Origin of the sequence: Pseudoalteromonas sp. Ps84H-4 (genome assembly GCF_024124645.1) — a bacterium.
GTDB lineage: Bacteria > Pseudomonadota > Gammaproteobacteria > Enterobacterales > Alteromonadaceae > Pseudoalteromonas > Pseudoalteromonas lipolytica_C.
This window is the reverse complement of sequence record NZ_JAMXSK010000019.1, coordinates 1-56,720: the sequence shown is the minus strand read 5'-3', so window position 1 is coordinate 56,720 and position 56,720 is coordinate 1. Positions and strand designations below refer to the sequence as shown.

Annotated in this window: 60 protein-coding genes, 4 tRNA genes and 1 riboswitch (1 of these 65 running past the window's edge); of the genes, 19 read left to right on the top strand and 45 right to left on the bottom strand. The window is 41.0% G+C overall.

The window, feature by feature from the left end:
- From NH454_RS16115 to NH454_RS16095, 5 genes are all read right to left on the bottom strand, one after another.
- On the bottom strand, positions 1-17 hold the beginning of the coding sequence (locus NH454_RS16115) for a phage tail protein (protein ID WP_138558062.1). Its footprint begins 457 nt before the window's first position; only the first 17 of its 474 coding nucleotides appear in the window; it begins with the start codon at positions 15-17; the stop codon falls past the left edge of the window.
- Positions 14-451 carry a head completion/stabilization protein gene (locus NH454_RS16110; protein ID WP_138558089.1) on the bottom strand — a complete coding sequence of 146 codons (438 nt, stop codon included), beginning with the start codon at positions 449-451 and terminating at the stop codon, positions 14-16. The genes NH454_RS16115 and NH454_RS16110 overlap by 4 nt, the downstream gene beginning before the upstream one ends.
- A 104-nt stretch (positions 452-555) precedes the next feature.
- The gene (gene gpM / locus NH454_RS16105) at positions 556-1,302 is read right to left on the bottom strand and encodes a phage terminase small subunit (RefSeq protein WP_138558063.1); all 747 of its coding nucleotides are present in this window, start codon (positions 1,300-1,302) and stop codon (positions 556-558) included.
- A gap of 85 nt (positions 1,303-1,387) precedes the next feature.
- On the bottom strand, positions 1,388-2,425 hold the full coding sequence (locus tag NH454_RS16100) for a phage major capsid protein, P2 family (protein WP_138558064.1): 1,038 nt from the start codon (positions 2,423-2,425) through the stop codon (positions 1,388-1,390).
- 42 nt (positions 2,426-2,467) lie between these two features.
- Positions 2,468-3,370 (bottom strand): GPO family capsid scaffolding protein, encoded by a 903-nt coding sequence (locus tag NH454_RS16095; RefSeq protein ID WP_138558065.1) that lies wholly within the window; start codon positions 3,368-3,370, stop codon positions 2,468-2,470.
- A gap of 195 nt (positions 3,371-3,565) precedes the next feature.
- Between NH454_RS16095 and NH454_RS16090 the strand changes: the two genes are divergently transcribed.
- From NH454_RS16090 to NH454_RS16075, 4 genes are read left to right on the top strand one after another with little or no spacing between them, the layout of a single operon-like run.
- Entirely contained in the window at positions 3,566-5,338 is a 1,773-nt protein-coding gene (locus NH454_RS16090; protein ID WP_138558066.1) for a terminase family protein, read from the top strand.
- Entirely contained in the window at positions 5,338-6,405 is a 1,068-nt protein-coding gene (locus NH454_RS16085; RefSeq protein WP_171040435.1) for a phage portal protein, read from the top strand. Before NH454_RS16090 ends, NH454_RS16085 begins: the two co-directional genes overlap by 1 nt.
- Positions 6,402-6,728: a phage holin family protein gene (locus tag NH454_RS16080; RefSeq protein ID WP_063527214.1), complete on the top strand. Its 327-nt coding sequence runs from the start codon at positions 6,402-6,404 to the stop codon at positions 6,726-6,728. The genes NH454_RS16085 and NH454_RS16080 overlap by 4 nt, the downstream gene beginning before the upstream one ends.
- On the top strand, positions 6,728-7,183 hold the full coding sequence (locus NH454_RS16075; protein WP_138558067.1) for a hypothetical protein: 456 nt from the start codon (positions 6,728-6,730) through the stop codon (positions 7,181-7,183). The genes NH454_RS16080 and NH454_RS16075 overlap by 1 nt, the downstream gene beginning before the upstream one ends.
- Here NH454_RS16075 and NH454_RS16070 read toward each other — a convergent pair.
- Positions 7,180-7,425: a hypothetical protein gene (locus tag NH454_RS16070; RefSeq protein ID WP_138558091.1), complete on the bottom strand. Its 246-nt coding sequence runs from the start codon at positions 7,423-7,425 to the stop codon at positions 7,180-7,182. The genes NH454_RS16075 and NH454_RS16070 overlap by 4 nt on opposite strands.
- Before the next feature lie 281 nt (positions 7,426-7,706).
- Between NH454_RS16070 and NH454_RS16065 the strand changes: the two genes are divergently transcribed.
- Positions 7,707-8,015, top strand: a complete 309-nt coding sequence (locus tag NH454_RS16065) for an ogr/Delta-like zinc finger family protein (protein ID WP_249930229.1) — start codon at positions 7,707-7,709, stop codon at positions 8,013-8,015.
- Positions 8,016-8,066: 51 nt separating this feature from the next.
- On the opposite strand, the gene NH454_RS16060 is transcribed toward NH454_RS16065, so the two are convergent.
- The 11 genes from NH454_RS16060 to NH454_RS16010 all read right to left on the bottom strand — a co-directional run bounded on the left by NH454_RS16060 (position 8,067) and on the right by NH454_RS16010 (position 15,528).
- Positions 8,067-8,780 (bottom strand): hypothetical protein, encoded by a 714-nt coding sequence (locus tag NH454_RS16060; RefSeq protein WP_253039649.1) that lies wholly within the window; start codon positions 8,778-8,780, stop codon positions 8,067-8,069.
- Between the two features lie 631 nt (positions 8,781-9,411).
- Positions 9,412-9,687, bottom strand: a complete 276-nt coding sequence (locus tag NH454_RS16055) for a hypothetical protein (protein WP_138558069.1) — start codon at positions 9,685-9,687, stop codon at positions 9,412-9,414.
- Positions 9,684-9,950, bottom strand: a complete 267-nt coding sequence (locus NH454_RS16050; RefSeq protein ID WP_138558070.1) for a hypothetical protein — start codon at positions 9,948-9,950, stop codon at positions 9,684-9,686. Before NH454_RS16050 ends, NH454_RS16055 begins: the two co-directional genes overlap by 4 nt.
- Positions 9,951-9,952: 2 nt before the next feature.
- Positions 9,953-10,213: a hypothetical protein gene (locus NH454_RS16045; protein WP_138558071.1), complete on the bottom strand. Its 261-nt coding sequence runs from the start codon at positions 10,211-10,213 to the stop codon at positions 9,953-9,955.
- A gap of 13 nt (positions 10,214-10,226) precedes the next feature.
- Positions 10,227-13,388: a replication endonuclease gene (locus NH454_RS16040; protein WP_138558072.1), complete on the bottom strand. Its 3,162-nt coding sequence runs from the start codon at positions 13,386-13,388 to the stop codon at positions 10,227-10,229.
- A 2-nt stretch (positions 13,389-13,390) separates the two neighbouring features.
- A complete protein-coding gene (locus tag NH454_RS16035; protein WP_138558073.1) occupies positions 13,391-13,678 on the bottom strand; it encodes a hypothetical protein in 288 nt (95 codons plus the stop codon).
- A 29-nt stretch (positions 13,679-13,707) separates the two neighbouring features.
- A complete protein-coding gene (locus NH454_RS16030) occupies positions 13,708-14,298 on the bottom strand; it encodes an SAM-dependent methyltransferase (protein WP_138558074.1) in 591 nt (196 codons plus the stop codon).
- Positions 14,299-14,307: 9 nt separating this feature from the next.
- On the bottom strand, positions 14,308-14,736 hold the full coding sequence (locus NH454_RS16025) for a hypothetical protein (RefSeq protein ID WP_138558075.1): 429 nt from the start codon (positions 14,734-14,736) through the stop codon (positions 14,308-14,310).
- A gap of 11 nt (positions 14,737-14,747) precedes the next feature.
- On the bottom strand, positions 14,748-14,987 hold the full coding sequence (locus NH454_RS16020; RefSeq protein ID WP_138558076.1) for a hypothetical protein: 240 nt from the start codon (positions 14,985-14,987) through the stop codon (positions 14,748-14,750).
- Between the two features lie 11 nt (positions 14,988-14,998).
- Positions 14,999-15,253 (bottom strand): pyocin activator PrtN family protein, encoded by a 255-nt coding sequence (locus tag NH454_RS16015; protein WP_138558077.1) that lies wholly within the window; start codon positions 15,251-15,253, stop codon positions 14,999-15,001.
- On the bottom strand, positions 15,250-15,528 hold the full coding sequence (locus NH454_RS16010; protein WP_138558078.1) for an AlpA family phage regulatory protein: 279 nt from the start codon (positions 15,526-15,528) through the stop codon (positions 15,250-15,252). Before NH454_RS16010 ends, NH454_RS16015 begins: the two co-directional genes overlap by 4 nt.
- Before the next feature lie 187 nt (positions 15,529-15,715).
- Here NH454_RS16010 and NH454_RS16005 point away from each other — a divergent pair, with 187 nt between their 5' ends.
- Complete coding sequence (locus NH454_RS16005) at positions 15,716-16,180, top strand: helix-turn-helix transcriptional regulator (protein ID WP_212748197.1); 465 nt, start codon at positions 15,716-15,718, stop codon at positions 16,178-16,180.
- Positions 16,181-16,626: 446 nt separating this feature from the next.
- The gene (locus NH454_RS16000; RefSeq protein ID WP_138558079.1) at positions 16,627-17,277 is read left to right on the top strand and encodes a DUF4760 domain-containing protein; all 651 of its coding nucleotides are present in this window, start codon (positions 16,627-16,629) and stop codon (positions 17,275-17,277) included.
- A gap of 17 nt (positions 17,278-17,294) precedes the next feature.
- Here NH454_RS16000 and NH454_RS15995 read toward each other — a convergent pair whose 3' ends face one another.
- From NH454_RS15995 to NH454_RS15975, 5 genes are all read right to left on the bottom strand, one after another.
- Positions 17,295-17,657: a hypothetical protein gene (locus tag NH454_RS15995; RefSeq protein WP_138558080.1), complete on the bottom strand. Its 363-nt coding sequence runs from the start codon at positions 17,655-17,657 to the stop codon at positions 17,295-17,297.
- Positions 17,657-18,205, bottom strand: coding sequence for a hypothetical protein (locus NH454_RS15990; protein ID WP_138558081.1), 549 nt, complete (start codon positions 18,203-18,205; stop codon positions 17,657-17,659). The genes NH454_RS15995 and NH454_RS15990 overlap by 1 nt, the downstream gene beginning before the upstream one ends.
- Before the next feature lie 585 nt (positions 18,206-18,790).
- Positions 18,791-19,843 carry a hypothetical protein gene (locus NH454_RS15985; RefSeq protein WP_138558082.1) on the bottom strand — a complete coding sequence of 351 codons (1,053 nt, stop codon included), beginning with the start codon at positions 19,841-19,843 and terminating at the stop codon, positions 18,791-18,793.
- 489 nt (positions 19,844-20,332) lie between these two features.
- Complete coding sequence (locus NH454_RS15980; protein ID WP_135923415.1) at positions 20,333-20,812, bottom strand: hypothetical protein; 480 nt, start codon at positions 20,810-20,812, stop codon at positions 20,333-20,335.
- Positions 20,813-20,909: 97 nt separating this feature from the next.
- Positions 20,910-21,530, bottom strand: a complete 621-nt coding sequence (locus tag NH454_RS15975; RefSeq protein WP_135923414.1) for a MarC family protein — start codon at positions 21,528-21,530, stop codon at positions 20,910-20,912.
- Positions 21,531-21,624: 94 nt separating this feature from the next.
- Here NH454_RS15975 and NH454_RS15970 point away from each other — a divergent pair, with 94 nt between their 5' ends.
- The 3 genes from NH454_RS15970 (at position 21,625) to NH454_RS15960 (ending at position 23,024) form a co-directional block, all read left to right on the top strand.
- Complete coding sequence (locus tag NH454_RS15970) at positions 21,625-22,059, top strand: transcriptional repressor (protein WP_138558083.1); 435 nt, start codon at positions 21,625-21,627, stop codon at positions 22,057-22,059.
- 75 nt (positions 22,060-22,134) lie between these two features.
- Complete coding sequence (locus NH454_RS15965) at positions 22,135-22,602, top strand: chemotaxis protein CheX (RefSeq protein WP_135923412.1); 468 nt, start codon at positions 22,135-22,137, stop codon at positions 22,600-22,602.
- Complete coding sequence (locus tag NH454_RS15960) at positions 22,599-23,024, top strand: secondary thiamine-phosphate synthase enzyme YjbQ (protein ID WP_130166180.1); 426 nt, start codon at positions 22,599-22,601, stop codon at positions 23,022-23,024. The genes NH454_RS15965 and NH454_RS15960 overlap by 4 nt, the downstream gene beginning before the upstream one ends.
- 86 nt (positions 23,025-23,110) lie before the next feature.
- Here NH454_RS15960 and NH454_RS15955 read toward each other — a convergent pair.
- The 5 genes from NH454_RS15955 to orn form a co-directional block, all read right to left on the bottom strand.
- Positions 23,111-23,186 (bottom strand) — tRNA-Gly (locus NH454_RS15955).
- A 102-nt stretch (positions 23,187-23,288) separates the two neighbouring features.
- Positions 23,289-23,364 (bottom strand) — tRNA-Gly (locus NH454_RS15950).
- A gap of 95 nt (positions 23,365-23,459) precedes the next feature.
- Positions 23,460-23,535, bottom strand: a tRNA-Gly gene (locus NH454_RS15945).
- Positions 23,536-23,793: 258 nt separating this feature from the next.
- Positions 23,794-23,869, bottom strand: a tRNA-Gly gene (locus NH454_RS15940).
- A 92-nt stretch (positions 23,870-23,961) separates the two neighbouring features.
- Positions 23,962-24,507 carry an oligoribonuclease gene (orn, locus tag NH454_RS15935; protein ID WP_135923411.1) on the bottom strand — a complete coding sequence of 182 codons (546 nt, stop codon included), beginning with the start codon at positions 24,505-24,507 and terminating at the stop codon, positions 23,962-23,964.
- 122 nt (positions 24,508-24,629) lie between these two features.
- Between orn and rsgA the strand changes: the two genes are divergently transcribed.
- Positions 24,630-25,688 carry a small ribosomal subunit biogenesis GTPase RsgA gene (gene rsgA / locus NH454_RS15930; RefSeq protein WP_253039648.1) on the top strand — a complete coding sequence of 353 codons (1,059 nt, stop codon included), beginning with the start codon at positions 24,630-24,632 and terminating at the stop codon, positions 25,686-25,688.
- An 18-nt stretch (positions 25,689-25,706) separates the two neighbouring features.
- Positions 25,707-26,573: an archaetidylserine decarboxylase gene (asd, locus tag NH454_RS15925; RefSeq protein WP_175083551.1), complete on the top strand. Its 867-nt coding sequence runs from the start codon at positions 25,707-25,709 to the stop codon at positions 26,571-26,573.
- Between the two features lie 79 nt (positions 26,574-26,652).
- Here asd and NH454_RS15920 read toward each other — a convergent pair whose 3' ends face one another.
- The 8 genes from NH454_RS15920 to NH454_RS15885 all read right to left on the bottom strand — a co-directional run bounded on the left by NH454_RS15920 (position 26,653) and on the right by NH454_RS15885 (position 34,198).
- Positions 26,653-27,408: a HesA/MoeB/ThiF family protein gene (locus NH454_RS15920; protein ID WP_253039647.1), complete on the bottom strand. Its 756-nt coding sequence runs from the start codon at positions 27,406-27,408 to the stop codon at positions 26,653-26,655.
- Position 27,409: 1 nt separating this feature from the next.
- Positions 27,410-28,933 (bottom strand): thiamine phosphate synthase, encoded by a 1,524-nt coding sequence (gene thiE / locus NH454_RS15915; RefSeq protein ID WP_253039646.1) that lies wholly within the window; start codon positions 28,931-28,933, stop codon positions 27,410-27,412.
- Positions 28,934-28,948: 15 nt separating this feature from the next.
- A complete protein-coding gene (locus NH454_RS15910) occupies positions 28,949-29,731 on the bottom strand; it encodes a thiazole synthase (protein WP_235403628.1) in 783 nt (260 codons plus the stop codon).
- A gap of 1 nt (position 29,732) precedes the next feature.
- Positions 29,733-29,930 (bottom strand): sulfur carrier protein ThiS, encoded by a 198-nt coding sequence (gene thiS / locus NH454_RS15905; protein ID WP_058585948.1) that lies wholly within the window; start codon positions 29,928-29,930, stop codon positions 29,733-29,735.
- Positions 29,931-29,938: 8 nt separating this feature from the next.
- A complete protein-coding gene (locus NH454_RS15900) occupies positions 29,939-30,943 on the bottom strand; it encodes an FAD-dependent oxidoreductase (RefSeq protein WP_253039645.1) in 1,005 nt (334 codons plus the stop codon).
- Between the two features lie 72 nt (positions 30,944-31,015).
- Positions 31,016-32,968 carry a phosphomethylpyrimidine synthase ThiC gene (gene thiC, locus NH454_RS15895; protein ID WP_253039644.1) on the bottom strand — a complete coding sequence of 651 codons (1,953 nt, stop codon included), beginning with the start codon at positions 32,966-32,968 and terminating at the stop codon, positions 31,016-31,018.
- 144 nt (positions 32,969-33,112) lie between these two features.
- Positions 33,113-33,214: riboswitch (TPP riboswitch) on the bottom strand.
- 66 nt (positions 33,215-33,280) lie between these two features.
- Positions 33,281-33,685, bottom strand: coding sequence for an META domain-containing protein (locus tag NH454_RS15890; protein ID WP_135923403.1), 405 nt, complete (start codon positions 33,683-33,685; stop codon positions 33,281-33,283).
- Positions 33,686-33,808: 123 nt separating this feature from the next.
- Positions 33,809-34,198, bottom strand: a complete 390-nt coding sequence (locus NH454_RS15885; protein ID WP_054561129.1) for an acyl-CoA thioesterase — start codon at positions 34,196-34,198, stop codon at positions 33,809-33,811.
- A gap of 123 nt (positions 34,199-34,321) precedes the next feature.
- Between NH454_RS15885 and NH454_RS15880 the strand changes: the two genes are divergently transcribed.
- Positions 34,322-36,421 (top strand): TonB-dependent receptor, encoded by a 2,100-nt coding sequence (locus NH454_RS15880; RefSeq protein ID WP_253039642.1) that lies wholly within the window; start codon positions 34,322-34,324, stop codon positions 36,419-36,421.
- A gap of 69 nt (positions 36,422-36,490) precedes the next feature.
- Here NH454_RS15880 and epmA read toward each other — a convergent pair whose 3' ends face one another.
- Both epmA and efp read right to left on the bottom strand, forming a co-directional pair.
- Positions 36,491-37,465, bottom strand: a complete 975-nt coding sequence (epmA, locus tag NH454_RS15875) for an elongation factor P--(R)-beta-lysine ligase (RefSeq protein ID WP_138558212.1) — start codon at positions 37,463-37,465, stop codon at positions 36,491-36,493.
- 67 nt (positions 37,466-37,532) lie between these two features.
- Positions 37,533-38,099: an elongation factor P gene (gene efp, locus NH454_RS15870; protein ID WP_135923400.1), complete on the bottom strand. Its 567-nt coding sequence runs from the start codon at positions 38,097-38,099 to the stop codon at positions 37,533-37,535.
- Positions 38,100-38,140: 41 nt separating this feature from the next.
- Here efp and epmB point away from each other — a divergent pair, with 41 nt between their 5' ends.
- The gene (epmB, locus tag NH454_RS15865) at positions 38,141-39,154 is read left to right on the top strand and encodes an EF-P beta-lysylation protein EpmB (protein ID WP_253039641.1); all 1,014 of its coding nucleotides are present in this window, start codon (positions 38,141-38,143) and stop codon (positions 39,152-39,154) included.
- 260 nt (positions 39,155-39,414) lie between these two features.
- Here epmB and NH454_RS15860 read toward each other — a convergent pair whose 3' ends face one another.
- Positions 39,415-39,627, bottom strand: coding sequence for a hypothetical protein (locus NH454_RS15860; RefSeq protein WP_135923398.1), 213 nt, complete (start codon positions 39,625-39,627; stop codon positions 39,415-39,417).
- 72 nt (positions 39,628-39,699) lie between these two features.
- Here NH454_RS15860 and NH454_RS15855 point away from each other — a divergent pair, with 72 nt between their 5' ends.
- On the top strand, positions 39,700-39,990 hold the full coding sequence (locus NH454_RS15855) for a hypothetical protein (RefSeq protein WP_054561134.1): 291 nt from the start codon (positions 39,700-39,702) through the stop codon (positions 39,988-39,990).
- A 162-nt stretch (positions 39,991-40,152) separates the two neighbouring features.
- On the opposite strand, the gene NH454_RS15850 is transcribed toward NH454_RS15855, so the two are convergent.
- Complete coding sequence (locus tag NH454_RS15850) at positions 40,153-40,668, bottom strand: DUF3016 domain-containing protein (RefSeq protein ID WP_253039640.1); 516 nt, start codon at positions 40,666-40,668, stop codon at positions 40,153-40,155.
- A gap of 290 nt (positions 40,669-40,958) precedes the next feature.
- The gene (locus tag NH454_RS15845; protein ID WP_135923396.1) at positions 40,959-41,462 is read right to left on the bottom strand and encodes a DUF3016 domain-containing protein; all 504 of its coding nucleotides are present in this window, start codon (positions 41,460-41,462) and stop codon (positions 40,959-40,961) included.
- A 229-nt stretch (positions 41,463-41,691) separates the two neighbouring features.
- Here NH454_RS15845 and galE point away from each other — a divergent pair, with 229 nt between their 5' ends.
- Together galE and NH454_RS15835 are read left to right on the top strand one after the other, a co-directional pair.
- Entirely contained in the window at positions 41,692-42,705 is a 1,014-nt protein-coding gene (gene galE / locus NH454_RS15840; protein ID WP_135923395.1) for a UDP-glucose 4-epimerase GalE, read from the top strand.
- Between the two features lie 353 nt (positions 42,706-43,058).
- Positions 43,059-44,221 (top strand): IS3 family transposase gene (locus NH454_RS15835; protein ID WP_253039639.1). Its coding sequence is split into 2 segments (ribosomal slippage): positions 43,059-43,314 and positions 43,314-44,221, totalling 1,164 coding nucleotides; the frame shifts between segments, so codons are not numbered across the junction.
- 242 nt (positions 44,222-44,463) lie between these two features.
- Here NH454_RS15835 and mutT read toward each other — a convergent pair.
- From mutT to NH454_RS15820, 3 genes are all read right to left on the bottom strand, one after another.
- Positions 44,464-44,865: an 8-oxo-dGTP diphosphatase MutT gene (mutT, locus tag NH454_RS15830; RefSeq protein WP_138558968.1), complete on the bottom strand. Its 402-nt coding sequence runs from the start codon at positions 44,863-44,865 to the stop codon at positions 44,464-44,466.
- A 62-nt stretch (positions 44,866-44,927) separates the two neighbouring features.
- A complete protein-coding gene (gene secA, locus NH454_RS15825) occupies positions 44,928-47,636 on the bottom strand; it encodes a preprotein translocase subunit SecA (RefSeq protein ID WP_135923393.1) in 2,709 nt (902 codons plus the stop codon).
- Between the two features lie 489 nt (positions 47,637-48,125).
- Positions 48,126-48,599 (bottom strand): DUF721 domain-containing protein, encoded by a 474-nt coding sequence (locus NH454_RS15820; RefSeq protein ID WP_135923392.1) that lies wholly within the window; start codon positions 48,597-48,599, stop codon positions 48,126-48,128.
- Between the two features lie 747 nt (positions 48,600-49,346).
- Between NH454_RS15820 and NH454_RS15815 the strand changes: the two genes are divergently transcribed.
- Both NH454_RS15815 and NH454_RS15810 read left to right on the top strand, forming a co-directional pair.
- Positions 49,347-50,261, top strand: a complete 915-nt coding sequence (locus NH454_RS15815; RefSeq protein WP_253039638.1) for an NTP transferase domain-containing protein — start codon at positions 49,347-49,349, stop codon at positions 50,259-50,261.
- Between the two features lie 13 nt (positions 50,262-50,274).
- Positions 50,275-51,354, top strand: coding sequence for an aminoglycoside phosphotransferase family protein (locus tag NH454_RS15810; RefSeq protein WP_199526678.1), 1,080 nt, complete (start codon positions 50,275-50,277; stop codon positions 51,352-51,354).
- Between the two features lie 553 nt (positions 51,355-51,907).
- Here the strand turns inward: NH454_RS15810 and NH454_RS15805 are convergent.
- Positions 51,908-53,497, bottom strand: a complete 1,590-nt coding sequence (locus NH454_RS15805) for a hypothetical protein (RefSeq protein ID WP_253039637.1) — start codon at positions 53,495-53,497, stop codon at positions 51,908-51,910.
- Between the two features lie 297 nt (positions 53,498-53,794).
- Positions 53,795-55,885: a YjbH domain-containing protein gene (locus NH454_RS15800; RefSeq protein ID WP_253039636.1), complete on the bottom strand. Its 2,091-nt coding sequence runs from the start codon at positions 55,883-55,885 to the stop codon at positions 53,795-53,797.
- Between the last annotated feature and the right edge of the window lie 835 nt (positions 55,886-56,720).

Below are 56,720 nucleotides of genomic sequence, written 5' to 3'. Positions count from 1 at the left end.
ATTTTGCTTTGGCTCATAGCAGCTCAACCGATAAATTGACGCTAAGTGATTGCAATAAACGCAGTGCGTTGATGCTTTCATGTTGCCAATGTTCGTGATTATCAATGGCAGATTGGCTTTGTGCTGTAGCGCTATCACGGTGCGTACTGCCCAGCTTTGAAACCAGCAAGTTTGCTTTGGCTTTGCTGTACACCGCATCGTGATAAAAAATCACTTGTTGCGCATTCAATGGCTCACCATGAGTAAGCTGCACACCTTCAAGCTCTTGATTAATCTCTGCTTGTGCGCGGGTGATCTTCTCAACGAGTAAATCGCTTTTGTTCGCGTACTCACTGGCAACCGCGTAATGTTCAATAAAGTGTGCCGTGCTTAATGCGGGGTAATAGCCATTACCTGGCACATCAACATTGACGCTTTGTAAATCTACCTGTGGCATACCGCTTAAATTCATCACACACCTTTACCTAACAATTAAATTGGGTGTGGGCGCCACTTAGTCACATACGTTAAGCAAACAATGCGAACGCTGTGCTAAGTTGCCCACCGGCGTTGGAGCTAGTCAGCGTCAACCGCTTGTTCTGGCTCGCTTTGTTTTAGTAACTTTTGCAGGTCTTTTAGCAAACCTTTCACACCTGCCCCCTCGTTAATAGCTAATGCTTGCTCTGCGAACGCCGCTGCAAAGCCGTAGTTATGAAGTGATGCATCGACTTTAGCCGCCATTGCGTAAAGCTTGCCGCCTACCACTTCTAAACCTGTCCAATCTTGGTTTTTAACTGTGGTAATTAAGCGATGCAGTACAAAACTAATGGTGAATAGGCCCGCTTGCTCAGATTGCGATAGGTAATAGTTGGCATCGTCATAAAGCTGATCGATAACGAATGCAGGCCAATGCTTGGTATTAAACACCGTTGGTAATGGCTGCTTTTGCTCGACCATCAAAGGCAATAGCTCTAGCACGTCGTCCCAACGCTTGAGATCTACAAGCCAAATAAACACCCATGCTAATACTGTGTTGTGATGGTTTTGACCGCTTAATCGATAACGCTTGATGTAGCCAAGGTAGTCGTTACGCTTTAACGCTTCAGACTTATAACTGGCTTTATCTGCAATGTCGGTAAATGTTTTTAGTTGAGCTAAGTCAGACTCGATGGCCGCTACAAAAAACGGGTACTCTTTTTGCTCGTTCTCGGTTACTGGCGCGTTAGCTTGAGCGACATCAATCGCTGCTGTTGGCGCATGTGTTTCAGTGCTAGACGGTACAACGCTTGCTGTTTTGGCTAATGATTTTTTAACTAAGCTCATTTAAAAACACTCTACTAGTTGGTTAAAAAAGCCGCCCCCGAAACTTTAGGAAATAAGGGCGGCAATGGTTGCTGCTGTTAGTTAATTACACCCAGTCATCGCCCGCTTGATTTGGCAACTTCACATTGGCTGATTCAAAGTAAATCGCTTTTTCTAGGTCTTCGACGTAGTAACAGTCGTTACGTGATAGGTAGTCTTCAACACGTTTTTTCTTCGCGTTATTTTCAACGCTTGTACGGGTTGAGCCTGTCTGAACGTAATGACTTAAATTGTCAAAGCTGGTGACTAAAATGCCGCGAGCTGGGAAAAATGGAATTTTATAGCTTGCCAAGCCACCATAGGTTTCGATGACCTGTTGAAGCTCAATCTTGGTTTTTTCACTTGGTGTATGTGCTTGCTTGGCGTAAAGCTTATTTTTATCGTGTGCAAGAAGTTCATCACCGATAATCGCCACCATGTTGGCGCGTTTATGCTCTGGAATACCTTGCAATGCGTCATGCACTGCTTGATCTAGGTTTTCATAGTCGCCGCCTGCACCAATACGGATCTGGGTAGGCGTCAGACCTTCAGTAACAACACGCTCCGGTGCATCACGACGTAGTAACTGCAACCAACCGATGTTGACATCATTCATCATTGGGTATGCAACAATGTCTGTCGTATCGGCGGCATGTGTGCCGTTCCAACCAATTTTGATAATATCCAGTGCAATTGCTTGGCGAACATGGTTACGGTAGCGTTCGTGGAAATCTGGAAATTTTGACCACTGATCCATTTTTACCCAGGTGATATGAATGTCACATTCTGTTGGGTAACAACGGTATTCACGTTTATCTAGTTTCGATACATCACGGGTTTTACGTTCTTTGGTGTCGTCAGTTTCAACACCTGCACGGCCAGTCACCCCACCGTCAACACTCATGATCACCGATTGACCTACTAGGTCATCAACCGGCGCGGTATTGATCATCTGTAAAAATTCAGCCGATTCATACACCGCGTCGTAAAGTCGCTGCTCTACAGTAGGCTCAACGTTAAATTGCTCTGACATTGAAGTCACACCATAGTTAACGGCCATGCCTGCCATAATGGCTACAAATAACTCTTTTGTTCTTGTCTTCATGTTCTTTCCTGCGTTTAGCTAATTTAGATTAAGTGCGTGTGATTACAGTAAATTGCTGTATTTACCGTCGTCGCCTTCGGGTTCATCGTCGGCGTTGGTGGTATCATCCGCAGGGGTATTTGTTGCTTGTTCGAACTTTGCCGTTAATTCTTCAAGTGCTTTTTTCGTGCTTGATAGCTCGTCTTTCACCTGGCTTAACTCTGTGTCAGTGCCTGTGCCTTGCTGATCTTCTGGCGGTGTTTCTTCACCTTCCACTTTGGTGGTTGAGAATGAATCAAGCTTTTCGGTTAGGCTGTCTAGCTTTTGGCTGAATTCGGCAAGTGGTGTGCCCAGTGCATCTTTTAATGCGGTGGCTAATTCTGCTGGTTTCATATCGGGTTCTTCCTGATTGAATGAAAATAGTCGTTTAAAAAAGGGTTTTTTAGGGGGTTCATCATCGACGGGATCACATGCCCCTAATTCGACTTTTAATAAGGCGACGTCCTTGTCGTCTGGCTTACTCTTACTACTGAAATTAATACGGTCTGTGTAGCAGCTCGCTGGGTAATCGGTTACCGCAAGGCCTGTAAGGTAGGTTTTACCCGAGCCCATAAAGTCACGGTTTATTTCAATGCTGAAGTACACAGCTTGGTCAGCCTTGTTTAGCTCAACAAAGTTTTGATTAGGTGCCAGCACTGCATATAAACACACCACACCTTCTTCGTTTTCGTATGCTTCAACACTCAGTACATCACCCAACATGCCTGCTATATCAACATTGTGTAAATTTTTAGCCGCCCAACCCGACCAATTAAATTCATGGTCAAGGTTGATACGTGCGCCATATTTACGCGGGTTGTAGGTTTCTACAATGTCGGCTACGTCTTGCTCTGTGATTTCACGACCATCGACAGTCATGCCTACCGCAGCAATAGAAAGTGGTTTTGTACGTAGTTGACCTGGCATAAATAAAACCTTTGTTGGTTGAGCGTTTTGCTTTAAAGTTGCTTGCAGTTTGCACCCTCTTTTTGCTCCTTTCCAACGGTTTAACTTTTTGAAATTCCTATATTTAGCTTTTAGGAATTAATAGGTTTTTATCTGACAGATCACGCGCTTTATTACGAATACACTGCCGCTATGGATTAATAAACGCGGTGCATTATGAAGGCGAACTACGGACCAGAAATTCGCAAAAAAGCACAAGACTTGTATGTGGTTGAAGGCTATACGGTGGATGAAATTGCCGAGCTGGATGACATGCCTAGTGCGCGTAGTGTTCGCCGCTGGGCTGAAGCTGGTAAATGGGAAGATATGTGCCCAAGCTACAATGCTGAAATGGCATATAGTAAGCGCATTAATTTATTGGCCGACAAAGAAAACAAAACCGATGCGGATTACAAAGAGCTCGACTTTTGTACCCGTCAGCTTTGCGCACTGAATAAAAGTAAACTTGCCCCTGCACCTAAACAACGTGCCAGCAATGATGACTCACCTAGTCATCAAGGGAATGGCAGCAATAAAAAGTCGAAGAAGAAAAAGAAAAACGATTGCTCTGGCATTACCGTTGATATGCTCAACGAGCTTAAAGACAAGTTACTTTACCCACACCAAAAACATTGGTTCGACAACCAAGACTATCGTAGCCGGTTTATCTTAAAGCCGCGTCAAATTGGGGCAACGTTCTACTTTGCATTTGAAGCATTCTACGATGCCGTAGTAAACGGCCGGAACAAGATATTTATATCAGCGAGCCGCGACCAAGCCGAAGTATTTAAAGCCAATATTGTCGCGCTAGTGCGTGAACACTTTGATATTGAATTAACCGGCTCACCCATGGTGTTAAACCTTAAAGGTGGTAAAACGGTTAAGCTTATTTTCAAATCGACCAACGCACGAACGGCCCAATCGGAAAGCGGCGATTTATACATAGACGAAGTGTTTTGGATACCTAAATACAAAACATTGCGCGGCCTTGCACAAGCAATGGCAACGCATAAGCATTTGCGCATTACCTATTTTAGTACGCCATCAGTTACCAGCCATGAAGCGTATGATCATTGGAATGGTAAGTGGTATCGCAAAACCAAAGCCTGTAATGATCCTGAGTTTGAAATTGATGTAAGCCACACAGCGCTGAAAGATGGCATGTTGTGTGATGACGGTATATGGCGCCAAATGCTCACCGTGCATGATGTGGTTAATTCAGGCTTTGACCGCATTGATATTGACGTCCTTGAAAATGAATACAGCACGGACGAGTTTAATAACTTGTTTATGTGTAAGTTTATTGATGATGCACACAGCGCCTTTAACCTGAACCAAATAATGGCCTGTGTTGGCGATTCATCTAAATGGGATGACTTTAATTTAGAGTGGGAACGCCCGTTTGCCTTAAAACCGGTGGTGATTGGTTTTGACCCAGCCCGCTTTGGTGATAAAGCCAGTGTTGCCGTATTAAGCTGCCCGATGAAACCTGGTGAAAAGTTCCGCCTGCTTGAAGCAATTGATTTAAGCGGTAATGACTTTGAAGCCATGGCCGCAGAAATAAAACTGCTTACCGAAAAATACTACGTGCAACATATTGGCGTTGATACCACTGGCATTGGTTATGGCGTGTGGGAAATGATCACTAAGTTTTTCCCAAATGCTGAGCCTATTCATTACAACCCAATTATTAAAAACCAACTGGTTATTAAGGCTATTAACGTCATTAAAAATCGCCGTTTTGAGTTTGATGAAGACGCAGTAAACATTGCCAGCTCGTTTATTAATATTCGTCGTAAAGTCTCTGGCGACCAAATCACCTATGCCACAAACCGCACAGCCACCACAGGTCATGCCGATATTGCTTGGGCAATTATGCATGCTATGAAATTTGAACCATTGGACGGCAACGCCCACAGCCGCCAAACCTCTGTAGGAATTGCAGCTTAATGAGTAAACCACGATTACAAGTGAGTAACGGCCAAATGCCGAACTACAACCAACGAACAGCCGTAACCGACACTTTTAGCTTTGGTGATCCTGAGCCGTGCTTAGACAACCGGCTAACCGATTACATTGGTGTATTTAGTGACAGCAACGGCATTTATGCACCACCCATTAGCTTGCAAGGTTTAGTAAAGCTGTTACGTGTTAATGCCCAGCACGGGCCAATACTCTACTTTAAGCGCAACATGATCTTAAAGTGGTATAAACCAAACCCGCTTTTGAGCCATCAAGCACTTAGCAAGTTCGCGTTTGATTTGTTGTGGAGTGGTAACGCCTATTTGCAGATTATTCGTAATTCATTTGGGCAAATCATTAAGCTGCGACATTTGCCTGCACTAACTATGCGTTACACCACTACGCGTGGCGTGTATGCACAACTAAGTAATCGCACTCACCAACCGATTTATTTTAAACCGGGTGAAGTGATTCACGTAAAAGAGTATGACCCAGCCCAGGGGATTTATGGCATACCGCAATACTATGGCGGTATTCAGTCAGCGTTACTCAATGAAGATGCCACTTTGTTTAGACGCCGTTACTACAAGAACGGCGCACATATGGGCTTTATCTTCTCTATGGCTGATCCGAACTTAAGCGATGCCGATGAAACAGCATTAAAGAATGCCATTCGTAACAGCAAAGGCGTAGGTAATTTTAGAAGCTTGTTTTTTAATTTCCGCAGCAATAAAGCCGATGCTGAAAAGTCGATAAAGATAACGCCTGTCGGTGATATATCCACCAAAGACGAATTTGAGCGCATCAAAAAAATAACCTTAAACGACATGCTCAGCATGCACCGTGCACAAGAAGCACTTAGCGGCCAATCGTCAGGTGATAGCCCAGGCTTTGGTGATTTAGACAAGATCACCCGCGCTTATTACAACAACGAAGTTGTGCCACTTCAACAAGACGTACTGGGTATTAACAACTACTTACCCGCTGCACAGCACATTCAATTTAAAGAGCCTGAGTATTCAGACTTAAACCCGACTGTTAAGGAAAGCGCATGAGCTGGATAGATATTTCAGAGTTTATTAAACAATGGGGGCAATTACTTATGTTGAGTTTTTTAGCAGCCACTATTCAAATGTATTTAAGCAAAAAACAATTTACGTTTTTTCATTACCTAATGAGCGTACTAATTGCGATTTTTGCGGCCTACTTAGCCGCGATGTTTTGTGAATGGCGTGGTTTTGATGAAAGTTTAAAAACGGGTGTCATTGGTGTAACGGCCTACGCCGCCCCGCACTTATTAGAAGGGCTCGACAAAGTGATCAAGTCATTCAGTAAAGACCCAAAAGCGTTTATTAAATTAATTAGGGGGATAAAATAATGGGCTGGTTTAAAACACTCATTTCATTTATTACGGACCCAATTGCCGACTTAACCGGCGGCTACGTAGAGCGTAAACGTATTGCAGCTGAAATGGCCGCAGATGTAGCGCGGGCTGAAAACAATTTTAAAATAGCCCAGTTTGAAGCAAAGGCAAAGCGCTGTATGCAAGCAGAACAAAACGACGCTGACTATGACCTGATTGTGCTGAAGAACCGCGACAAAACCATAATGGATGAAGTGATTATTTTATTCTTTTTGGGGTTGTTCATCTGTCACTTTATACCTGCAATGCAGCCGTATATGGCTGAAGGCTGGAAAGCGATGGGCTATAAAGGTGCGCCCTGGTACTTTGAGTTTGTGATTGTGGGGATTGCCGTTTCAACGCTTGGGTTAATGCGGTTGTTTAGGGCATTTTGGCGAAGCAGAGACAATAAGAAAAGCGCTAGTGACTAGCGCTTTTGCCAATCAAGCTCTTTTATTTTCTCAACCTTTCCGGCAACAACCTCAAGCCTTTTAAGTGCCCTTGTTAAATTTGGTCCGGGTACACCATTAAGTGTTGCTGCATTGGTCTTGCCAATGCCACGTACTAGGTAATCACTGAGTGCCGCTTTTATATCCTCGCTGGTACTTTTACCAAACGATAAAAGTGCATCTAATCGCTCTTGGCTTTGCGAGCCTTTATGTAGATATTTCATCATTTATTTATCACTTAACTGATAATTTATTAATGATATTTCAATATTGGGTAAATCGCCACCTTTTTGATCTTTTCATTGTCACTTTATGTCAAACATTGTCACACTTTTGACATTAAGATCCTTTTCAAACTTTTTTTAGATCCTTTTACCACAAGGGTTAGCTTAAAATGCCATGTCACTGGGGTTGTCAATTTGACGCATTTTTTGCACGAAAGCGGAAGGCGAGGAGGAGTGAATTTTTCGGCCTTTGAGTTCACTGCTAGCAGTGGGATGGTTATTTGTCAGACAAACGAACACTGTATATAATCACAGCTATTGTTTTGTTAATTTATACTGGTGTGGCTATGCGGGTAACGTGTCCGAACTGTGGAAGTAAAGCGACTATTTCATCAAGAGAAAACCAATCAACCCATGTAGCTGATCTCTATATATCATGTACAGACGTTAAAAACTGTGGGGCAACGTTTGTTAGTACATTAGCATTTAAGCATTACCTAAACCCACCACGCCAAACAACGGCAGAACTTGCCGCTTCTTTACTTAAAAACTTACCTCGTGAACAACAATTAGAATTAATGGGTTTATAAAAAAGCCAGCGAGTTAAGCTGGCTCTTTATAAATGTACTGTTATTCCAATATTAATTTAATGACATAGATGCAAGTTCTTTATATACACGGCTTGATATGGAAATGAGATATTCTCTTACATCTTCAAATATTTGTGATATGTATTTTTCGTCAACTAACAAAAAATCTTTATCCAGTATTCCTAACCCATCAGTGTTTAGGGCCGTGTTCCTAGTCGTTTTCTTTGGTTTTTCTGTTTGTTCTTCTCTCAATTTGGATAAGTCACCTGAGCAATGAATTATGCAATGTCTAAGTTTTTGCAATGTGGTTATTTTTCCCCATATATGGGAAGGCATATCAACTTTTACTTTTGTAACTTTGCCTATGTAACTCACACTGCGAGTTAACCCATCAGATTTTAAGTCCTTATACGAAATAGGTAAATTAAGTCTTTCCTCAATTTCGAAACATAACTTATCAAAGCTAGTTTCTACATAAGCATACGTTGCAAGTATCATAGAATACCTATGAAGCCTTAAGTGAGTTTCTTCTAATTCCCTGAGGTAAATCCAATAATCTGAACAATAGGGCTCGCCATCTTGGTTTTCACCAATCAGTGCCTCTTCCTTCAAAGCTTCTATTTCATATTCATTTTTTTCTTCGTTATATAAATTTTCAATTTTGGAATGATGTTCTTTTAATAAATTAACCTTTAAATTTATATAATGCTCGCTCAGTGGACCTTTCTCTGGAATTGGGCTTAAACTACTAGGAACGAATTTCATCTTTTACTCCTTTGATAATCAATTCCAATTATACTCCACTGCCACCTTTTGCACCTAAATAGCTTTCATGTTCTGATTGATTCATCATTTGTCTTTCCAGCAGCTGGCATAGCTGCATTTATCTAGTGTGGCCAATACAGTTAAATTTAACTATGTTTGCCGTCGACTATAACCAGGCTTAACTATGGCACCATGTATAAAATGATATCTGGTACCACATAGTTAAATTTGTCTGTACTCGAGCGATAGTACTTCATAGCTAAAAATGGCTGTGCTGCAGTTAATCGTATTTTTTCATTGGCTTGCTTTTATCTCTCGGCCTTTGCCATATTTCTGTTTTCCAAATTGGTTTTAAATTCAATATTGGATAAAACACAGCTCTTAAAATTACTAAAAAACAAACGACCATGGCCTGAAGTAAATTTAGAAAAATAGTTAAAATTAATGTTGCTGGAAAATACAAAGTACTTAGTGTACGTCGCATAAAATTATTTTTAATAAATCCTATGAATGCAGGCCTTACAGAGTATGTACCCTGCTCATTTTTGTAGATTACGAACATTCTTATCACCTTGTTTTTTTGGTTTAACAACTGAGTGATATACCCAGTTGCGGCGTTTAACGGTTGGTTTCATGCTTGCGCCCCTGCCAACATGCTTGGGCGTTTAAATAACAGCGCCGTGTTTTGCAATTTATCAATAGTCATTGTTCGACCATCGATGGCGGTAACTTTTACCCGCTTAATTGGGCTTTGCTCTATCACCACTTTGTAACGTGGGTCGGCGCATATGTTTTTAATGCAACGGGCACCGTGTTTTGCTGAGCAACCAAACTCACGCCCTAGTAATAGGTCGTTGTAAAATAGCCCTGTTTCTAGCATTTTCTCAGCTGCTGCATGAGTATTCATAAAGTCACCTGCTCTTTTGGTTCTGGTCTGTTGCATACATCAAATACGATGGCATTAGGTTCTTGCTCATAGCCGTTACAAATCTCGGTAGCAAATACGCTGTTATTGGTTTTACCGCACTTTCCGTATTGGGTTTTAGGCATTGGTTTGTTAAATGGTTTTTCGAAAGGACTGTATTCATCCTTGGCAAACCCCTTTGGACAAAATTTCTTGCAGCTGATACATGCTTTAGGCATTTCTACTTTCGAAATTTGAATAGTCATATTCATTCCGCCTTCTTGAATCTTTCGACTAAATACAGATCGCCATGGGCACGACCACCAACAGGTAATTGCCAACTCCAATGGCCTACAGGTTTGGCACCACGTTTAAGAACTAACCCCCTCTTTTTTGCAGTTGTTCTTGTCATCACCGGCACGGGCACAAAATCAATTTCACTATCACTGATATGAAATGGCCGTCCCTCAAGCATGCATTGAGAAATATGTATTGATTTTTCTAAGTGTCTTTTTAACTTTTGGTTCATAATTCACGTTCTCCTACGCCATTAAATCTAATGCCCACCAGTCATTGTCACTGACGGCTGTTGCTTCACCTGCTAGAACAAGCCTAGCTAAATCAAGATCACCAATTATGTCTGCATGACCTTTTTTAAACTGGGTATCTGATGGCATGGCTCTGCCATCTAATTTTGCGTATGAGTTCGCTAAGTCGTAGAGCTCACGCGCATATTGATAATGCTTTTCGGTTGGGGTTGTGTTGCCAGCTGGGCGCTGCTTATTAAGATCTAGTTTTTCAAAGCTATGCAGCTCATGCCCTTGCATGTAGTAAACACGGTTACCAATAACCACATTGCCACCGTTCTTAAGCTGCTTTACATGCTCTGGTGCAAAGTCATATAGGCTGGCTTTTGAAAGTTCAGAGTGTTGATCGCCTGCTAGTTTCTGCTGTTTTTGCATTTCAGTAAGCGCGATTGAGTCAACCGCTTGCTTGCGGTGTTCAATTAACTGCTTTTCTTCATCTAATATGAGTAAATTACCGTTTCTAATTAGGTAAATTTGGCCGTTCCGCCTGATCCTTTTACCTGCTAACAGATCCTTTTTAACCTTTTCGATCTGTTTTTTGGTAAACCCGATCATATCTAGCAATAACTCGTCTCTATCGCCCACGGTGCATGGCGTACAGTTATTCCCACTAGACCAAGATAGGTCGGCGGAGCCGACGTTGTTAGCATCCTGCACGCCATTTACAGCGGTGTTGTCGTTAGCTGCGGCAGTACCAATAATTTGTTTTTGCCAGGTGTGAACACGGGTAATCAAAGTGCATGGTTCGTGTAGGTCTTCAATGCCTTTAATGCGCTTAACGCATTCAGCATATTGATTGCCGTACTCGGTATATTCATAAACAGGTTTGAAACGTGCATTGCGGCCAATGCCAAAGCCACCCATTAAGGTAACAAAGGTTTTAAAATCGCCTTGGTCGGCCGCTTTGCGGACTTGCTCTAGTTCTTCATTACCTTGTATTTCTTCACGCACTCGGCGAAGCTCACGCCAAATAGTAATGGCAGGCGACTTTTGAAATTGGAATTGGCGAATACCCCATGTACTGGCCCATGCTTTAACCGGGTTAACAAGTGCTGATTGGGTAAACTTCTCCCCTGTTTCTGCATCGTATTCATTGGCTAGTCCAAAGCCGTCAATATTCTTACTGACGTACTTAGCAATATATGCAGCTGCGCCACCTATGCGTTTACCATCTTTACCAATTTTTGCAGGCTCCATTTTCATGGCGGTATAACGCGGGCTACTTGGGAAATAGTTTTTAACCGGTGCTTTGGTGTAAATGCCTTTTGATTTATTTAGGCCCCAAATTTTACGGTTATGCTTGTACTTCCTTCGGTAATGCTTGCGGTTTTTAAAGCGCTGAAAAAATACCTCACGATCATCGCGGGTAAAATATCGGCGTAAAAGGTGGTTAACTTTGTCGTAATACCTGGCGGGCATCCATAAAAGCATATGCCAATGGGTGCAACCATCTGCATGGGGCTCAGCTACACGAACACCAAAATACGGTATTTCTAGACGGTCTAATTTAGCCCTTGCTTGTGAATACAGCTTGTTTAAATAATTGCTTGCATCCTTTGGTGTTGAACCGTCCCACTTTGGCGAGTTCGCATGAAAACGACTAGGTGCAGTAATATTGTAAAAACCGCCTACATAGCCCATTTCGTCGGCCAGTTCTTCGGTTTCACGTATGCGAAGCATTAACTCATTACGCATATTCTCAGGGTTAGCAATACCTGCCTCAACCGCTTTCATTAACGAAATAACATCGTTTTGTTCGTTAACTAACTCAAGGCTTTCAAGGTATCGTTTGCCACGTTCGCGATCGGCTTTATATTCATTAAGCGCTTGGTATGAGCAATAAGCATTAATACCTTTTCGTACTGCTTTAGTGCCTTTCTTTTTGTCGTACTTTGCAAATAGGTCTTTGCCTACTTCACCTGTTGCTATTTCTAAATGCTCTAGGTAACGGCGGCGTATATTCTTTAATTTACGTCCCCACCATTTGTAACATTGCGCTTTTAACAAACTTACTTCTGCGTCTGGCTCTGTTAAGTAAATACCTTTTTCAGCAGCAAAAAGAGTCACGCCAAAATTTTCAGCGTACTGGCTGATCACATCAAACTTATCTAACGCACCCCAGCTTGGGTTTTCAATGCGTAAGTCGTTCAGTATATCGGTGACTTCGCGGGCCAGTACTTCAGCATGTTTTTTGGTTTTATCTACATTCGCTAAAATATGCCAAGGTAAAGGCATACTGTCGGTGATCTGTTTAAGAATGGTAAGGCGCGGCTTAAGCGTTTTAATAGTGCGTAATAGCCACTGGTTAGCATTGCGATGATCACGAATGCTATCGAATATATTCGTATTTGTTGGCTTTTTAGTTGTACCGTCAAATTGATATAACTCAGCTGATTGCAAAGCAATTCTATCGGTGTATTGCTCTGTGGTTTCATTGCACTTTTGTTTGTAGCGTTTAATGCTTGGTTCGTACTTATCAATAAAGCGTTTAGCAACTCGCATTTGTAATGGCTTTGGTACTTTGCTTAAGCACTTATATACAAATTCTTTTTCTGCAGTATCGTCAATTGCATCTATGATCGAGCGCACAGAACTTGTTACTTCACCACCTACCAATTTTTGTAAAAATGCAGTTTCATCACTAGATGGTTGTAACTTCTTTTGTGCGAATACTTCGCGCTGCTTTTCTGTAAAGCTAAGTGTTTCAGCTGTTCTACGCACAAAGCTAGCTTGAATACTCGCTTTGCGATTAGAGCTAATAAGGTCACGCACAATATAATTATGGTGATTGTTGTTATGCACTTTCTTAAGTGCTGACTTGGCAGGTTTGCTTAATTTAAAAAAGCTTACATCGATGCGATATTCTGCATTTTTAAGCACATCATAAAACCAAGCGTTTGCTTCATCGCTTGGGTTTATGGGCTCGTCTTTGTACCAAACATCATTATGCTGCTGTACTTTAGCCAAGTATTGCTTAGCCATTTTGTACTGCATGTAAGGGGTAAAACGGCTTAGGCCGCTTAGTAAGTTTTCTTTATGCTCAACGTTATCAACGGTTTCAACCATTGTTGAAACCGCTGTAATAACGTCGAAGCTTAAAGTAGGCCATAAGCTCATTGTTAATTAAGCTCGATTTCAATTAGGTCAAAATCGGCACCACACTGTACTGCGTCGAGCGTTTCGCTTAGGCGGTCGTAAAAGGGGGCGTATTCAATGTGGTCATTTGCAATTAATTGCACTACTGGCATTAGGTCAGTAAGGCAGTTTTCACACTCCATAAGCATGGCAACCGTTGGACGCTTAGCTAAATTTTTAATAGTGAAATTGGCTTGGTCTAAAACGTGTTCAACAATGTTTTTGAGTAAAAGCTGATTTTTAGATAGATCTTGGTCTTTGATAGAGGTCATTTTATTAGTCCTTTAGGTTGTGGATTTGATTAAATTACGAATATTTCTGCTGCGGCTGGATAGCCTTTGCAAAATACAAAGTGGGCGTATTCTGTAGAGTCTGTTTGACTTGGTTTTTCTGGGTTAAAACCCGGGCGTTTACTGTGAACATATACCGCCGCGAGCGGCAAACGTTGCCACATTGGTTTACGCTTTTGGCTACCTAGCCAATTTAAACGTTGCAGCATAATTACTAAGCCGTGGTCTTCAACCATATCAAGCGCTTTTTCTGTAAATTCTTGCGCTAAATTAAACGGCGGATTAGTAATGATCATGTCGAACGTTGGCAACAATGCAGTTGGCGTTGTTAAAAAATCACGGCCTTTAATCTCTGCGCGTGAATCATTTCGAATATCCCAACTTTCAACCAAAAAACCCTCTTTCTCTAATACAGTTGGGTAGCTCATTTCATACTTGTCACAGCCACCTGCACTTGGGTCAAGTACTCTTGGGTATTCATCTGGTGAACAAACCAAAATGTTATTTTCAGCGAAGGCCGCTAAAAAATCTTCAATTAGCCAATGTGGTGTTACATAGTAATCATCAGCATTGCGCACAGTTCCGCGATTAGTTGAGCTCATGATCAATCCTTAATGTGTTTGAGTGTTAGTTTGTTGCTCTGCAACCAAGTGCGGAACTACTTCAAACTTAGGCTGAGTGCGTTCAAACTTCTCAGGCATAAGAACGTTCGCATCAGTAAACGCAGCTAGTAACCCTTGCAATTGAACAAGCGCTCTGTGTACGGCTTTTCGTTCTTGAACATCAAACTTGTAGAAGCTCATATTTAAACAATGTGGTTTTAAGCCAGCTGAAAAGCAGACAATTGCACGCTGCTGCTTTGTTAAAACGGCATCAAAAATATAACCTGGTGTACGCTTTGTATTGCTTCTAAGCGCTCTAATTTCCGCTAACCCTTTAGGTATTTTCTTACCTTCAACAGCTTTAAGCTGTGTCGTATTCGTTTTGCTTTCAGTTTCGGTAGTGCGATTGTCTAAGATTTGCTGTACAGGGGTTGCCATGATCATTGCTCCTAGTTACTTTTCGCTAATGAGTAGTTAGCTACTGCTTTGAATGTATGAGTGAATGCTTCATTGCTAAAGTCATGACCCATATTGCTTTTTCTGTGCGACTTTAATTTTTTAATGAAGCTAGCTAGGGTATTAAAATCATTTACTGATTCAGCTAATAGTTCATCAATCTTCTCTTCTAATATTGATTGCTTTTTCTTCTGTAATGTTGACAGTTCGAATATGCTCAATTCAGTATTCAATCCAATTACCCCTAGTTATTTACGCTTCGCCACTCGGCGCGGCCTTTTTCGTATTGTGTTTGTAAGTATTCGCCCAGATCAGTGACATTCACCATGGTTGGTGCACGCTCTGAATCGCGAACTTTAAACGTAGGAAAGGGCAATGTGCCTGCCTTTGCTTTTTGCTCAGCCGTTTTAGGTAATAAGCCTAAATACTCTTGGCATACCTCTTTAAGTGGTACAGCTGGCTTTTGAAAGCAGGCTAAAAGTGCAAAGGTCATGTTCATGCAGCGGCACCTTCCGCTTGTGCTTTTAACTTCTTACCAAATTGATTGTGGAAATGCTCAGGCGTCATTGATCGCCAAATGTTTATGTCAGTTGCAAGCCAAAAAACTCGACCACTAATTCTATGGCACGGTGGAAACTTATTTGCTTCCATTAGCTTGTAGATCATAGGTCTTGAAATACAGCAAAACTCAACAACGTCTTTCACCTTCAAAAACTTTTCATCTTCTTTGATAGGTTCGCCTTGGATTGTGACGCGATAATTTTTAGTATCCATTCTTCGTTCCTCTAAGTATTTAATAGCAATTTGCACAGTTCCATTTTTTGTGCTTTTTGTGCTAACCTAGTTAGTTAAAAGGACTTTTTGCTATTAAAACAACCAAAAGGGACACAGCAAAAACCCAAAACAAATAAAAAGTGCCGCATATGACACTAATGACAACTTTAGATCACAAAGAGGAACCATGTCAACATCACTTGGCGATAAAATAAAATTAATTCGTGGTACGACTGGCTTAAATCAAATTCAATTTTCTGAGTTAGTCGGTATTGGTATTAGCTCGTTTAAAAAATACGAGTCAGGTAATCGTGATGTTGGAGCGCAGTCTTTACTTGCTATCGCCAATCACCCACAGTTTAAAAAATATGCACTTTGGCTAGTAACTGGTGATACAAACCCAGCAGCAGGCCAATATGCCCCTGGTGACATAACTCCTGAAAGTAGCTCTTTATCTGAAGAAGAATTCGAAGAACAATTTATTGATGTTGCGGTAGGTTCTTTAATGATGTTCTGCCACTTAGACTGGTTTAAACCAAATAAAGACAAGAACGTAGACTTTAACGACTGCGGTAAGATACTACTTAAAGATTTACGCCCTGTGATCGAAGCAAGGGCCAATAACTCATCAAGCACACAAAAAATGGCTTAATAAAGCCATTTTTGTTAGTACAGATATTTTTTCTCATTGATTAACTGTTTTACTAACCAATAGCTCATTTTTACCTGTAACTAACGATTTTTCTGTCTAATAACCCTTTTTTCACCTTAATAAACGAATTTTATCTTTTTATATAACAAAATATCATATGAGCCGTATTTATTGCGATTCAAGGCAATTCAAGGCAATTCAAAGCGATTCAAAGTAACTGCTTTATTGTAAGTACCCACCCCGTCAGTTATTATTAATTTTAGTAGTAAAGTGCTTTTACAAAATAACTTTACATAAATTAGAAAAATCTCATGTAACGTCAAACCACGCCAAAGGTGAATATCATGAATGTTTATCGCGAAGAAGATTGGCCTATTTAGCCATACCGATTTATTAAACTAAAAGAGCCTTTATGGCTCTTTTTTGCTTTAGAGGGATTCTAAACTTTGAACAAGCGCAATCTAATAAAAAAAATATTTACAGTCTGGTTTGCAATTATCCCTGCTGTTGGAGTCTATTTAATCGCTAAGCTTGATGCTTCGTTATATGCAAGCGGCGCTGTTTTACTTTCTGCCGTATTAGGTGTGTCAGCGGCACTAGCAGGTATGTTTTATCAAAGACAAACAGCAAAAGAAAAGAATACTCTCGACTTTCAGCAAAAGCTTAAAGATGACAAAGATTACCTGAAGCATACAATTGTATTGAGCCAGATAATACACAGTCTAGAAAGAAACAAAATTCTATTAGAACTTTCTAAACCAGAAAATTCAAACGATCCAAGGGGTGTTTCTGTACGCTATGTTTTAAATACGTGGGAACAAGCAGCCAACGCAATTAAGCATAAGCTTTATGATGAAGCTTTCTTGTATTCTTCCCACAAATCATCAGTAATAGATCTTAGCTTGTATTTACGAACCTTTATTAGGGAGCGCCAAAAGAAAAATGTTTCTCTTTATTCTGACTTCAGCTTACTCGCACTCAAGTGGACGATAAAAAGAGATAGTTTTGAATCCCAACAAACAAAAAGAGAGTTGAAACGTATCTTTAAGCAGCTAGATAAAGTTAAATCTGGGAAAATTAGCGCTCTGCAAAAATAAACCCGCAAGAGCGGGTTTTATTTTATCACTTTTAAAAATGGGTGTGGTGGTTCAGGTTTAGTTTGAGGTTCTATTGTAAGCTCAACTGGGGCTTGCAGGTTCTTTACTCGATAGCTTATTGCCTGTGCGTTGATTGCCTTTAACTTATCGTATGCATCAATTTCTCGGTTGTTTTGTAAAGCCTCACCTAAGTCCATCACAATGTTATGTGCTATGCCTTTTTCGTCTTCACTTTGTACTGAATCACTGATCACTTTAGTGATTATTAATTGTTTAAATGTAAGCTCAAAACTGGTAGTAGCATGGCCTCTTACTATTACATAGCCCGCAATAGTTAACATAACTGCAAGGCTTATCGCCATGACGAATAATAATGGCATTAGGCTACCTCTTTACTACTTTGGAAAAACTGTTTAACAGGAAACGATGCAACAACCGCAAGTGATAAAACATTTAAAACAACAACTGTGGTGCTATAAAACGGTGACAACATACTGTTATCAAGCATGCCACGCATTATAAATTGCAGCATTTGTAACATTGCTTGCAGTATTGATAAATAGATACATAAACGAGCTGTTAGCGAAAATGTGCAACCACGCATAACATGCAATAAAAACAAAGTAACAGCAAAGGCCATTGAGCAGGTAAACATGGTGAAATAAAAAAACTGACGTAACATCATTTTTTCCATTTCCAACGCTATTATATGTTGCGCTAAAGCTGAGCTTACAAAATGAAATACCATAACTGCCAGAGCAGCAATAAAACATGAGTGCAGTGTATGATCGCTTTGCGAATTTAAATTCTTTTTACCGCCAAAAAACAGTGCAAACTTGTGTTTGCTAAAAGTTACAACCAGAAAAAGTACGGTGAGTACTTCTAAAGACTTTATAATCCAGCCTGTTGCGGTAAAAAAATTGAGCATGTGCATTCCTTGGTGATAATTAACCAGCCTTTTAGGCTGGTTAGGTTAAACTATGATTTTTAGTTACTTTTCTTTCGGTGGCTCAACACCATCACCGCCGCCGCCATTACCACCGTCCAATTTGGTTAAAACTTTCAATGCATATAAATTACTCATAACTCGTTCCTTTTCTGGTTAATTAAACATCACTTCTTGATGTAAATTTAATTGTAATGATTAAATTTATAATAGCAACCAAAAACACTGTTTATACGTACAGCTAAATCATCCTAACAGATTGACATATAACAATTTAATAGTGCGCAGTTTGCGCACTTTTTTTCCTTATTAAGGTCGGTTTTTTATTCATTAATATTAGGTTTTATCCACTAACTACAATACCGGCAATAACTTACAACAAACGTAAAAACGCGCAATTCGCTCGTTTTATTTCTTCCTAACACAGTCTTTATTTCGGTAAAAATCAGGTAAAAAATGACGCAAAAAAAATTAAAAAAGTTTTAAAAAATTTACTCTGTAGGCTTTTTGGGGATTAAGTTAATAAAAAACCCGCTATTGCGGGTTCCATTGAAAGTTGATTTCATGTCATTCTAACCATTCCATCATTATCATTAATGTAACGACTGACTCACTTAGTTTAGGGTTTACACCTGTTTTAGATGGACTTCCATCTAATGCGTTATCCATTTCTATAACCAACATTTCCGCATAGGGTTTGATATCTTTAACCGAGTTTATTTTGTTTTTAATATTTTCATTAAGTGAGTCATCCAACCAAAATTTAGATATGACATTTGCACACATTGATAATTTTTCTTCACTTGTAGCTTCATGCCATTCGGATGCGTTTTGATTTACCAAATCACTTGCACTCTTAACATACCAGTCAGGTGCTTTTTTCTTACTTTTCTTACTCTCTCTATACTCATCAACTTGTTTCTTTAGATTTTGATATTCAGGCTCAAACTTAGCTCTTATCTTCGGTATTTCTGAATATGCACCTTGGTTTAAGCTATTAATTACATGAACAAGGCTTAGCTTAAAGTTCCTGCATGCTAACGCCTCATCATAATAATCGCTATTCAAGTTCCCTGTACTTTTAACTAGCGCATCAAAGTCACCACAAATTTTATCGAGCTGTTCATCATAATTATTTTTAACATCATAAAACTGACGCTTATGCCTTTCTTCAAAAGGCCCTATAAACCAATTCTCTAGTTCGTCGACTTTCCACATTAATTGCGCAATTAGATCTATACCACTGGGAGTATTATTTTGCTTGGCTTTTACTTCATCCTCTTGTATTGATTTTCCTTCTTCAGGTTCTTCAACCACCTTAGCCGTTTCATTTGTTTTGTTTTCACTTTTTGGCTGTGGACTTACGAAAACAGCAGCTATAACAAAAAGCACTCCCCCTGCAATTATCGCCTTTCCTTGCGTCAGTTCGTTGTGACTTTTACCACGATTAACCGCTTCCTTTACCATTCGCTTATTCATTTTAGATAATAGTGGCGGTATACAAAATACAGCCGCAAGCAACAAGATCAACCCAGCTATAATGTCGCCACTAATAAGCAAAGCAAACCCAGCAAACACTAAATTTACCCCAATGAACCAACCCAATATTTTAAATACCATACCTATTCCTTTTATTTTCCATAACTTTGTAAACACTTAAGTTAAGTTAGCATTCACCTTTTAACAAGCTGAACATTTATACAGGCACAAAAAAACCCGCTTAAAGCAGGTCTATTTATTTGAGGGTGACTGGGAACCCTCAATTATTAGCGGTGCCCCTATAGTCACCCTAGTATCATTTAAAGCCCTTGTTTTATTGGTTATCTGTCCAATCTAACATGGGCGCCACGGAAAAACGGCGGTTTAATGTCGTTGTGCTCATAACATGGCCCCTATAAAGATCAATACGTTTACTTGCAACTTGATTACCTAAATACGATTAACGCTCAGTACAGCGATGACGCAATTTTAAGAGATGCATCATGCCCTGACAAAATTTTCGATATTATATCACTAATGCTCAATCGCAACATGACATAATCAAAGATGGGGAAGAAAAGAATAAAAGAAGTGGACTACACACTCACTTCTTACAAAATGGTGGATAAGTTAACTTTTAACTTCATTAAGGAGGTGTTCTAAGTTTTTACCTGTAAGTTCAAATATGGTGATTTCTAACTCTTTATAATCTTCGTTCTTAAGGTTAACTAGTTTGGCACCCACTGCAATACGCGCTACTTTTTCAACAGGGTCGATTTCAACAATTTCAATTGATGCATGAGTATCATGATCTTTTGACTGCACATAGTATTCACTAAAAAATGTACCATCAGCGCGAACATTCGGGTTGCTGTCAGACACTGATTGTAAAAGTGTACCTTTCTTTAAATCACTTTTACGAAGTGAAAAGCTGTACTCAGCAACATTTGCATGACCAATGATCACTGTTACTGCGCTTTCACCATTAATTTTAAAATCATGATCAGTTACTTCAATAACTTTTAACTTACCACTGTCATAGGTTGGCTCCATGCAAGCACCTAAACTAAAAATCAGAAAAACTGATAAAACAACATTTTTGAGTAGCATTCTCTATTCCTTAAATTTTTATTGCCTACTTCTTAACTTAGATAAAAGAAGACAAATATTCAAAGTTTAAATTACTGAAAATGCACTTTAATTCATCTTATCCAACGACACTCAAACCAAAGTAGTGAGCTATGCCGCCAAGAATATTTGTCACAGCCACTGAAGATAAAATTAGTCCCATCACTCGGCTGATTATACTGGCACCACTATCACCAATTAATTTGTGAACTTGAGTAGCCAATAAAAGTAACACTAAGACGATAATGAGCACCGATAACATTATCGCAGAGGTAACTAGTTGCTCTAACCATGTATATTCATTATTGCGCGTCATCAACACTGCACCGAGCATTGCCCCCGGGCTTGCAATTGATGGAATTGCCAGCGGAAAGATAGCCGTTTCGGTACTATCACGGACACTTTTAATTTCGCTTTCAGGCTTACTCTCGCCAAAGATCATAGACAGCGCAAAAAGTAATAGAACAATGCCGCCAGCAATCTGAAATGCCGATAAAGGAATTTTAATTGCGTTTAACAGCAACTCCCCAGCAATAACAAAGAAAAGTAAAACTAATGCCGACACTCCTACCGCTTTAAGTGCAACTTTGCGTTTAAACTTGGCATCATCCCAGCGGGTTACAGCAATAAAGACAGGCACCGTACCGATTGGATCAATCACAGCAAAAAAGAAAATGAACGCGGCGAGCAACTCAGTCATTAACAAACTTCCTTGAAAACGAGATAGCGAATAAAAACACTGCAACTACAATACAGTATGTTAGTATATCACGGTAGCGTAAGGATAAGAGAAGATGAATATAGAATCACTCGTTAGTAAAGCAAAACAAGTCTGCGACAATCGTGGTGCACGTTTCACGCCTATCCGTGAAAAAGTATTTCGCCTTTTAGCTAGTGCGCAAGGTGGTGTAGGTGCTTATGACTTATTAGAACAACTTAAATTAACTGAGTCTGGTGCAAAACCTGCCACTATTTATCGCGCGTTAGATTTTTTGTCTGAACTTGGCTTTATTCATAAAATCGAAAGTACTAACTCTTTTATGTTGTGCCATCATTTCGATCATATTCACCCTGTACAACTATTAATTTGCGACAGCTGTGGTTTTGTTAAAGAGTTACATTCAACAGTGATTTCTCACGAACTGAATAATCTCGCCGCAGAAAGTGGATTTATTGTCTCTGGACAAACTATCGAAGCACATGGAAAGTGTGAAAATTGCAAAGATTAAGTGCACTGTTCTGAACAGCCACTACACTTAAGTTATAATTGCAGCTTGGCTGCGTAACCTGAGGGAAATTAAATAATGAATGTGGAGTTCATCAACCCATTTTTATCATCATTATTAAATGTATTGAGCACCATGGCTCAAACAGAATTGAAACCGGGTAAACCTAGTTTAAAAAAAGATGAAGTAGCCCGTGGTGATGTTTCCGGTTTAATAGGTATGGTTGGACCACAAACAAAAGGCTCACTTTCAATCTCATTTGATGAAAGCCTAGCATTAACCATTATGGAAAGAATGCTCGGAGAACGACCAGAAACTATCGATGAAGAAGTTACCGATATGGTCGGTGAAATCACTAACATGGTGACAGGTGGTGCTAAAAACTTACTTGGCGAAAAAGGCTATGAGTTTGATATGGCAACGCCAGTTGTAGTGTCTGGCAAAGGACATACAATTGCTCACAAATGCGAAGGTGCCAAGGTGTTAATTCCATTCACGTCAGCTGACGGTAACGCCAATATCGAAGTAAGCTTTGATAAACTATGAGTTGGCAGCAAAAAACAATTCAATTAAAGCCTCGCTCGCGAGGCTTTCACATTATTGATGACGAAATACTTCGTCAACTCCCCGAAATAACACAGTACAAAGTCGGTTTATTACACCTTTTCATTCAGCACACTTCTGCAAGCTTAACCATTAACGAAAATGCAGATCCGACTGTGCGAATGGATATGGAAAGTCACTTCAATCACTTTGTGCCAGAACGACAAAGTTATTATCGTCATGATTATGAAGGTGATGACGATATGCCAGCCCATATAAAAAGCAGTACATTAGGTGCTGAACTCACCATACCAATTAATCAAGGCCGCTTAATGCTAGGCACATGGCAAGGTATTTATTTAGGTGAACACCGAGACCATGGTGGTGCTAGACGGATTGTCGCGACGATTCAAGGTCAGATCTAGAAACTAGCTATAGACAAAGTTTGGTTTTAACAGCTTTATTTAAGAAAGATTTTATTTAAGAAAGTATTTTGGGATTTTTTAGAGATTGGAGCGGCACACGAGGCTCGAACTCGTGACCTCAACCTTGGCAAGGTTGCGCTCTACCAACTGAGCTAGTGCCGCTTTAAATAGTTTCTAGTTACAAGATTCAAGTTACAAGTTTGAATATCTTGGAGCTTTCAACTTTCCCCTTGAAACTTATATCAATTTCTTTTGGTGAGAAATTGGAGCGGCACACGAGGCTCGAACTCGTGACCTCAACCTTGGCAAGGTTGCGCTCTACCAACTGAGCTAGTGCCGCATCAAATAGTTTCTAGTTACAAGATTCAAGTTTGAATAGCTTGGAGCTTTCAACTTTCCCCTTGAAACTTAAGCCAATTTCTTTTGGTGAGAAATTGGAGCGGCACACGAGGCTCGAACTCGTGACCTCAACCTTGGCAAGGTTGCGCTCTACCAACTGAGCTAGTGCCGCTTTATAAGTAGTCAGTAATTTGTCCGTTGGTGCACAACCTTGAAGGTTGCGGTAAAACGTTCTGGCAACTGAGCTAGTGCCGCATTCAAAAATTGTCAGTAATTTGTCCGTTGGTGCACAACCTTGAAGGTTGCGGTAAACGTTCTGGCAACTGAGCTAGTGCCGCATAAATAAGTTGTAAGCTGCAAGTTTCTAGCTTCAAGCTAATGCTTTCAACTTTCCCCTTGAAACTTAAGCCAATTTCTTTTGGTGAGAAATTGGAGCGGCACACGAGGCTCGAACTCGTGACCTCAACCTTGGCAAGGTTGCGCTCTACCAACTGAGCTAGTGCCGCATTCAATTACTTAGAGACATACCAACCCCGCGGGGTTAACGTCTTAAGCGGGGCAGGATTCTACAATAATCCGATGTGTTTGCAAATGTTTTTTACAAATTAAAGAATTTTTCTTGGTAAACCTTTAATTCCATGATCGAATCTTTGATATCGTCGAGGGCTAGATGCGAACCTTTTTTGTTCACTTGTGCTAACACGTCAGGTTTCCAGCGACGCGCAAGCTCTTTAACTGTGCTTACATCGAGGTTACGGTAGTGAAAGTAGTCTTCCAATTCAGGCATGTACTTATTCATAAAGCGGCGATCTTGGCCGATAGAATTACCACACATAGGCGAAGCACCCGCAGGTACCCATTGCTTCAAAAATGCCAGTGTTTGCTCAATGGCATCTTGCTCTGTGAATGTGCTTGCTTTACAACGAGCTGTTAAACCAGATTGACCGTGCTGAGTTGTACACCACTCATCCATGCCATCAAGCAGTTCATCGCTTTGATGAATAGCAATAACAGGGCCTTCAGCCAAAATGTTTAAATCACTGTCGGTGACAACAGTGGCAATTTCGAGTATTTTATCTGTTGCTGGTTCGAGGCCGGTCATTTCCAGGTCGAGCCAGATAAGATTTGATTTATGAAAAGACATAGTTACCTTAGCGGTGCTTTCCTTTAGATCCAACGCATTTAGATATATCATATTAGTATCATCAGTCGACCTAAAGCTTTTTTTTCAAAAAGCCCGACATTTACTCAAGTTATAGGCCAAAAGTGGCAAAACAAAAGAAATTAAGTAAAGGCCAATCGCGTCGAATTAAGGCCAATCATCAAAAACGCCTCTCTAATGCAGATAAAAAGCAAGAGAAAGGGGTAACTGTGCAATGGCAAAATGACAATTTAGGTCCTGCCGAAAATGCGGTAGTGATCAGTCGATTTGGCCAACATGCCGACATCGAAACCGAATCAGGCAGCATATTACGTTGTAATATTCGCAGAACAGTATCGAGCCTTGTCTGTGGTGATGAAGTTATTTTTCGCCGTGCAAAAGTTAGCGAAGGCGACTTAGCTGGCGTTATTGAGGCAACTCATGAACGTCGCTCACAACTAACGCGCCCTGATTTTTATGACGGGGTAAAAGTCGTCGCTGCCAATATCGACCAAATTTTAATGGTCTCTGCGGTACTGCCTGAGTTTACGCCAAACATTATCGATCGCTATTTAGTTGCCTGTGAAGACATGGGAATTGAGCCTATTTTAGTGCTCAACAAAATAGATTTAATTGACGATGAAGGCCTTGCTTTTATTGATGAAATTCTCGATATCTATAGAGAGTTAGGTTATCAAGTACTGTTAGTCAGTAATAAAACGGGTCAAGGCATTGATGAACTTAAACAAAAACTGGTCGGTAAAAACAGCATTTTTGTTGGTCAAAGTGGTGTGGGTAAATCAACCTTAGTGAACACTGTACTGCCAGATGCTGACATTCTAACCCAAGAAGTCTCCGAGAACAGCGGCCTTGGTCAACACACAACAACCGTATCGCGATTACACCATTTACCAAGTGGTGGTAACCTAATCGACTCACCGGGAATTCGTGAGTTCGGCTTATGGCATTTAGAGGTTGAGCGCGTTACATGGTGCTTTAAAGAGTTCCGTGATTTTATTGGTGGCTGTCGTTTTCGCGATTGTAAACATTTAAACGATCCTGGCTGTATAATTCGCCAAGCTGTTGATGATGGTGAAATTTCAGAACTTCGTTTTGACAGTTACCACCGAATTTTAGAAACTATGGCCGACGGCCGTGCTGGTGCACGCGCTCCTCGCGTATAACTATTTAGGAAATAACAAGTGAGTTTAGATAAATTCAAAATTGCTATGCAATATGCCATGCCAAAACATTTCATTTCGCGCATGGTTGGCAAGTTAGCAGCAGCAAAAGCGGGTGGCTTAACAACGGCCTTAATTAAATTGTTTATCAAACAATACAAAATTGATATGAGTGAGGCTAAATACCCAGATCCAGCTCATTACAAAACTTTTAATGAGTTTTTCACTCGCCCATTAAAAGAAGGTATTCGTCCACTTGCTGAAGAAAGCGACATTATTGCTCACCCAGTTGATGGTGCAATTAGCCAATTAGGCGATGTAGTCGACGGTCAAATCATCCAAGCAAAAGGCCATGACTACAGCTTACAAGCACTACTTGGTGGCAAAGAAGAAGACACAGCGCCGTTTTTAGGCGGCAAGTTTGCGACTATTTATTTAGCGCCTAAAGATTACCACCGTATTCACATGCCTGTTGATGGTACGCTGAGCAAAATGATTTACGTTCCGGGTGATTTATTTTCGGTAAACCCGTTAACAGCGCAAAATGTACCTAACCTATTTGCTCGTAACGAGCGAGTTGTGGCTATCTTCGAAACCGAAATTGGCCCGCTAGCCATGGTGCTTGTAGGTGCGACAATTGTTGCTAGCATCGAGACTATTTGGGCAGGCACAGTAACGCCACCAGCAGGTAAAGATGTATTTAGTTGGAATTACCCAACCACAGGTGACAACGCGATTACTTTGAAGAAGGGTGAAGAAATGGGTCGCTTTAAATTAGGCTCTACCGTTATTTTAGCCTGGGGTGCAAATCAAGCTGAGTTCTTATCAGATCAACACCCTGAAACAGTAACGCGCATGGGCACACCATTTGCGAAAATTAACGACTAATAAGTTCAATTAAGCAAACCAATTAAGCAAACCACTTTAGCTAAAAGTGGTTTGCTTAAAATTCACTACAAAACCGCGCCTACGCTCTGCTATTACACTCTGAGCATTCACTATCTTTTTGAATATTAAAGTGCTGCTGTTTTAGTGTTAGCCCATCAAATTGAATAAACTCACTACCGACTTTATGGCCAAGCAATATATTGATAGCCAATAAGCTTTGCATGCTGCCCATAACCCCAAGTAACGGGCTCAATACCCCAGCATTATCGCAATTAAGCGCTGTTTGCTCCTTCGTTTGCGGGAATACACAACCATAGCAAGGGCTCTGTTCATCACGAAAATCAAAACTCATCACTTGCCCCTGTGTTGCAATGGCAGCAGCTGACACAAGTGGGATAGATTTAGCTAAACAATAGCGATTAACCAAGTAGCGAGTTGCAAAGTTATCACTACAATCAAGGATGATGTCAGCGCCATCAAGAAGCTCAGCACAGTTACTTTCATCAAGCTTTTGGCATAGGGGCTTAACCGTAATTTGATTATTTAAACTGCTTAATACCTTGGCAGCCGCCTGTGTTTTTGCCTGCCCCATATGGTTTACTTTATAGAGTATTTGTCGTTGTAGATTTGAAAGCTCAACTTTATCGTCGTCAATCAAAGTGAGCGTTCCGATTCCTGCAGCCGCTAAATAAAACAGTGCTGGTGAGCCAAGCCCACCTGCCCCGACAACCACAATATGTGCAGACTTTAACTTTTGCTGCCCCGCATGCCCCACCTCTTTGAGTAGCAAGTGGCGGCTATAACGAATTTGCTCTTTGTCGCTTAACGCGCTCATATTAAGACTGACCTTCGACCAGCTGTTTTAACTTGGCAATGGCTGCTTGGTAGTCTTCGGCTTCAGTAATCGCACGTACTACTGCAACACTGCCAACCCCCGTACTCGCAACTTGCTCTGCCCGTGATATATCAATTCCACCAATCGCAACCGTTGGATAATCAGCCATTAATGGCACAAATTTTTCAAGCTTTTCTAAACCTTGAATTTGCCCTGTCATGTCTTTGGTGGTGGTTGGATAAATAGCGCCAAACGCCATATAACTTGGTCTGTAATTATGCGCGCGTAGCATCTCATAAAAGCCATGGGTCGAAACACCTAAGCGTAACCCTGCCTCTTTTATGGCAATTAAATTAGCGGTTTGTAAGTCTTCTTGCCCTAAATGCACACCATAAGCGCCGTGTTTAATCGCTAATTGCCAATAATCATTGATATACACCTGCGCATCGTACTTCTGCCCCAGCATAACCGCACTAGCAATCGACTCTTCTAGTGTTGCATCGTCTGCATTTTTCATTCTTATTTGAACTGTTTTAACTCCTTCGGCTAAACACTTCTCTAACCAATCAACCGTATCAACAACGGCATATAACCCAAGCTGTTTTGAGTCGCACTCGGCAAAACCAGCTGCCATGGTAAAATCAACCGGGCAATCAAAGTCGAGCTCATCACCCAGCCAACTTCCCGCCGCGATGACTTGTGGGTAATCTGCTAGATTTGTTGGAAAGCAAGTGTGCGCAACGGGGCCAATCCCTTCACCATAACGAATGGCTGCTTTTAATCCTTGGTTGATATAGGCTTTCGCTAAAATAAAGGCATCTTTGAGTGGATACTGTTTGGCTAAACACGCAGCAATCACAGAGGCCATACTGCATCCAGTACCGTGACTATGCGGTGTTTGAATTTTTTCGTTGCCAAGCCAATATGCCTGCTCACCTTGCACGCAGTAATCAATGCAGTAGCCACTTGGGTAATCCCAATGACCCCCTTTGATGATCACCGCTTTTGCACCATAGCCTGTTAACTTCTCTGCGGCTTCTTTCACTGCGCTTGGGCCAATCAGGTAAACACCAGTTAATAACTGCGTTTCGTGGGTGTTCGGTGTTACAACATCGACTAATGGCAATAAACACTCTTTGATAGCACTAACAGTATCTTCTTCTGTTAATAAATCACCACTTGAGGCAATGGCAACCGGATCATAAACAACCAAAGGCGGCTCTGCCCAAGTTGCTTTGTAATGTTTTAAATGCTCACTAATAAGCTGTATTTGCTGCACATTGGCAAGCATGCCAATTTTAATCACACTGGCAGGCATATCACTGGCTAAGGCTAATAGTTGCGACTCAATCACCTCTGTTGAAATCGGGTTAAGTGCTTCTACACCTAAACTATTTTGTGCCGTTAAAGCAGTAATAACCGTACAGCCGTGTACATTAAAACTTTGCATTGCCTTGATATCGGCTTGAATTCCTGCACCGCCGCCCGAATCTGAGCCAGCTATGGTCCATACAACCTGATTCATGTTATTCCTCACATTTTATTCTTGATGCCAAAATGGCATACCGAGCGTCGGCGTTGATGGGCTTGCTACGTCTTTTTCTGGCATCGCTTTAGCCACATAGCTATATCGCCCCGCCTCAACCGCACTCTTAAACGCTTTACTCATCGTTACTGGGCAACCTGCACCCGCAATTGCCGAATTTAATAATACGGCATCATACCCTAATTCAAGCGCTTGGCAGGCATGAGATGGTAAACCTAAGCCTGCATCAACAATTAAAGTATGGTTTGGCAAGCGCTCACGGATCATTTTTAAGTTATAAGGATTCAGCAAGCCTTTACCCGTGCCAATCGGTGCGCCCCAAGGCATTAATACTTCGCAGCCTAAATCAGCGAGGCGCTGACACAGCACTAAATCATCTGTGCAATAAGGTAAAACTTTAAAGCCATCGGCCAATAAAATTTTAGTGGCTTCAAGCAATGCGATTGGATCGGGCTGTAAATTATATTCATCACCAATTAGTTCTAACTTGATCCAGTCAGTGGCAAATACTTCGCGGCACATTTGCGCCAAGGTCACCGCCTCTTTTACGCTATGACAACCCGCCGTATTCGGCAGCACCTTTAACCCAGTGTTTTTTATCAATTGCCAAAAATCATCACCCGCAACAGCGCTTTGCTGACGTCTTAATGAAACCGTGACAATCTCAGCCTGTGAGGCCACTATCGAATCCTGCATAACACTAGGTGAAGGATACAATGCTGAGCCTATCAGTAACCGACTTGTAAACTGCTCACCATAAACCGAAAAACTATCCATCTTAGCCTCCTTGAATTGGCGACAATAACTCAATGCTGTCGCCTTCGTTGAGGGTTTTAGCATCACATTGACTGCGCGGTACAAAGTCACCATTGACGGCAACGGCAAATGGAGGTCTTGCACCAAACTGGCTCAACGCCTGAGTGAGCGATGTATTCTCGCTTACTGTAACTGACTGACCATTAATTAAAATATTCATTTTTATCCTTAAGCAATTAAGCTCACTGCGTCATCAACCACCTGAGGCGCAAGTAAATAGCCATGACGGTACAAGCCATTAATACTGATCACTCGACCTTGTTTTGTGACTTTCGGGCGGTTGTCTGCAAACGCTGGACGAAGCCCTGATTGCAAGCTCTCGATACGTCCTTCAGCAAAGCCGCTATGCACCGTATAAGCAGCAGACAATAGCTCCAGCGCCGAGCGCACGGTGACTTTACCGCGGTCTTGCGATTCGATTTCAGTCGCACCAATCACAAATTGATGATTTGGCTTAGGAGCAATATAAATTGGGTAACGCGGATGCATCAGCCGTATCGGCCTAGTTAGGTTCACCTCTGGTGCATATAAACGCGCTACTTCCCCTCTTACTCCACGCAGTAAAGGTTCAGCCTGTTTAGCACCTAAGCCGCGGCAATCAAATACATAATCAAAGCTTTGGCCATTCACCCGATGAGCGTTCAATTCAACTTTACAGCCAAAGTTAAATTGCACTCCTTGCGAGGTAAGCTTTTTAAAACTAGCGCGATAAAATGCCTGATTATCGAGTTGCCCTTCACAAGGTAAATACACACCTTGATGGAACCGCCCAGCTAGTTCTGGCTCAAGGTCTGCGATTTGAGTGCCAACCAATGCGTGTGCCTGATAGCTTTCAAGCGGTTTTAAGCGGCTCACAAAACTTTGTAAATCGCCCCTATCTTGCTGATGAGCAACCACTAAACTGCCTGTTTGTTGAAAATACACCGCTTCATCGAGCTCACTTAAAATTTGCTGCCAACGAATGATGCTATTAAGCCCTTGTATGGCTAAATCCTGTTCACACAGGACTGATTCTGCAAGGGGGGCTAACATCGCTGCAGCAACGCTACCGGCACTGTTGCTAGCATGTTCATCATCTTGTTCAAACACACTTAACTGATGCTCTTTAGCAAGTGCTAATGCAGTTAAACGGCCAGTTAAACCAAAGCCCAATATCGCTATCTTTAATGACATAAACTTTCTAGGCCTAAGCTCTAGGCCCTAGGTAAATACCTAGAGCCTATCGCTGATGCCTAGCTCCATCAATTAAACTGCTTTGTGGTAAATCTCAGAGCCTGTTTTTTTGAACTCGTCTGATTTCGCTTTCATTTCGGCTTCAACATCGACCATTTTGATTTCGATAGCATCACCTACGTTATTTGGATCAATGCCTCTTGCTTCAAGATCTTTGGCATAATCACGTACTTCTTGAGTGATCTTCATCGAGCAGAACTTAGGGCCACACATAGAGCAGAAATGTGCAATCTTGCCTGATTCTTGTGGCAATGTTTCGTCGTGATATTCGCGGGCGCGTTCTGGGTCTAAACCTAGGTTAAATTGGTCATGCCAACGGAACTCAAAGCGTGCTTTTGATAATGCATTATCGCGCTCTTGCGCACCCGGGTGGCCTTTTGCCAAATCGGCTGCATGAGCAGCAATCTTGTAGGTGATTAAACCTTCTTTAACGTCTTCTTTGTTTGGTAAGCCTAAATGCTCTTTAGGGGTTACATAACAAAGCATGGCACAGCCGTACCAAGCAATTTGCGCAGCGCCAATACCTGATGTGAAATGATCGTACCCCGGTGCAATATCCGTGGTTAATGGACCTAGAGTATAAAACGGTGCTTCTTCACAGTGTTTTAGCTGCTCTTCCATGTTCTCTTTGATCATATGCATTGGCACATGGCCTGGGCCTTCGATGAACACTTGCACATCATGTTTCCAAGCAAGTTTTGTCAGCTCACCTAAAGTACGTAATTCGCTGAACTGGGCTTCGTCATTAGCATCGGCGATAGAGCCTGGACGCAGGCCATCACCTAATGAAAAACACACATCATACTGTTTTAAAATTTCACAGATTTCTTCAAAGTGCGTGTATAAGAAGTTTTCTTTATGGTGCGCTAAACACCATTTCGCCATGATAGAGCCACCACGCGAAACAATACCGGTAACACGCTTTGCCGTCATCGGCACGTAACGCAGTAATACCCCAGCATGAATAGTAAAGTAATCAACACCCTGTTCTGCTTGTTCAATCAAGGTATCGCGGAAAATCTCCCACGTTAGGTCTTCAGCCACACCGTTTACTTTTTCAAGCGCTTGGTAAATTGGTACGGTGCCAATTGGTACTGGTGAGTTACGTACCACCCACTCACGAGTTTCGTGAATATAGCGACCCGTTGATAAGTCCATTACCGTGTCGGCGCCCCAACGAGTAGACCACACCATTTTTTCGACTTCTTCTTCGATTGATGAAGTGACCGACGAATTACCAATATTCGCGTTCACTTTAACTAAAAAGTTTCGGCCAATGATCATCGGCTCGGTTTCTGGGTGGTTGATGTTGTTAGGAAGCACAGCGCGGCCACGGGCAATTTCATCACGCACAAATTCAGGGGTAATAAAATCAGGAATACTAGCGCCAAACGATTCGCCTTTGTGCTGGGCCGCAAGTAACTCTTCACGAACTTTAGCGCGTCCCATGTTTTCACGGATCGCCACATATTCCATTTCAGGCGTCACAATGCCTTGTCGCGCATAATGCATTTGCGTTACGTTTTTACCGGCTTTTGCACGGCGGATCTTTGGTAGGTGTTCAAAGCGGATATGATCTAACCCTTCATCTGCCATTCGCTGTTGAGAAAATTGCGAAGTCACTGAGTCTAAAATTTCAGTGTCGCCGCGGCTTTCAATCCACTTTTCACGGTATTTCTCAAGGCCCTTGCGCACATCGAGTTTAAAATCCGGATCAGTGTATGGGCCTGATGTATCGTAAACACGAATTGGCGCGTTAGGCTCAAATACGGGATTCTCTTCAGTACCACCGATGAAGGTATCGCTGAGGGTGATTTCACGCATCCCTACTCGCACATTATCTTGCGTGCCTTCTACATAAACTTTATGAGAATTAGGAAACGGTTGGCCCGTTAAGTTATAAATATACTCTGATGCAGCCGCACGAACTTCGCGGCGAGATGGTTTAGTTGTTGTGTTTGACATGACTTACCTCATTGCTTTAAGGGTTGTCTTGTCAGATATTGCAAATGCAATAGAGAGTGGCAAACGCCATTGGATCGTTAGTAAGTTAAATGCTTACCAGTGCAGCCTGTGCCGCTTATGCCCCAAAATTTGGCGCACAAGCGCCTAGTGAGGCAGCTTGTTCCCTACGCAGGTGTTAGCCTGATCAGGTTCACGGATCCCGCTTTCGCGATCTCAGCCTTGTTAAAGGCACTCCGACAAGTTTAAATTCGTTATTTTTTATTAACGCAATGAGTGTACGTTAGTTAAAAATTTGCTGCAAGCACATGCGCTTTAGTTTTTAGCGATAAAGGTAAAGCGGTGCGTACCTTGCAAAGTCAGTTGCTCACCTTCAAGCTTAATGGCTGCACCTTCTCTTAACGCGGTTAACAAACTACGTTCGAGTTCATCAGCTTTCTCACCGCATGATTTACGTGTCATGCCTAGCTTGTTTACTACAATTGAATCATCGTCAGTTAGAACTGCTTCGCCAAAAAATTTATTACAGCCAGCAAAGCCATTTATTTGCATTGCTTCAATAAATCGCATTGATGCACTTTGCGACACATCAAGACTTAAGCCATTCACCTTTGATAGCTGCCACTGAGTATATTTTAATTGTTCACTTGTGACTGTACTGGTTGATGAACACCCTAGACAAAATAATACAAACAAAAGTGGTACGGCTAAACGCTTCATATTTTTTACAATTCAAATTCCAATACCATAATAGTAACAATATTTGACTGCTTTGATCGTTAAAAAAACATGTTTTATCTGTAAAAAATTGTTCTAAGCCCCATTTTTTTGAAACACTCTCGCTTACTTGAATAAGTTATCGACTTCTTCTGGTAAAAAAGGACGACCTTTTTCATTTACCGACGTACCAATCACTAACGCTTGTAGCATCACTTTATCGTCATGTTTGCGATACACCGTTTGCCTAAACGCAAACTTTAAACGGCTGATACGCTCAGGCTCAACGGCAACGTAAAATTCATCACCCGGCACAAGTGATGCCTTGTAATCCATTTCGCTGCGAAGCACCACAAGATTCACTTTTTCTCTTGCTAGCTTTGCAAAGTCGATACCTTGAGCATGTAAAAATTCATGGCGAGCATGTTCTAAGTAATTAAAATAAACACTGTTATTTACAATACCTTGTAAATCACACTCATAATCACGCACTTTAAAGTCGACTTTAAAGGTCATAGTCGTATTCCTAATCAATTTACGTATAATTGCCTGCGTTTATACCATAAAAATTGATTTTATAGCCATTTGGCTAGCTAGGTTGCTAGAATAGCAGTCCCGAAAATGGAGTTAAGAATCCACATGAAACGACGTTTATCATTATTATCTGCTGCCATCCTGCCTTTATTTGCAGCATCTTCGATTGCCTACGCTGAAGATGGTGAGTTGGAAACGATTGTAGTTACCGGTGATTTCAAAAAAGAAAGCATTCAAACATTAAGTGCCAGTGCTAGTTTGTTTTCAGACCATGAAATCAATCAACGTGGTGCAAAGTTTTTAGATGAAATGCTTGCTAGTGCAGCGAATGTAAACTTTACCTCAGGGGCATCTCGTGGACGTTTCGTGCAAATTCGTGGTGTAGGTTTACGCTCACAGTTTGTAGACCCAATTAATCCTTCGGTTGGCTTAGTGATCGACGGCATCAACTACTCTGGTTTAGGCGGCAGTTCACTGTTATTTGATATCGACCAGGTAGAAATTTATCGCGGCCCACAAGGAACTCGCTTTGGTGCTGATGCCTTAGCTGGCATGATTCAAATGGAATCTGCAATACCCACTCTTGACCCAAGTGTGAAAGTACAATTAGGTGCGGGCAACTACAACAGCTATGAAGCAGGTATTGCCGCAGGTACGGGTATTACCGACGACACAGCAGTGCGCGCAAGTATTTATAAACGTGAGTCTGATGGCTATGTTGAAAATCGTTATTTAGGCGAAGATACCCAACAACAAGATGAGCTCGTTTCTCGCTTTAAATTACACAGCCAATTGACCGATCACCTACGTACTGAACTGAGCGTTCATTACATTGATATTAATAACGGCTATGACGCCTTCACCTTGGATAACAGCCGTTACAGTGTGGCTGATGAACCAGGCCAAGATAACCAAGAAAGCATTGCGGTTGGCCTTGCCAACATTTACACCGGCTTCGATTGGTTTGATGTTAGCCTAAACCTTTCAGGTATCGACAGCGAGCTGCTATACAGCTACGACGAAGACTGGGTGTGTAATGATGAAGCCCAACCAGAGTTATGTGCTGCAGGCTTGCATGAATGGGGCTATAGCTCAACAGATGCTTACTTTCGCGATCGTCAAGATCAAGCAGCCGAGCTGCAATTTAGCGGTAAGTCTGGAGAGTGGGTTGCCGGTATTTACTACCAAGGCCGCGAAGTTGATTTAGAACGCCAATACACTTGGCTGGCGCAACCATTTGCATCAAATTATGAAACCAGCAATATTGCAGCGTATGGCCAACTAGCAACACCTATTGGTCCAAAAACAACCTTAATTACGGGTTTGCGTGTCGAGCAGTATCAAGGCGACTACACCGACAACAACGGTTTTATTGAAGAAACTGATGATGTCATGGTGGGCGGTAAGCTTGCACTTGAATACCAAGTGATTGATCGCACCATGATCTACACCAGCATTACTCGTGGCTATAAGGCCGGCGGCATTAATTCTGAAGCGTTAGCAAAAGCAAAAGATGAAGGCTTAAATCTAGATGCTGATTTCTTTGCTAATCACACATCATTTGCCCCTGAATACCTTTGGAGCGGTGAGTTTGGTGTGAAAGGCAGCTCACTAGACGATAAGTTTGTGTTACGTCTTGCCGCTTTCTACATGTATCGCGAAGATATGCAGTTAAAATCGTGGCAGGTTGAAGGTCAAAAATTCACAGGCTATATCGATAATGCCAGCTCTGGTGAAAACTACGGTTTAGAAATTGAAGGTAGCTTCCAAGCCACTGACAATTTACTACTTACGGGTAGTGCAGGTTATTTACATACCGAAATCAATGACTTTGTTGCACAATCAGGCCTTGATCAAGATGGCCGTGACCAAGCACAAGCACCTAAATACCAATATGCATTCACTGCGCGTTATAACTTTACGCCAGCACTTTACGCATCAATTGGTGTAGAGGGCAAAGACGATTATTACTTCTCTGACAGCCATAACTCACAAGCACCAAGCACCAACTTGGTAAATGCTTCGTTTGGTTATGAAAGTGATAATTGGAGCATTAATGCATGGGCACGCAACTTATTTGATGAAGACGTACCAACTCGTGGCTTTGAGTTTGGTAACGACCCATTAGATGGTTACACCACTCATACTTACACCCAACTTGGCGAACCTATGGTTGCCGGTGTGACATTTATTTACGAGCTATAAACCGTAGGCGCGACTTTATGTCGCGCTTTTAAAATCAATGAAAATCGCGGGTTAAACCCGCTCCTACATTTAAGCCCTTTCAACATCAAAAGCGATCACGTCTTTGATCTTTTTCTTATTCGTTGCCAGCATAATGAGTCGATCAATACCCAATGCGACACCCGCACATTGCGGCAAACCATGCTCTAGAGCAGCTATTAAACGCTCATCCATTGGCACTTGCTTTAAGCCATTTGCTTCACGGTACTGATTATCTTCACTAAAACGAGCTGCTTGCTCTTTGCCATTGGTCAGCTCATTAAAGCCGTTTGCCAGTTCCATATTTTTGAAATATAACTCAAAGCGCCCTGCTACTCTCTCATCGTGCTGACAAATTTGTGCAAGAGCTGCTTGCGAAGCTGGAAAATGATAAACGAAACAAGGCTTTTCTTGGCCAATAGTTGGCTCAACCTTCATACAAAATAATAGCTGTAACAAGGTATCGCGATGTGTTTCATTCGCGGCAATATCGGCAAAGCCCTGCTCTGTTGCTAGTTGCTGCAATGTGCTGATATCAGCAGTTAAAGGGTCTACACCTAAGGCGTTCATAAAGGCTTGCTGATAAGTTAGTCGCTCTGCGCTTTCTACGCCAAGCACCAATTGCATAAGCTCATCCATTTCATCCATAAGCGCAAATTCATCAAAACCCGGACGATACCACTCAAGCATCGTAAATTCAGGGTTATGATGGCTACCCGCCTCTTCATTTCGAAAGGCTTTGCACAGCTGGAAAATAGCCCCAGAGCCCGCAGCAAGTAAACGCTTCATGGCAAACTCAGGTGACGTTTGCAAATAAAGTGGTAAGCCACCAGCATGACCAGGCCCAACAAACTCGGTACTAAATGTCGCTAAATGCACGTCGGTTACACTGGCTGCACTTAGGCTTGGTGTTTCAACCTCCATAACATCGCGTGCATAAAAGAACTCGCGAATACGGCGAATGATGGCGGCACGGTGGCGTAAAGTTTCAATATCGGCGCTTGGTTGCCAAAGGGCTTTAGACATAAACTGTTTCTCAAAAAAAATCCCAGCAGAAGCTGGGATTTTATAATAAATTGCTTAACAAAGCCTATTACTTAACGCGGCTCACGTATTCACCGCTACGTGTATCAACCTTGATCACTTCGCCGATTTGTACGAATAGAGGAACACGAACAACAGCACCAGTGCTTAATGTTGCTGGTTTACCGCCAGTACCTGCTGTATCACCTTTTAGACCTGGATCTGTGTCAGTGATTTCTAGTTCAACAAAGTTTGGTGGAGTAACGGCGATTGGGTTACCGTTCCAAAGCGTGATTGTACATACGTCATTTTCAACTAACCATTTAGCGTTGTCGCCAAGTGCTTTTTCGTCAGCAGCGATTTGCTCAAATGTTTCGTTGTTCATGAAATGCCAGAACTCACCGTCAGTATATAGATACGCTAAATCGGTATCCATTACGTCTGCACCTTCAACGGTCTCACCTGACTTGAACGTTTTTTCTAGTACTTTACCTGTGATAAGTTTACGAATACGAACACGGTTAAACGCCTGGCCTTTACCTGGTTTTACCATTTCATTTTCTAAGATGCTGCAAGGTTCGCCGTCTAACATAATTTTTAGGCCGCCCTTGAACTCATTGGTGCTATAATTCGCCATCGTTTCCTCTGTCTAAATAATTTCGAGTAATCTACGTGTCAATGATACAAAGAAATGAAGTAAATTTGCATAAAAACTGGCAAAAAGAATTGGCAAATGTTGTCACTTGTCCTGAACGCTTGCTAGAAATGCTAGGATTATCAAGCAAAGTAGACGAAAAAGACCTCAAAGCACGCAGTCTTTTTCCTGTCCGTGTGCCGCTGCCTTTTATCAAAAAAATGCGTTATGGCGACATAAACGACCCTCTTTTGCTGCAAGTGATGCCTCGCCATCAAGAATTTTTAGCAAAAACAGGTTACGACAAAGACCCCTTAAAAGAGCAAGATAACAACCAGCCTGGTTTGTTACACAAGTATCGCTCTCGCGTTTTAGTGATGTTTAAAACCGGTTGTGCGGTAAATTGTCGCTATTGTTTTAGACGCCATTTCCCGTATCAAGAAAACCAATTAAACAAACGCAGCTTGATTGATGCACTGGCTTATATAAAAGCCGACAGCAATATTAACGAAGTCATTTTAAGTGGCGGCGACCCTTTGATGGCCAAAGACGATGCCGTTAGTTGGTTTATGGATGAGCTCGAACAGCTACCACAAATTAAACGCCTACGTATTCACAGCCGCTTACCTGTGGTGATCCCTGCAAGAATTACTGATGAGCTATGTGCACGCTTTGCTGCATCATCGTTAAAAGTGGTGTTTATAAACCATATCAATCACGCTAATGAAATTGATGATGACTTTAAAGCGGCTATGCAAAAATTAAAAGCTGTGGGTGTTACCTTATTAAATCAAGCGGTGTTACTAAAAGATGTGAATGACTCTGTTGAGTCGCAAGTTGCGCTAAGTGAGGCACTGTTCGAGGCCGATATATTACCTTACTACTTACATCTACTAGATAAAGTGGAAGGTGCCAGCCACTTTGATATAGCTGAGAGTCAGGCACGAGAAATCGTTACGGCTATGCTGGCAGCATTGCCGGGGTTCTTGGTTCCTAAGCTGGTGCGCGAGATCGGCGGCGAAAAAAGTAAAACGCCAATCGATCTAAGGGCGTGTTGACCTTTGCTGATTGAAATTTGTTCACTCTAGGGGCGATTTAATCCCGGCGCGAGATTTGTAACCTAGTGGGCTAAGTAAAAATCGAGTAACAAAGAGTTAATCGCCCCTAGGAAGAACCCGAAGGGCAGCGCGTGTTTGGCATTAATGCTGCGTTATCGCCTATTTATGGGGAACAACCACACTGCATAGGCTCTGCTTTGCCTAAATACCAAACACACTGCTGCAAAATCAATCATAAAGGGTCAACACGCCCTATCTAGTTAAACGTATACGTTAACGTTATTACCTAGTGTCGCAGTTACCGACTTAGCAGGTGTTTGCGCTGCTGCACTCGATGTGGCTGCACCTTCGATTAGCGCTAGAGCTGCTGCACCTTCTGCTTTTTGCTGTTTTTTAGCAAGCGATGCGCTGTAAACTTCGGCGCTTTCACCACCGCCACTCATCGCTGGTAAGCTTGATCCTGATATATTCATAGTTCATTACCTGACTTTTTATGACAATCCACGTACTATATCGGCATTGCAGTCTAAAGCTTTAGGAAAAAAATGGATTCAATTATAGAACAGCTAAATGCTAACCTAAAAATCGTTTACCGTCAGGCACTTGATGCCGATAAAAAATTAGATGACTTACAGCAGCAAGGGCACGGCAAATTCACAGCCTTATTTGCAAAAGATGCTGGCTTTGATTTTGAAGCTAAACGCTTTAAACCTTACGTTCTCGATGTTGCTGCTGATGTAGAAAGCTTAAGCAACGACGGTATGGACGAAGAAAAACTGAAAAAAACCGTTATTAAACTGCAACAGCTATTACAACTGTTAGCGACGTTTAAGTAAACTAACGGAAAAGTGAAAGTGGATCTTTAGCCATAAGTTTAACAATGAGTATATTCATCGTTAAAACTCATATAGTTAATTTTGGCAGCGCTTTTATATCTTGTTAATTATGCACACAAAAGCAAAAACACTCGATATAAAGTTGCTGCCATAAAAGCGTATTTATTCAGCTGAGTCAATTGACGGAAGCAGTTTATCCTCAAACCACTCGGCTATCAGTTTATTATCGTAATAGTATGAATCTTTGTAACGCATTACGATACCATCTAGATAGCTCATATCTTTAAGTTTCAAGTTGCTATCTTGGCTAACAACTTTTCCATCATTACTCTTAACTGTATAATTTAAGGTAATTTTAGGTGAGTATGTAGATGACATTACGCGAGGTTCGGTACTATTGCCATTGCCATTACCTAACAGTACTTCACCAGCAAGATCTAAATCTGTTACCTCAACAGAAAAAACATAACCATCAGGTAATTTACTTGCTAATTTTCTAAACGTTTTTTCGTGGTTACGCTTAACGCTGTTATAGTAATTTTCTTTTTTCCAGTTACTCCCTGGGCGCACATCACTGTAGTCATCAAAATTTTGCCATTTTACTTCGGCTTCACCAGAGTAGGCAAAAGCAGGTAAAAGTAAACTAGTTACAAGTAAAGCTTTATTGATCTTAATCATTCCATTTCTCCATAGGTTTCAAACTATTACATAATCAACATTTATAAAATGTATAGTGTGAACACCAAGTAAAAATCATGTAATAGAATAATAATATGGTTCAAAATGTAACCAAGATCAAGACTATGAATACTTTTAGTACTTTAGGTATTGAACGTTAAACGAATAAGCTAAAAGAAAAACTTATATACGGTAGTCTCAATAAAATGAAATTTATAAGTTGTAGCAGCAGTTAAATATGTATTTAGTTGTACTATTTACTTACTGCTACAGCCACATAGTGACTAAGTTTATTCATCAAGGTTTAACGACGGTAATAGCTCATCTTCGAACCAATCAGTAATTAAACGTTTATCGTAATAATAAGCCTCGTCACGACCCATCTTCATACGATCCATGAATCCCATATCTTTGAGTTTTACATCGTTTGCTTCGCTTACGACCTTACCGTTTTTATCGGTAATTGAATAATTTAGGTCGATACGCGGAAAGTAAATTGGCTTGATAATACGTAGCTCATTCATGGTACCAAAACGCACATCACCAGCTAGATCGAGCTCTGTCACCTCAACATTAAAGGTATAACCTTCGGGTAGCTTTTCAGCTAGTTTGTTAAAGTGTTTTTCAAAATTATTTGCCACATTTTTATGAAATGCGCCTTTTGGTGAGTTATTCCCTGGGCGTACATCACGATAATCATTAAAGTCATGCCATTTAACTTTTGCTTCGCCTGCATGAGCAAAAGCCGGGAGCGTAACCATAAGCGCTAACGCAACTTTTTTTACTATATTCATCATATTCTCCAGTTAACAGGTTTAGCTAGTGCTTAAAAATTTAGCAGCTGACGATTAACTATAGCTTAATATGTAATCAGCTAGGTGTAACCAATATGGTATAAAGTGTAATCAAAAACAACTACCTCACCTTGCCATACAGAATAATAATCACATTTTATTCATGTAATTTAACGCGAAATATGATGAAATAAGCCTAATTTAATCAGGTATAGTTTATGGAAATCTTATGACCATTTTAGTTACCGGCGGAGCCGGATATATCGGTTCACATACCGTATTAGAATTATTACAACAGGGTAATGATGTTGTTGTACTTGATAATTTAAGCAATTCATCAAATGAGTCATTGGCTCGTGTTAAAAAAATCACGGGTAAAGATGTCACGTTTTACCAAGGTGACATTTTAGATAGAGCCTGTTTAGATAAAATCTTTAGTGAGCACTCAATCGACAGCGTTATCCACTTTGCAGGTTTAAAAGCAGTGGGCGAATCGGTTATTAAACCTATTGAGTATTACCAAAACAACGTACAAGGCACGTTAACGCTGGTTGATGCAATGCGCGACGCAGGTGTATTCAAATTAGTATTTAGCTCATCAGCAACGGTTTATGGCGACCCAGCAAGCTTACCAATTCGCGAAGACTTCCCTGTTGGTGGCACAACAAACCCATACGGTACATCAAAACTCATGGTTGAGATGATGCTACAAGATATTGCTAAATCGGATGAACGCTTTGCCTTTGTAATTTTACGTTACTTTAATCCTGTTGGTGCGCATGAGTCGGGACTAATCGGTGAAGACCCTAATGGCATTCCTAACAACTTACTGCCGTATATTTCTCAGGTGGCAGTTGGCAAATTAGAAAAGCTAGGTGTATTTGGTGATGACTACGATACGGTAGATGGCACGGGCGTGCGTGATTATATTCATGTAGTTGATTTAGCACTTGGTCACTTAAAAGCGCTGAACCGCATTGCTAGTGATACAGGTGCGCACGTATTTAACCTTGGCACAGGCAATGGTTATTCGGTATTACAAATGGTTAATGCCTTTGAAAAAGCCAGCGGACAAGCTGTTCCTTACCAAATATCGCCGCGCCGAGCGGGTGATATTGCTGCATGTTACGCTGCCCCAGAAAAGGCGCTAAAGGAGCTTGGCTGGCAAGCTGAGCGCGGCATTGACGAGATGATGCAAGATACGTGGCGCTGGCAAAGTAAAAACCCTAACGGTTATAAATAAGCACTAGCCTTGGTGTTGAACAAATGGCTGTTCTCTGTGTCCTCTGTGGTTAGAAAAAGATCTTTAATTCACAAAGAGGACAAGAGGCGCTGCGCTTTAGAGAAAACAAAAAACGTAATTATCACTTCCTCATTCTCTTCTCATTCACTTCTCTTTGTGCAAAAAATATTTGAACCACAGAGAACACCGAGGCGCTTCGCACTACACAGAGAAACCAATATTTACTAAGAAATTTTGATCTCTTCCTCTGTGCTCTCTGTGTCCTCTGTGGTTAGAAAAAGATCTTTGTTGTGCTTCAATGAAACCGGACACTAATTTAGGTGGTATTATTACCACTCAAACAGAGGTGTTCTATGACAAAACAACGTCGCTCTTTTTCTCAAGAGTTTAAACTTAATTCAGCAAAATTAGTCCTTGATGATGGATACTCATTTCCAGAAGCCGCTCGTTCACTAGAAGTCGGTGAAACAGCCCTTCGACGTTGGGTTAAGCAATTACAAGAAGAGCGTGGTGGCACAACACCAAATTCTAAAGCGCTTACTCCTGAGCAGCTTAGAATTCAGGAGCTTGAAGCTAAAGTTAATCGGCTTGAAAGAGAAAAAACAATTTTAAAAAAGGCTACTGCTCTCTTAATGTCAGACGAGATAAACAATATTCGTTGATAGACCAATTAAGTGAGCATGAGTCAGTGGAAATGGTCTGTAGCGTATTGAATGTTCCGCGTTCGAGTTATTACGATTTTAAGCAGCGTGTGACATCAATTAAACTTGAAGAGGTGCAGCTTAGATCAACAATTAACGAGTTATTTTCACTCAGTCGTGGAGCTGCTGGTAGCCGCATGTTGACGGTGATGCTAAAAGACGCTGATTTAACTGTAGGCGTTTTTAAGGTACGCCGTATCATGCGTGATATGGGGTTGGTCTGTAAACAACCAGGGCCTCATTCATATAAATTAGCGACGGCGGAACGACCAGATATTCCAAACAAACTTAATCGTGAGTTTAAAGTAAATAGCGCAAATCAAGTTTGGTGTGGGGATATCACCTATATTTGGACGGGTAAAAAGTGGTCTTATTTGGCTGTTATTATCGATTTGTTTGCTCGCCGTGTGGTTGGTTGGGCGATGTCTGATAAGACTGACACTGACTTAGTTATTAAAGCATTAGATAGGGCTTACGAACAACGAGGCAAACCATCTGGACTGATGTTTCATTCAGATCAAGGTAGTCAGTACAACGCAAGAAGGTTTCAACAAAGACTGTGGCGCTACCGGATAGAGCAAAGTATGAGTCGCCGAGGGAATTGTTGGGACAATGCGCCAATGGAGCGTCTATTTAGAAGTTTAAAAACAGAATGGGTTCCCTCATTAGGTTATAGTAATTATCAAGAAGCTGAAAAAGATATTAGTAATTATTTGATGAATTATTATAACTGGCACAGGCCACATAGCCATAATCAAATGGTTGCCCCTCCTATAGCAGAAGAAAAACTTAATTCACTGTCCGGAATTAGTTGACCACAACAATAGAGAAACCAAATATTTACTAAGAGATTTAGATCTCTTCCTCTGTGCTCTCTGTGACCTCTGTGGTTAGAAAAAGATCTTTAATTCACAAAGAGGACAAGAGGCGCTGCGCTTTAGAGTAAACAAAAAACATAATTATCACTTCCTCATTCTCTTCTCTTTGTGAAAATATTTTCGGCACTAAAGTACCTCCTACACGCATCTCCCACCAACAACACCGTTCGGCTTAAAGCTTACAGCTCAAACCTCTGCTTTATCTTTTCGATAATCTCAACATTCGCAGCTGGAAAGCTGTAATCATCAAGCTCGCTCAGTGCAACCCACTTACCTTGTTGGCCTTCTGCGCCATGAGCAGTGCCTGTGAAATCATCAACAATGTGCACATCTAAGCGCACGCATTTATCGCCGTAGTCATGCTCGATAACCATTAGCTCTTCGCTGCCGTTTACGGTTAGGTTTACTTCTTCTAACAGCTCACGCTGAAGTGCTGCAAACACACTTTCGCCCTGCTCTACTTTACCGCCAGGGAATTCCCACAAGCCGCCTTGGTGTTTGTCGTCTGGGCGCTTACAAATAAATAACTGCTGATCTTTATAAATAACGCCAACAGCAACATGCACTACTTTTTTTGTCATTTGTTATTCCTCAATCATAAAAAAAGCGACGCAAGCGTCGCTTTTTTATCAGCGTATTATGGTTACTTTAATTTACCGCAACACTGTTTAAATTTATTACCTGAACCACATGGGCAAGGCTCGTTACGGCCTACTTTAGGCTCTGCACGATGAGTTACTGTAGCACCTTCTGGTGTTTCGCCACCAATGTGCTCAGCTTCTTCGTGTTGGTATTCACGTGGTGCATTTTCGCTACGACGATGTTGTTCTTCAACTTTCTCAACATCTTCTTCTGCGCGAACTTGCACTTTACTTAAAATACCAACAACGTCGATTTTTAAGTTCTCAAGCATTTCAGAGAACAGCTCAAACGACTCACGCTTGTACTCTTGCTTTGGATTCTTCTGTGCGTAACCACGTAAGTGGATACCTTGACGAAGGTGGTCCATCGCTGCCAAGTGATCTTTCCAGTGTTGGTCTAGGCTTTGTAGCATAATCGCTTTTTCGAATTGACGAAGTACAGACTCACCTACCATCTCTTCTTTTTGCTTGTATGCTTGCTCAACCGCTTCTTCGATACGCTCACGAAGTTTTTCTTCGTATAGTTTGCTATCGTCAGCTAACCATTGTGAAATTGGTAGCTCAATTAAGAAGTCTAGTTTTAAGCGCTCTTCAAGACCAGGAATATCCCACATTTCAGCTAAGCTTTGCGGTGCAATATATTGGTCAATCGTACTGTTAAGAACGTCGCTACGAATTGCTGTGATAGTTTCTGAGATATCGCCTTCTTCAAGTAGCTCGTTACGCTGTGAGTAAACAACACGACGTTGGTCGTTTGCTACATCATCGTACTCAAGTAGTTGCTTACGAACGTCGAAGTTGCGTGCTTCAACTTTACGTTGTGCGTTTTCGATTGCACGGTTAACCCAAGGGTGCTCAATCGCTTCGCCACGTTGCATACCAAGTTTACGCATCATGTTAGTCATGCGCTCACCAGCGAAGATACGCATTAGCGCGTCGTCCATTGATAAATAGAAACGGCTTGAACCCGCATCACCTTGACGACCAGAACGACCACGTAACTGGTTATCGATACGACGAGACTCGTGACGCTCAGTACCAATGATGTGTAAACCACCCGCTTCGATTACTGCATCATGGCGTTTTTGCCACTCATCTTTAATCGCTTTGATTTGTTCATCAGTCGGGTTTTCTAGCTTTTCAACTTCGCTGTGCCAGTTACCACCTAACACGATATCGGTACCACGACCGGCCATGTTAGTTGCAATGGTTACTGTGCCAGGTAAACCTGCATCGGCAACAATGTCTGCTTCTTGCGCGTGGAACTTAGCATTAAGTACGTTGTGCTTAATTTTTTCTTTGCGTAAGAACTGCGATAAGTACTCAGAACTTTCGATAGAAATCGTACCCACAAGTACCGGTTGACCGCGTTCTTGACAATCTTTGATATCAGCAAGAATTGCTTCGTACTTCTCTTCTTGTGTTAAATAGACAAGATCAGCACGATCGTCACGGATCATCGGTTTGTTAGTTGGCATTACTACTGTGTCTAGACCATAGATAGACTGGAACTCAAACGCTTCGGTGTCTGCTGTACCTGTCATACCCGCTAATGTGTCGTATAAACGGAAGTAGTTTTGGAATGTGATTGATGCCAATGTTTGGTTTTCGTTTTGAATGCGCACACCTTCTTTTGCTTCAACAGCTTGGTGTAAACCTTCTGACCAACGACGACCTTCCATTGTACGGCCTGTATGCTCATCAACGATGATAACTTCGTTTTCTTTAACAACGTAATCAACGTCTTTTTGATACAGCTTGTGAGCTCGTAGCGCCGCATACACATGACTTAATAATGTGATGCTAGAAGCTGAGTAAAGTGAATCACCTTCTTCGATTAAGCCACGCTCAATTAATAGTTCTTCAACTTTGATTTGGCCACGTTCAGTTAAGTGAACTTGCTTAGATTTTTCGTCGATAGTGAAGTCGCCGTCACCTTCAACGCCTTCTTCATCTTCTTTTTCTTGTAGCTCAAGTTCTGGCACAATTTTGTTGATTTCGATGTAAAGCTCAGAGCTGTCTTCTGCAGGGCCTGAGATAATAAGCGGCGTACGCGCTTCATCGATTAGGATTGAATCCACCTCATCCACTACTGCGTAGTAAAGTGGGCGTTGCACACGTTCTTCAATGCTAAATGCCATGTTATCGCGAAGATAATCAAAGCCAAATTCGTTATTCGTACCGTAAGTAATGTCGGCAGCATAAGCGATTTTCTTTTGCTGTGGCATCATGCCTGGTACGTTGCAGCCTACTGTTAGGCCTAAGAATTCAAATAATGGACGGTTAGTTTCGGCGTCACGTTTTGCAAGGTAGTCATTCACTGTAATTACGTGAACACCTTTACCTGTTAAACCACGAAGGTATGCAGGTAATGTTGCAGTAAGTGTTTTACCTTCACCGGTACGCATCTCTGCGATACGACCTTGATGTAACACCATACCACCTAGTAGCTGTACGTCGAAGTGACGCATGCCATTTACACGCTTAGATGCTTCACGTACCACAGCAAATGCTTCTGGTAAGATATCATCTAGGCTTTGTCCGTTATCGTAACGCTCTCTAAATTCAGCTGTTTTTGCTTTTAAATCTTCATCAGAAAGCGCTTCTAATTGCTTTTCAAGCGCATTAATTAGAGCGACCGTCTTTCTTAGGTTTTTAATAGTGCGGTCATTGCGACTACCAAAAATCTTGGTAAATAAATTAGATATCATGATAAAACCGTTACAATATATTCTTTGTTAGCTAGTCATTAGCTAACCCACTTTCTTCAATTGATAATTAATATGCGCTTATGCTCATGATGTAGGGCATATTAATTAACAATTTATCAGTACGCTGTTCAAAACACCGCTTATTTCGTGCGCTATCATACCAGAGTCTGCGCAACATCAAACCTTCTGTGTGTGAAGATATGGAATTTCGGCAAGAAAATTTAAAAATCAGCCATAATCTTTGATCTAACCCCATAAAAAAGGTGAAAACAAGACCACTGAGTAGATATGGCGACAATTGAAATAAAATCAAGATCAGGGATGAAAAAAGGAGCTCAATTGTAGGCGCGATTTTATATCGCGCATAAACCCTAGGCGTCACGCTTGCTTGGCGCGCCTGCCATACAACGCTAATCATGCACATCAACACATAACCAACAGACAATGCTGGGCAACTCAAAACTGACGGCTGAAAGCTGATGGCTTTACTTATTTTTTCCGCCCGTGTTGGGCTAAGCGCTCTAATTTTTCTTTTAACGATGGAGGGGCGTCAGCAGCGATAGCTGTTAAATAGTCTGCCGTTTGCTCACTCATATGGCGCTTTGATTGCGGTTTTTTTTCAGCTTCTTTTGATGTAGATAAGCGCTGAGTAGCTTGTGGGTTGGCGGTAATTTTAATTTGTCCAAGCTCTACCATGCCAGCGGCACGAAAATGCGAGAGCATATCCATTTTTAAATAATTTAAACGCAGTGCAATCGGTGCAGAAACCGCTTCAATCATCAAAGTACCATCGCGGTAATTACTTACCCGGCATTTTTTGGAAAGCGTTTCACCTAAAAACTCGTCTAAAATCGTTTGTTGGCTCGAAAGGCCTTGGGTTTTACCAGCATAAGACGCTAAACGACCACTCAAGCCCGCCATAATATCGCCAAGAGCCTTTGGCGCATATCTATCTTTTGCCATTAAATCTTCTACCTAAAGGGGTTAATCACCACATAGGGAATATACCACCTACGTAAATATGAAGCTATTAGGTTTAAAGCACAAGATGCAAGATGCAAGATGCGATTTTGTTAATGTAAGTCGTCATTTATGGCGACAAGATATTACGTACGTTTTATCAATGACGCGCTAAAGCACGACCTACAAGAAAGCGCGAAATAAATTTCACGCCTACATCAAAGACATCTAATCGCACAAAGAGGATAAGAGGCGCTGCGCTTGAGAGAAAACAAAAAACATCATTATCACTTCCTCACTCACTTCTCTTTGTGTAAAAAATATTTGAACCATAGAGAACACCGAGGCGCTTCGCGCTACATAGAGAAACCAAATATTTATAAAGAGATTATAGTCTCTTCCTCTGTGCTCTCTGTGACCTCTGTGGTTAGGAAAAAGATCTTTAGCTCACAAAGAGGATAAAAACCGCTGCGCTTTGAAGTAAAAATTAAGTAAGTTCTTGGTTTACCTCTTTCTTTTCTCATTCACTTCTCTTTGTGAAAATAGTATAAAAACATGTTTAACCACAGATCTCATTGTAAAAATATTTTCGGCACTAAAGTACCTCCTACATGCATCACCCATTCCGTTTAAAGCTTCTTGAATTCCTCAATCGTTTAAAATAATTCTTTGCGTTTGCTAGCTCGCAATAATATTTTTCCTTTGGGGTTTCTGGTACTCTTTTCCTTTATTTTTTAACTTATTCACACAATGACACAACACTCTCTTACTTTAATCGTACTAGCCGGTGGGCTTGGTAGTCGTTTTGGCGGAAACAAACAAATAGCAGAGATCCCAGGGTTGGGCTGCACCATAATGGAATTAAGCATTCGTGATGCAATAAAAGCGGGTGTAAGCCAAGCTGTTATCATCATAAATAAAAAAATCCGCGCCGAACTTGAAGCAACCATACTGCCTCGCTTACCTAAATCACTTGAGGTTGTGCTTGTTGAACAAGAAATTAGTATGGTACCTGAGCAGTACAGCCACTTAGCGAAAGATCGTATTAAGCCTTGGGGAACTGGGCATGCTCTGTTATGTGCAAAGCCCTATGTAAAGAACCCCGCTATTGTCATCACTGCTGATGATTATTATGGGGCATCCTCTTTTGAAATAATGGCTAAACACTTTAAAAATAATAACGATTGGGCCATGGTTGGTTTTCCAATCAAAAACACACTTTCTGAACAAGGTGGTGTAAATCGTGGTGTTTGTGAAGTGAATGAACATCAACAACTTACTAATGTGATTGAGTATTTAAATATAAAACTTGAAGATAAGACCTTATATGGTGACAACCCTCAGGGTAAGCGCGAAGTAATTTCGCACGAAGCTCTAGGTTCTATGAGTTTTTGGGGAGTAACGCCAAACATATTCAACGAGTTAGAAATAGGCTTTGCGCAATTCCTAGAACATAATGACAACGGTGTCACAAAAGAGTATTATTTACCGGATCAAATCCAAACTGCTGTTAAAAACAATCAACAATCTGTCATGGTCTATCAAGCGCAATCAGCCTGGTATGGCGTCACTTACAGAGAAGAGCTAGAAAAGGTTTCGAAAAAGCTTTATGAATTACATCATGGACGAACAACCAGCAACCACAGCTGTTCAAACGCATTTTAAAAGTGAACTTTCTATGAAGTCTAACCCTGTTGCAGAACACTTATCAGAGTGTTTTGGCCTAAATAAAGTGGATATTAGCCTAAAACCGATTGGCAATGGCCATATAAATACCACCATGCTATTAAAAGCAGATGATCAAGCACTTGTGGTTCAAAAGTTAAATACAACCGTTTTTCCGAATCCTGAACAACTTGTTGAAAATGCTCGCTTAATTGAACAGCATTTAACTGAAAAGCACGACAATGGTGAATATAACCTCGACATTATTCGTCATGTGCCCACCATTCAAAATGACTTTTTAGTTGAGTGTGATCAAGGCGTTTGGCGCGCACTCGAATTTATTGGCGGCAGCTACAGTGAAGATGTGGTAGCAACCATATCGCAAGCACAAACTGCAGCCAATGCATTTGGACAATTTGCTTTAGCCTTACAAGATTTTCAGGCTGATCAGTTGCATCATGTGATCCCTGATTTTCATAATTTAGCAATGCGTTTTGACGCGTTCAAAAACGTGTTAGCAAAAGACCCAGCAAGCAGAGTAGCGCTTTGCCAAGACGATATTGACTTTTGTTTAGCACAACAAGGTTTAGTAACTGAACTTAAAGAGCTTGAGGGTAAGATCCCACTTAGACCTTGCCATAATGATACTAAGATTAACAACATGCTGTTTTGCACACAATCTGACGATGCTAAAGCAGTAATTGACCTAGACACCTGTATGCCGGGTTATTGGTTATTTGATTTTGGCGATATGGTGCGCACCTTCTGCTCACCTGAGCAAGAAGATTCTACTAATTTGAGCAATGTTCGTGTTCGTGAAGAGATATTTGCAGCGATTGTAAAAGGTTATGTTGAGCCTTTAAAAGATGTGATCACCGACACTGAAAAAGAAAGCTTTTGGTTAGGCACAAAGGTAATGACCTTTATGATCGGCCTGCGCTTTTTAACAGACTTTATTGATGGCGATAATTACTTTGCTACCAAGCATGCAAACCATAACTTAGAGCGTGCCCGTAATCAGTTTGCTCTTTACCGTGATATTCTTGAAAAAGAACATACTTTAAAAGCGATTTTAGAGATAAATAAAGGTTAGAGTTGCTAGTTATCGTAGGCGCGATTTTACATCGCGCAATATAAACCGTAGGCGTCACGCTTGCTTGGCACGTCTTACATTAAACTCCCAAGCAACAAAACATTTTGAACCACAGAGAACACAGAGGCGCTTCGCGCTACACAGAGAAGCCACTATCAACAAAGAGATAATGGTTTCTCCTTCTCTGTCTCTGTGCTCTCTGTGTCCTCTGTGGTTAGAAAAAAGAGCTATAACTCACAAAGAGGATAAGAGGCGCTGCGCTTTAGAGGAAAACAAATTAAGTAAGTTATTGGTTTACCTCATTCACTTCTCTTTGTGTAAAACAATATTTGAACCACAGAGAAACCAAATAATTATAAAGAGATTATATTCACTGATGCTCTTAACGCGCGTAATGAAAACAATAGTGCCAACGGTAGGCTTTCATGGCACAGATCATCAGAGTAAGCTCAAGATGGGCTAAAGGTTCTTAAAAAGCAGACAAAAAAAAGCCGCTTAAAGCGGCTTTTTTCATGGCAGGGCTGTTAAGCCCTAGGTATTACTAACAAATCTATTAGTTAGCACTTGTAGTTACATCACAAGTGATTGCACGGTTGATAGTAACATCTGAACCGGCTTCAACTTGCTCAACAACGCCACCATTAGCATTAAGAGAAGCTAGCGCACCAGAGTACTTAACACTAACAAAATAAGTTTCACCTTCGATCATGTTAGTTAGAGTATATACACCACCACCATTAGATGTTGCTTTCTCTCTAGCTTTATTTTGATCTAAGTAGTATTTAACGTTTGAACCAGTAGCTGTAACTGGTGCTGCACTTTCGTCATTGCTACAAGTTGTAGTTAAAGTAACTACTGAATCAACAAGAGTAACTTCAGCAGGTGCAGTTACAGAAGCATTAATTGTAGTACCACAAATAGCTTCCTCATTAACTGAGTCATACCAAACATCATTAGTCTTCTTGTCTACTAACGTGATTCTAGCAGTACCATCTGCTGCAAACTTTTTACCAGAAATAGTTACTGAATCAACTTCACTAGCTTTAAGTACTTTAGTTAATGAATCAGTCTCAGATTCAAATTTTAACTGTAAGCCTTTAGCAACAGATTCACTGAAGTTAATAGTAACTTGGTCATTTGCACAAATAGCAGTTTCAGTAGTTGCAGCAAAGAAAGTTAAGTGATCAGTCATGAAGCTAGCATTGTAGAAGCTGCCATCTGCCATTAGATCTTTAACTTCAACTTGCTGAGTTTCAGTTGTCCATACACCAGTGTCTTCGTTTTGAGAAACAAGTGTTAACATATCACCAGTTGAAACACCTTTGTCAGCTGGGATAGCCATTGAAACTGTAATTGGTTGAGAGAACTTCTTAATTTTAACGCCGTTGCTGTCAACCATTTCAACACTTGCAACACCTACAGGTTGTTTAACTGTAGTTGTAGAACCAGCATTTAAACCTTCAGGAGTAATAGCAGCGCCTGCAGATGAGCTTGTATCAGCAGCTGTTACGCTAAGAGTTACAGAGTCACCTTCTACTGGGTTACCGTCTGCATCTTGTAAAACTGTACCACCAGGAACAGTTACTGCAGCTGTAGCTTTACCATTTGCAACACCACCAGTGATAGGATCTGCAGAGCTACCACCAGAAACTGTAGAGCTAGTTTCTTCAACAGCTAGACCTTCCGTTTCTTCAGATACTACTGGTAGTAATACTTCTAAGTCACCTTCACTTAGTTCTGAAAGGTCGATTACAAATGTTTTTTGTACATAAGAATCAGCCATAACAACAGCAGTTACTGAATTTACGTCTGCGCCGTCTTTAAGTAAGAAAGAGAAGTTACCATCTTCAGTTGTAACAGAAGTAACTGCATTGCCTTCTTCGTCAACAAGACTAGTAGAAGCAACACCGTTTTCGAAAAACATTACAGTTGAAGGAACAACATTTAATGTAGCACTGTCAACAATGTTACCGTTTACAACTGCACCAAGTTCAGCTGGCGCTTCAGGTGGAACAACTACTTCTGTAGGTGGATCAATCGGATCTGGCACGACCTCATTTTTGTCGTCATCACTCGAACAGCCTGAAAGAGCAAAAACAGATGCTACAGACATTGCTAGTAGCGTTTTTTTGTTAGTAAACATAGGGAGTCCTTTTATTCCTTTTTAAAATAAACGTATCAAATAAGGTCGAGATATAAGAGAAATCACTAGCTAAACCCATAGCTAAAAGTATTATATAGAATGATTTCCCACTGCTACCTAATAGGTTAAATAACAATCACAACATTTGCAACTATCATTTTACACAAAGAGCCTTTATTTTACTAAAAAAGGCTCAATAAAAATTATAGATAATATTTACAATCCAGCAATTAGAATTACAAAAAATAAATTGTTGTGACGAATTTAATTTTTTTGTTCCAAAAACAACACCAACCACTATTTATATTCTAAATAAACATCTCTCAAGCGACTAAAGTTAGCGTATAAATATGCTTTAGATAACCTACCTTGGTTCAGATACTTACGATCAAGACTAACTGCGTTAGAAGGTAAGTAGGCTCTATTAAATGCTAAGTTATTATGAGACTCACCAACTTGAGAGCTAATTGAGTGTCGCCAAGCTTCTGAACCCTTAACTTGTCCATAACGTGTCACCGACATATCTTTACGTGGTGAAAGTGGAATACTAAAAGCAAAACCAATTTTTCTTACGTTCGTATCTTGTGCATATACAGCAAGGTAACTATCGCCAAACCAAAAACGACTTTCTACTTTAAAGCCAGAGTCATCATAAAAGTAGTTACCTGCTTCGGCATGTAACGTAATATCACGCTCAACCCAATTATATTGATAAGACACAACTTGAGTATCTTTATTAGCATCAAAATCTTGATAATCAAAATAACCAATATTGGCACTCACTTTATGGCGGCCTTCAGGGCTTAGCCAAGCTGTTTCGTTTTGAATACCCATATAGTCTTGGTAATCTTTAAAATAACCAACCTGAGTTTGATTATAAATGCCGTAAGGTAATGCAAATGTTTGGTAAAGTGTTGCTCTATCAAATTCTGACTCTTCTCGGAAATACCTAAATGGCGCATCTTCATCAAAGTCGTCACTATTTGCTACATTAATTTGACCACCAAGGTTAATACCGCCGCCTTGCCATAGAGGTATGTCTACATCAGCACGAACTGCTAATGAAAAGTCATACAAACCTAGCTCAGTAGCATAGCCATTTGTAAGTGCCGGGCTAAAGGTTACACGAGGTTTAAAATAAGGCGAGTTAGTATTCATTAAACCAACCCAAGTAAGCGCTCTTGGCAGTGGCATAGTACCTTGATAAACAACTACTTCAGGATGCTTTTGCGAAAGAATAAACTCGCGATACTCGTCTACATTACCTTTTAGACTAAGTTGAGGAATATCTTGCTTAGACATAAAAACATTAAACTCAATGCCTTCACTGCTTACATATTGCGAAATTCGGCCAAGCACTAAACCAATTGCATCAAGGTCATTACGATTAAAAGTAGAGTTTTCAAACTTAACAACAATTTGCTTATCGTTATTAAAGCCAACTTGTACACTTTCGAAACCATCTTTAACTAAAGCATGCTTTAACGTTGCAGCTTGCCTTGTCATTTCTTTATTGCTTTCGAAATAACGGTGCGCGTTAGGATCTTTTATAGTTACAGGTTCTTTATTAGCGTTAAGTTTAAAGTAGGCTAGTTCATCACTTTCAGATACCACAGGCTCTGGCGCACTCTCTATAGCCTCATACTCAGGTTTTGAGAATAATGGCATTTTAAAGTTAACACCCCATGAAGTGTCTTCTTCACTGTGCTCTGTATTACTATAAAAACGGCTAGTGAATGTTAACTCGCCGATATTGTATAGCCATTTTTTAGGCACTGTGACTTTTACGGCTGCATTAAATGCATCTGCGTCATGCTCTGCTTGCAGTGCAAACCAGTCAAATGGTTGCCATTCAATACCAGCAAAAGGGCCATCCATTTGGCCTGTTAAACGGTCACTTACTGCGTAACCTGCTGAAAATCTAAAATCCCATAGCTCTTTTGAGGCAACTGCGTAGTAAGTTTCGTAGTTATTTGCTGCACCGCCGATATCTTTTGCACCAACAGCCACTGTAAACCAATCTTTAGGTATGTACGGCAATTGGTACTTAGCGTTAAAAGACAAATCTCTTAACTGCCCCTTACCCTCAGAATAAAACATATTATCGTTTATAGACTCAGTTGCTATTTGGCCACTAACCTCGAAGCCGTCAAATAAACCAGCAGAAAAAATAAAGTTATGGCCATCAATATACTCCCGCCCTCTTAGATCAAGCATATTGTTGTAACCAAGGTCGATATGACCAACCTCAATTACATTTGCATTAGGAGTGTTTATTAGGCCAGTATAGCCAGTAAAAGATTGATAGTTATTAATTTTTTCTGAAGCTAGCACAGGAGCGCAAAGGGTTGCTAACCCGCTAATGAGTAAAGTGTTCGCCTTTAGCATAACTCGAATCCATGAAGAATTATTAGAATTTTTTGTTAACGCCAATATAGCATTAATTAACTAAATTAGTTAGTTGTTCATGTTTAAAAAGTTAATACAAAAATGAAATTTAAATGATAGAGAAAACTAAATAATCTTGTGGTTTCCTTATTCACTTTTCATTGTGTTTAAACAATATTTGAACCACAGAGCGCACCGAGGCGCTTCGCGCTACATAGAGAAACCAATATTTAAAAAGTTTGATCTCTCCTTCTCTTCCTCTATGCTCTCTGTGTCCTCTGTGGTTATAAAAAGTTCTATAACTCACAGTTAGTTACAACTCTCTTCGCTCAAAAGAAAATAATTTTGTGGTTTCCTCATTCTTTTCTCATTCACTTCACTTTGTGTAAAAACAATATTTGAACCACAGAGCACACCGAGGCGCTTCGCGCTACACAGAGAAAACAATATTTAAAAAAGTTTGGTCTCTCCTTCTCTATCTCTATGCTCTCTGTGACCTCTGTGGTTATAAAATGCTCTTTAACTCACAAAGGCGTTACGCTTTAGAGAAAGTAAAAATAATCTTGTGGTTTACCTCATTCTCTCCTCATTCACTTCTCATTGTGCAAAAACAATATTTGAACCACAGAGCACACCAAGGCGCTACACAGAGAAACCAATATTTAAAAAGTTTGGTCTCTCCTTCTCTTCCTCTATGCTCTCTGTGACCTTATATGGACTCCCCGTTTTTTGTCAACGGAGTATTTATTAAATAAAGATTAGATGCTGGCTTATATACGGACTCTATTTGGGGAGCTACCCCTGGTCACTTTAATGTATTCGCCCCTTTATGACT

Coding starts and splice junctions, on each gene's coding strand:
- thiC (WP_253039644.1), bottom strand. CDS start 32,968: ATGTCAAACACAACAACTAAACCATCTCGCCGCGAAGTTCGTGCGGCT.
- galE (WP_135923395.1), top strand. CDS start 41,692: ATGACCATTTTAGTTACCGGCGGAGCCGGATATATCGGTTCACATACC.
- NH454_RS16060 (WP_253039649.1), bottom strand. CDS start 8,780: ATGAAATTCGTTCCTAGTAGTTTAAGCCCAATTCCAGAGAAAGGTCCA.
- NH454_RS16070 (WP_138558091.1), bottom strand. CDS start 7,425: ATGAAATATCTACATAAAGGCTCGCAAAGCCAAGAGCGATTAGATGCA.
- NH454_RS16055 (WP_138558069.1), bottom strand. CDS start 9,687: ATGAATACTCATGCAGCAGCTGAGAAAATGCTAGAAACAGGGCTATTT.
- NH454_RS16100 (WP_138558064.1), bottom strand. CDS start 2,425: ATGAAGACAAGAACAAAAGAGTTATTTGTAGCCATTATGGCAGGCATG.
- NH454_RS15890 (WP_135923403.1), bottom strand. CDS start 33,685: ATGAAGCGTTTAGCCGTACCACTTTTGTTTGTATTATTTTGTCTAGGG.
- NH454_RS15920 (WP_253039647.1), bottom strand. CDS start 27,408: ATGAGCGCGTTAAGCGACAAAGAGCAAATTCGTTATAGCCGCCACTTG.
- thiE (WP_253039646.1), bottom strand. CDS start 28,933: ATGAATCAGGTTGTATGGACCATAGCTGGCTCAGATTCGGGCGGCGGT.
- orn (WP_135923411.1), bottom strand. CDS start 24,507: ATGTCTTTTCATAAATCAAATCTTATCTGGCTCGACCTGGAAATGACC.
- NH454_RS15960 (WP_130166180.1), top strand. CDS start 22,599: ATGAGTTGGCAGCAAAAAACAATTCAATTAAAGCCTCGCTCGCGAGGC.
- mutT (WP_138558968.1), bottom strand. CDS start 44,865: ATGACAAAAAAAGTAGTGCATGTTGCTGTTGGCGTTATTTATAAAGAT.
- NH454_RS16075 (WP_138558067.1), top strand. CDS start 6,728: ATGGGCTGGTTTAAAACACTCATTTCATTTATTACGGACCCAATTGCC.
- NH454_RS15965 (WP_135923412.1), top strand. CDS start 22,135: ATGAATGTGGAGTTCATCAACCCATTTTTATCATCATTATTAAATGTA.
- NH454_RS16005 (WP_212748197.1), top strand. CDS start 15,716: ATGTCAACATCACTTGGCGATAAAATAAAATTAATTCGTGGTACGACT.
- NH454_RS16025 (WP_138558075.1), bottom strand. CDS start 14,736: ATGGCAACCCCTGTACAGCAAATCTTAGACAATCGCACTACCGAAACT.
- NH454_RS16110 (WP_138558089.1), bottom strand. CDS start 451: ATGAATTTAAGCGGTATGCCACAGGTAGATTTACAAAGCGTCAATGTT.
- NH454_RS15815 (WP_253039638.1), top strand. CDS start 49,347: ATGACACAACACTCTCTTACTTTAATCGTACTAGCCGGTGGGCTTGGT.
- thiS (WP_058585948.1), bottom strand. CDS start 29,930: ATGAATATTTTAATTAATGGTCAGTCAGTTACAGTAAGCGAGAATACA.
- gpM (WP_138558063.1), bottom strand. CDS start 1,302: ATGAGCTTAGTTAAAAAATCATTAGCCAAAACAGCAAGCGTTGTACCG.
- NH454_RS15860 (WP_135923398.1), bottom strand. CDS start 39,627: ATGAATATATCAGGATCAAGCTTACCAGCGATGAGTGGCGGTGGTGAA.
- epmA (WP_138558212.1), bottom strand. CDS start 37,465: ATGTCTAAAGCCCTTTGGCAACCAAGCGCCGATATTGAAACTTTACGC.
- NH454_RS15845 (WP_135923396.1), bottom strand. CDS start 41,462: ATGAATATAGTAAAAAAAGTTGCGTTAGCGCTTATGGTTACGCTCCCG.
- efp (WP_135923400.1), bottom strand. CDS start 38,099: ATGGCGAATTATAGCACCAATGAGTTCAAGGGCGGCCTAAAAATTATG.
- NH454_RS15850 (WP_253039640.1), bottom strand. CDS start 40,668: ATGATTAAGATCAATAAAGCTTTACTTGTAACTAGTTTACTTTTACCT.
- NH454_RS16030 (WP_138558074.1), bottom strand. CDS start 14,298: ATGAGCTCAACTAATCGCGGAACTGTGCGCAATGCTGATGATTACTAT.
- NH454_RS16085 (WP_171040435.1), top strand. CDS start 5,338: ATGAGTAAACCACGATTACAAGTGAGTAACGGCCAAATGCCGAACTAC.
- NH454_RS16050 (WP_138558070.1), bottom strand. CDS start 9,950: ATGACTATTCAAATTTCGAAAGTAGAAATGCCTAAAGCATGTATCAGC.
- NH454_RS15995 (WP_138558080.1), bottom strand. CDS start 17,657: ATGCCATTATTATTCGTCATGGCGATAAGCCTTGCAGTTATGTTAACT.
- NH454_RS15880 (WP_253039642.1), top strand. CDS start 34,322: ATGAAACGACGTTTATCATTATTATCTGCTGCCATCCTGCCTTTATTT.
- NH454_RS15800 (WP_253039636.1), bottom strand. CDS start 55,885: ATGCTAAAGGCGAACACTTTACTCATTAGCGGGTTAGCAACCCTTTGC.
- secA (WP_135923393.1), bottom strand. CDS start 47,636: ATGATATCTAATTTATTTACCAAGATTTTTGGTAGTCGCAATGACCGC.
- NH454_RS16090 (WP_138558066.1), top strand. CDS start 3,566: ATGAAGGCGAACTACGGACCAGAAATTCGCAAAAAAGCACAAGACTTG.
- NH454_RS16035 (WP_138558073.1), bottom strand. CDS start 13,678: ATGACCTCTATCAAAGACCAAGATCTATCTAAAAATCAGCTTTTACTC.
- NH454_RS15805 (WP_253039637.1), bottom strand. CDS start 53,497: ATGTTTACTAACAAAAAAACGCTACTAGCAATGTCTGTAGCATCTGTT.
- NH454_RS15820 (WP_135923392.1), bottom strand. CDS start 48,599: ATGGCAAAAGATAGATATGCGCCAAAGGCTCTTGGCGATATTATGGCG.
- NH454_RS15970 (WP_138558083.1), top strand. CDS start 21,625: ATGAATATAGAATCACTCGTTAGTAAAGCAAAACAAGTCTGCGACAAT.
- NH454_RS16010 (WP_138558078.1), bottom strand. CDS start 15,528: ATGGATACTAAAAATTATCGCGTCACAATCCAAGGCGAACCTATCAAA.
- epmB (WP_253039641.1), top strand. CDS start 38,141: ATGATACAAAGAAATGAAGTAAATTTGCATAAAAACTGGCAAAAAGAA.
- NH454_RS15810 (WP_199526678.1), top strand. CDS start 50,275: ATGAAGTCTAACCCTGTTGCAGAACACTTATCAGAGTGTTTTGGCCTA.
- NH454_RS16045 (WP_138558071.1), bottom strand. CDS start 10,213: ATGAACCAAAAGTTAAAAAGACACTTAGAAAAATCAATACATATTTCT.
- NH454_RS16040 (WP_138558072.1), bottom strand. CDS start 13,388: ATGAGCTTATGGCCTACTTTAAGCTTCGACGTTATTACAGCGGTTTCA.
- NH454_RS16015 (WP_138558077.1), bottom strand. CDS start 15,253: ATGAACATGACCTTTGCACTTTTAGCCTGCTTTCAAAAGCCAGCTGTA.
- NH454_RS15900 (WP_253039645.1), bottom strand. CDS start 30,943: ATGTCATTAAAGATAGCGATATTGGGCTTTGGTTTAACTGGCCGTTTA.
- NH454_RS15980 (WP_135923415.1), bottom strand. CDS start 20,812: ATGCTACTCAAAAATGTTGTTTTATCAGTTTTTCTGATTTTTAGTTTA.
- NH454_RS15885 (WP_054561129.1), bottom strand. CDS start 34,198: ATGACCTTTAAAGTCGACTTTAAAGTGCGTGATTATGAGTGTGATTTA.
- NH454_RS15855 (WP_054561134.1), top strand. CDS start 39,700: ATGGATTCAATTATAGAACAGCTAAATGCTAACCTAAAAATCGTTTAC.
- NH454_RS15975 (WP_135923414.1), bottom strand. CDS start 21,530: ATGACTGAGTTGCTCGCCGCGTTCATTTTCTTTTTTGCTGTGATTGAT.
- NH454_RS16095 (WP_138558065.1), bottom strand. CDS start 3,370: ATGCCAGGTCAACTACGTACAAAACCACTTTCTATTGCTGCGGTAGGC.
- NH454_RS16080 (WP_063527214.1), top strand. CDS start 6,402: ATGAGCTGGATAGATATTTCAGAGTTTATTAAACAATGGGGGCAATTA.
- NH454_RS15990 (WP_138558081.1), bottom strand. CDS start 18,205: ATGCTCAATTTTTTTACCGCAACAGGCTGGATTATAAAGTCTTTAGAA.
- NH454_RS15910 (WP_235403628.1), bottom strand. CDS start 29,731: ATGGATAGTTTTTCGGTTTATGGTGAGCAGTTTACAAGTCGGTTACTG.
- NH454_RS15985 (WP_138558082.1), bottom strand. CDS start 19,843: ATGGTATTTAAAATATTGGGTTGGTTCATTGGGGTAAATTTAGTGTTT.